Here is a 56,177-nt window from a genome sequence, read left to right as displayed (position 1 = left end):
TGACCCTCGAATATCTGGAAACCAAAGGCATCCCAGTGGTCGGACTGGGAACCAGGATGTTCCCGAACTACTACGGAGTCTCCTCCGGGCAGGAAGTCCCTTGGACATTGGACAGCGTTGATGAAGTGGCCAGGTTCATCCACCTCCATCTGACATTGAACCTTCCTGGAGGTGTTCTAGTCACCAAACCCATTGCCGATGAAGCAGCCATCGCGCCGGAAATACTCAATGATGCGGTCGAAGCAGCATTGGCCCAAGCGCGGGAACAGGGCGTCAAAGGTCAGGCCCTGACCCCAGTAGTGTTGTCCGCCATCTCAACGGCAACCGACGGAGCCAGCGTGATCGCCAACAGGGCTGTTCTCGTCTCAACAGCAGTAGCCGCGGCGGAAATCGCCAACAAATTGCAGGTTGGGGTTCTCAGTGGCAGTCATCTTTGATCTTGACGGAACCCTGCTTGATACGCCCCTGGGGATTGTCCATGTAGTGAAATTGACGGCAGAACAACTTGGCCTTGCTGCGCCATCAGATGCGGCCATTCGCGCCATGATCGGCAAACCTCTCCAAGAGATGTTTATTTCCTTCGGCTGGCCTGCCTCCACGTCGGAACAGTCCCTCACTATTTTCCGGTCCCTGTTCTCCGAACACGTCGTCAGTGTGGCATCCTCCCTGGTTCTTCCAGGAATGAGGCGATCACTCGAAGCTCTGGCAGCGGATCATCGCCTTGGGGTCGCCACCAGCAAAGTCCTCCATAGCGCCGAGGAAATACTCACAGCAGCGGGGCTCCGCGAGTACTTCGTCGTCGTGCTTGGGGCCGACAGCGTCGCCAACCCCAAACCAGCTCCTGACATGGCACTGCTGGCCGCAAGCCACCTCGGAGTCTCCCCTGGTTCATGCAGCGTTGTAGGAGACTCCGTCCACGACATGCAGATGGCAGTTTCCGCAGGAATGGGCGCCATTGGAGTGACCTGGGGTGTCGACACGCCTCACGATTTGTTCGCTGCCGGAGCTTCTCTTATGTGGGAAGACTCCACCAAAGTTCCCGATTCCCTTCTCTCCCAGCCACTCACCACTAAGGAAGTCTGACTTTGACTACCACCAGCACGCCTGTCGAAAAGCGAACGGGCGTACAAACCCTGACACTCATCGTGATATCCATTGCGCAGTTCATCATCGCGCTGGACTATTCCATCGTTTATGTCGCACTACCCAGCATCGGAACCGAGCTGGCAATGAACGAGGCGTCACTCCAGTGGGTGGTGAGCTCCTACGCACTTCTCTTCGCCGGGCTCCTTCTCCTGGGCGGACGAATCGTCGATAAAATCGGTGGCAAGAGTGTCTTCATCGGATCAGTCCTGCTCTTTGGGCTCGCCAGCCTTTTGGGTGGCATCGCCGATAACGCCACACTTCTACTTCTCGCCAGGGCCCTGCAGGGCATTGCAGCATCAGCGTTACTCCCTTCCGTTCTAGCCCTGCTCAGCCAGTCCTTTCCAGACGGCAAGCTGCGCAGCAACGCCTACGCCATATGGGGTGCAGTGGGGGCATCAGGCTTGGCCGCGGGCGTCGTTTTGGGCGGCCTGCTGACTACGCTGTCCTGGCGATGGACTTTTCTGATCAATATCCCGCTCGTTATCATCTGCGTGATAGGTGCCCTTAAAACCTTCCGCAGCAGAACACCACAGACAGAACCGACCACCATTCCGGTGGTGTCAAGCATTGCCGGAACGTCGGCGATACTCCTTGTAGTGCTGACGCTTACTCTCCTGGCAGACCCCGAAACATCACCGGAGTTCTTCTGGTCAGTGGCCGCGCTGGCCATCCTCGCCGTCGTGGCATTCCTGGTCAATGAACGTCGTTCCGGCTCACCGCTCATAGAGAGGCCATTGCGTAAATTACGTGCATTGAGAGCTGGCACAATCGCTGCGGGTCTTTATATGGCCAGTGTCGGCACCGAGTTTTTCCTGGTAACCCTCTATCTTCAGGAACAACGAGGCTACTCCGCCCTCGCCGCCGGAATTGCTTTCCTGCCCCTTGCAGCGATGGTCACCGTCGGCAATGTCGTTGCCGGCAAGCTGATCGTCAGAAACAGTGTCCAGCGCGTCCTTGGCCTGGGTTTCGCAATCTCAGCCGGGGGACTCCTTCTGCTGGCAATCTCCCTCGGTATCGACAACTTTTGGTTAGGACTACTGCCAGGGTTCCTCCTGAGCGGCTTCGGTCACGGGCTCATCTACACCGCCATGTTCGTCCTCGGTACCTCTGACGCACCGCAGGAAAGCCAAGGCGCCGCCGGCTCTCTGATCACAACGTCTCAATATGTAGCCGGCGGCATAAGCCTTGCCCTGCTGGTACTCGTCATAGCCCTGACAGGACCCGAGCTGGGATATCCGCTGGCATTCGGCATAAACGCAGCCTTCGCCCTGATAGGCGTCGTCCTGGCAATCACCGTCAAGGCTCGTTCAAATGCCACCTAACAGAGCCACAGAAACTCCCATAGACCAGCACGTCAGGTACCGGGTGGGGATCATTGTTGTCGACAACGATCCGGTTCCCGAAATGGAGATCAACCGATTGGCGCCGCCAGGGGTCTCGATACATGTCAGCAGGTTCCGGCTTCCTCGGAGAACCGGAGAAGAGTTTCTGGGCGATCGGGTCCCCGCGCAGCAACCCGGAGCGCACCTCGTCGCCGCATTGGAAACACTCAATCGAATCGGCGTTGACGCTGTCGGTCTCTGCTTCACCAGCAGCAGCATCTTCGACCCGGAAACCTTCGACAAAGCCTTCATGGAAGCTGCCCTGCGGATCAACGGAGACTGGAACATTGCCACAGCAGCGCAAGCAATCATCTCTGACATGAAACGCGCCGGCGCCCAGAACCCATACATCGTTGTGCCGCCATGGTTCACAAGTCCCACCATCGACGCCCTGACGTCCTATCTGAAGCTCTTCGGCGTAGCTTCTCCCGGCTTCCATCAGCACGAATTGGGGCCAGCGTGGGAAGCCTACCCGCGCCAAGATCGGTTCGACCTGGGAGCGAAATGGGAAATCCAACCTCGGCAGGTGGTCGATGATCTGCGCTCCCGGGACCTGCTGGGCGCTGATTCCATACTCATTCCTGGCAGCGGGTTCCCGAGTTTGGACCTTCTCAGCAGAAGCCAAACCCACCCCCCGCTGCCCATGTTCAGTGCCAACAAATCTCTCCTTCATGAGCTCCTCCACCAAGCCCAGTGAAGAAGAACGAAAGGGATAAAATCGTGCTGCACTCAACAACGGCAGATCGGGCCGCCTCCGATACCGGGATGGTGATCGCAAGTCACCACAGAACCGGCTACACCATGGCCGAAGTACACGTCCCGAAAAATACGACTTCCGAGATTTCACTATCGCCCGGGGCATCTTTTTATTGCCTTAACGGGAAAGGATGGGCCTCTCTTCCACACGGCGAGGTCCGCTACGCCTTGGCCCCAGGGGTTGTCATCGCTCCGACGAACAGGGAGAAGTCCCTGGTACTGGAGGCCACCCAATCTCTCGAAATCCTCCACATCACCTACTCAGGCGCAGCCTCGCCTTGGGCTATGTAGAACGCAACGAATCCTGCGTTGATTGGAAACTCCCGCACTTCCACGGACCGGCCCGTGAGAAGTAGGCAGCACCTCGCCACCGGCCAGTCTGCGCCGGCCCGGTTTAGTTGTTTCGACCCCGGGCTGCCACGGCCCACTGTTCCACCGCGTCCCCGCCACTCACCACAGTCACCTGATCCACCAAGTTCATGGTCAGGCACACATGGTTGGGGATCACCCGTAGCCGTGTGCCCAAGGGCGGGAGCTCCGAGGATTCCGGCCAAACAACCGTGGCGTGGTGTTCGGACAGCGCGGTCACTGTGGCCTCGGGATATTCGGGGAGCCGTCCGTATCCGCTGGCCCAGTCCGGTCGGTCGCTGCCCAGGATCTTGCTGCCGGCGTCCACAACTACCCGGCGAACGTTCCCGCCGCGGGCTTCATGCCTGCTGACTACCGTGGCGGCGACCGTTAGCGCGATGTCCTCCCAGCCGCACCGTTCCAGTTCCAACTGCTGGGCGTCGCCGAACACATAGACCCCGGGGCGCAGTTCGGTTGCTGCGGATTCACCGGAGATCAGGGCCGTGGGGGTGGATCCCCCACTGATGGTCTTCACGTCAAAGCCAACTGAAGTCAGCGCCGCTGCGGCAAGAGCCAACGAATCATTCTCGTTGCCCGCCGCCCCCGTGGGCATGCCGGGCTTGTAGCTGTGGCCCGGGAAGGTGAACACGCCGGACACGGCCAAACCCGCTGCGGAGGCTGCCTTGGCAACATCCACTACCTCGTCCGGCAAGACGCCACTGCGGTGGTGTCCGCTGTCCACTTCGATCAGTACCTCAATGCTTCCGGCGTCCGCGCCGAGCTGGCTACCCATCGCCGTCGCACTTTCCACCGAATCCACGCCGACCGCGAGCCGGCACTGTGCCGCCAAGGCGCGAAGACGTTGCGCGTGCGGCGCCTCAACCCAGAGCGGGTACGCGATGAAGATGTCCTTCACGCCGTCCGCGGCGAAGACCTCCGCCTCGCCTATCGTGGCCACAGTGATGCCAACGGCTCCCGCCGCGAGCTGTTTGCGCGCGATTTCCAGCGTCTTGTGCGTCTTCACGTGGGGACGGAGCCCCAGCCCACGCCCGCGCATGCTCGCCGCCATGCGTTCAATGTTCCGGTCAAGGACATCGACGTCGATCATGACGGCAGGGGTGATGACGGCAGCTGGGATCGCATTCATTCCTCAAACACTAACGTTCCTACGGGGCTGACTGCCTGACCCGCAGTTCGAACGCTGCCTCGGGCTGCTGAACAGTGTGCACCGCGTCCTTGCTTTCAATCCGCTGGATGAGGAGTTCGACGGCGCGCTCCGCAATTTCCGCCCGGCCCGGCGCCACAGTAGTCAACGACGGCGACGCGAACCGCGACTCATCAATGTCGTCGAATCCGGCAACGGCGATCTCCTCCGGCACTTTCCGGCCACGGAGCAGGAGTTCGTGCATCGCCCCCAACGCGAGGACATCATTGAGCCCGAAAACAGCGTCGAATTCCACGCCGCTGTCCAGCAACCTCGAGGTGGCGTCAGCGCCGGCGTCGCGCCGCCAATTGCACGGAACCACCAACGCAGGGTCATACTCCACGCCAGCGGCAGTGAGCGCAGCCTTGTACCCGTCAAGGCGCAGTCCGTTGCTGCCTGTCGTGTCGCCGTCGTGCGCGCCCAGGACGGCTATTCGACGGCGGCCGCCAGCCAGCAAGTGCGCGGTAACGGCGGCGGCGGCTTCCTGGTTTTGGATGAGGACCATGTCCAGGCGGGGATCCTGCACGAATTCGCCCAGGAGTACCAGTGGTTTACTGCCGGCAGCGGCGATGATCTGCTCGGCGTCGAGGCTGAGCGGAATGAACAAGAGGCCGTCGGTGAGGCTGCGGAATGGACCCTGGAGCGCTGCTTTTTCGTGCTCTGTCTCGTTGCCGGACTGTTCCACCAATACCCGGTAGCCGCGGGACCACGCCGCTTTCATGATGTCCGAGGCAAGCTCGGCGTAGTACGGGACGGAGAGATCGGCCAGGACCAACCCGAGCATGCTGGTTTTCCCGGATCGGAGACTGCGGGCCGTCAGGTTGGTTTCGTAGCCGAGTTCGTCGATCGCATCAAGGACGCGTTGCTTGGTGGCGGGCCGGATGAACTCGTAGTTGTTGATGACGTTGGAAACCGTCTTCAAGGACACGCCCGCGGCGCGCGCGACGTCGTTCATGGTCACGGCCATGCGGGGACTCCTAACGTTTGCTTCATTTCGGCCCGGCATACATCGTTGCAGATGTTGCGGGTCAGGCGGGGTCCATCACGGCGGCGACGGCCTCGATTTCCACCAGTTGATGATCGTAGCCCAGTACCGTGACTCCCATGAGGGTGCTGGGGACATCGTGATCACCGAATGCGGCGTGAACCACTTCCCATGCCGTGACCAGGTCCGCCTGCTGGTTCGAGGCAACCAGGACGCGGGTGGAAATGACGTCCGTGATTTCTGCGCCGGCCGCTTCCAGTGCCAGGTGCAGGTTCTCGATCGCCTTTTCTGCTTGAGCTTGGTAGTCGCCGATTCCGGCCGTGGATCCGTCCTCGTTCAGGGGGCAGGACCCTGCGAGGAAGATCAGCCGCGCCTCTGCAGGGGCGGTTGCCGCGTACGCGTACTGTGCCACTGAACTGAGCTGGCTGGAGCGGATGAGGCTGACTGCACTGGGCATGGGTGTCCTTTTTGTTCGGGTGAGTACATCCCATCACGAGTGGCTGCCCTGTCATGTGTCACATGGCGCTCATCCCCGTGCAACGCGCCTGCAACATAGATGCGCAATGCTGGGGCCAACGGACGGCGATAGCTGAGGGGAGCAGACATGAGCATTGCAAACAGGGATCTATTTCAGGCACTGAAGACGCAGGCCAGCCTGGCGCAGGCATTCGGCACCATGCCGGGCAGCGAGGACGAGCCACACCCACTAAAGCCGGGCGACTACATTGAGGCTTGGCACAACGGCCGCCTCTATCACCGGGGCACCGTGGTCAAAACAGTCGCGGGCACCGACCTTTTCTGGCTCACGGACCACACCGGCAGCCGGCGCCTGCTGGATATGGAATCGATGGAAATCGTGACTCTTGATGAGCCGACCCCGGCGCCCGCAACGCAGGCACCGGAGCCGACTCCGTCAGCCACTGTCACACCAATTTCTGCGTACCCCATGTTCCACGACGGCTCGCAGCAGATCGCCTAGCTCTCGTGGGACTTGCCTAGGAGTCCAGCGACAACCGGATCATGCTCCAGCTCACGGCCGGAAGTTCGGCGGTGAGCCGACCGTCGTCGAGCTTTACGCTGACGTTTTCGGACGGCAGGACCGACGTCGAATCGTCAGCCGTGGCCTGCCAGTACGAGTCCTTGTTCGTGTAAGTAACAGCCTCGATGACTTTGCCAGCGTTGAGGCTTCCGACGGCGGCATCAAGCGTCAGCGCGTCCGTCGCCGAGCGGTTCACGGCAAAGACCACGGCCTGGTTGGCTTGGGCGTCGAACGTTGCCACGGCTGAGAGCGCGGTGAAGCCGGGCGTCGTAGTGGTCTCCAGCAGCGGGGACTCCGCGGCAAGGTTCAGCACCGTGCCTGAGGCATGCTGTGAGGTGAGCGCGAACGGGTGGAAGGTGGTCTGCTTCCAAGCCCGGCCGCCCGGTTCCGTCATGATCGGCGCGATCACGTTGACCAGCTGCGCGAGGCTCGCGGAGTGGACGCGGTCCGTGTTCCGCAGCAGCGTGATGAGGAGATCGCCCACCACCACTGCATCCGCCACCGTGTAACGGTCCTCGAGCAGCACCGGCGCCACAGGCCAGTCATCCCCTGTTGGTGCCTTGGATTCGTCGCGCGACATGTGCCAGACGTTCCACTCATCGAACGAGATATTGACCTGCTTTTCGGACTTGGTAGCCGACTTCACATGGTCAATGTGGGAGACCAGGTCCTTGATGAACACCTCCATCCGGTGCCCCGCGGACAGGTGCTCCTGCAAGTCCCCGAAGTCCTCAAAGTACTGGTGCGCAGAAATCAGGTCCACCAGCTCGTACGTCTCGTTGAGGACCACACGCTCCCACTCGCCAAAAGTGGGCATGGTAGGTCCGGAACTTCCACAAGCCACCAATTCAAGATCAGGGTTGACCATGAGCATGGCCCGCGCCGTTTCGGCGGCGAGCCGCGCATACTCGCCGGCCTTTTTGTGGCCGATCTGCCAAAAACCGTCCATCTCGTTCCCAAGGCACCACACGCTGATGTTGTGGGGCTCGACGGCGCCGTTGGCCTTGCGCTGTTCAGACAGGGCCGTTCCACCCTTGATGTTGGAGTATTCCAGCAGGTCCAAGGCCTCCTGCGTTCCCCTGGTGCCCAGGTTCACGGCCATCATGGGTTCGACTCCGGCCTTCTCCGACCATTTGGCAAACTCGTCCACGCCCACCAGGTTGGGGTCGCTGGAATGCCAGGCAAGGTCCAGGCGGGTGGGTCGGTTCTCCTTGGGCCCCACTCCGTCTTCCCAGCGGTAGCCGGAGACGAAGTTCCCGCCCGGATACCTGACCGTGGAGACGCCCAGCTCCTTGGTGAGTTCCAGGACGTCGGTGCGGAATCCGTCGTCGTCGGCTTTTGGGTGTTCGGGCTCGAAGATGCCCGTGTACACGCAGCGGCCCAGGTGCTCCACGAACGCGCCGAAGGTCTTCCTCCGGACGGGCCCGACCACGAACGCGGGGTCAACGGTGATTCTGGCGGTGGGTTTCTCTTGGGTTCCCAAAGGGTGGTTCCTTGTCTGCTTTGCTTGGCTTGAGGATTTCTACAACGTTATAGAAGCAATGCTGACGGGACGCGGGGGTGGGAGTCAAGAAGTTTTTTCGGGGAACCCCGCCCAACGGACAATTCACCCCTGCGCGCGGCGGTGATTTGTCCGTTGGGCGGGGTTGAGGCGCCATGGGGTTGGGGCGCCACATAGGCTAGTCCCATGTCATCCGAGACCGTCGCGGCCGCCTACTCCGCCCGCGCAGCCGAGTACACCTCATTATTCGGGTCCATCACCAGCACTCATCGGGCCGATCAACAGCTCGTTCTGTCCTGGGCTCAAGGTTTGTCCGGGAAAGTCATCGATGCCGGCTGCGGACCCGGGCAATGGACGGATTTCCTGCACTCCGCCGGCGCATCGGTTGAGGGCGTGGATCTGGTGCCGGAGTTCATCGAAACAGCAAAGCGAAACTACCCGGACGCTCAGTTCTCCCTCGGATCACTTGAAAGGTTACCGACGGCGGATCAGTCACTGGCCGGGATTCTCGCCTGGTACTCGGTGATTCATACTCCCCCGTCCTCCCTTGGCGCAGTTCTCAATGAGCTTGCCCGTTGCATCAAACCGGGCGGGAGCCTCCTGCTAGGGTTCTTCGAAGGTCCGGCCATGGAGCAGTTCCCGCACGCAGTCACCCCCGCCTACTTTTGGCCTGTGGAGGACATGACAGCGCGGCTTCAGCAAGCCGGCTTCAGCGTGGAGAACACGCACTCCCGCGTCGACCCCGGAGCCCGCCCGCATGCCGCAATCGTTGCCCGCCGGGCTGACCCCTGACGCCCAGGCCCCCCTGGTCCCGCACTTGTTCGCCATACACGCCGTTGTGCGGCGGGAGATTCGAACGAGTGCGGGAACCGTGCGACGGCTCGTGAGGACCGGGACTTCACATCTGCCGATAGGATCCGTAGACAGCTCGCAGAAGCTGAAATGAGCCTTGGGGACACTCCCACGGCATGAGCTGGGAGGATGGCGGATAAGCATGGAGATCAGCAAAAGCTGGCGGGGCAGGATTGTCACAATGGGAGACCAGAGCTTCAAGGTCAAGCTCACTCCGCTCCGAGCCACCCCCGGTGGCCGTCATACCGCTGAACTCCCAAGGAGCGCACTCTCCAAGCGCTTCCGCTTCGCCGCCAAGGATCGGGTGCTCGTGACAGAGTTCCAGGATGGCTCATTGAAGGTCACCCAACTTCCCTGGTACCGCTCGCCCGCCCGGATATTCAGAGGCTTCCTCGAGGTCCTCAGCTCATAAGCAGAACCCACCAACAGTACCGGGCACACATAAAAATCCCCCGGAACCGTGTGGTTCCGGGGGATTTGGAGGGTGGGCCCTGTGGGGATCGAACCCACGACCCACGGATTAAAAGTCCGATGCTCTACCAACTGAGCTAAAGGCCCCTCCAGCTGTTGAAACAGCCATGAATACTGTACCCCAAGGTCAAGGCCAGCGAGGAACTGAAGGTGACGTGCGCCGTCGTGACCTTCTTTGAGGAGAAACACGACGGCGACGCGCGACAGCAGCGGCGTGTCGCGCCCGGGGCGGCGGCAAACAGGGTCAGGAAGCAACGCCCCCAGCAGGAACCGCAGCGCCCGGCAAGCGTTACTCGACCCCACCAGAGCACAGGAGTACGGTGAACTCATGAGCGAACAGCCAGGATCACGTGCGTACGGCGGAGCAAACAGGCACCACAAGCCCAAGCCCTTCGCGCCCATCGATTTCGAACCGTTCGCAGGTGGCGCCGACCCCGCGCGGGTCTCGGAGGCAGCCCACCTCGCGGCCCAGGCGCTGGTGAGACGCGGCCGCGACAGCGATGACCCCACGGTCACCAGCCGCCTGGTGAAGCTGGCTGATGAACAGGGCCTCGAAGCCATCGCGGAGATGTGGGCCGAGAGTCCTGCACGCTCCCTGCCCGGCGCGCTCTGGAGGCTCTACGCCCTCCGTGCCGCCACCATCCAGAATCCAGAACGGATCTCCGTCTACTTCAGGGCCGGCCGTGACACCGCGCAGGTTGCCAATGTTGTGGCAGGTGCTGCTGAGCCGCCGGGAGCAGACGAAATGAAGACCATGGCTGATGCCATTCTGTCCGGCGCTTTCGACGGCGAGTTCGACGTCGCGCTGGAACGTTCCGCCGCCTTCTGCCGTGTGGTGGCGCTCGGCCAGGCCACCCTTGCCGACGGCGCGGAGCACAGCAACGAAGGCCACGCCAGCAAGCTCACACGCAATTCACACCAACTGGTGAAGACCGCGGAGGACCTTGAACACGCGGCCAACGCATGGCGCCTGGGCGAGCTGGACTAGCGGACAAAGGGGGCGAAACGTACCCACGTCGGGCCCGGCCTGTCAATGTTGACTTAGCCCGCCTGACGGTGAAAACTAAAACTGGTGTCGAACCGCGAAACCCCCGGGCTTCAACATATAGCCGCTTCGAGCGGCCTACCGCCGAGAGGCGTATCCGGTTCGGCACCATTTTTATGCCCAAACGCAGCTTGCCCGGGCCAGCACTGAAGCGGACCCGGGCAAACGCAGGAGAAACTACTTCAATGTGACCGTGGTTTCGGCCTTTTCCTTCTTGTCGTGGTCCAGCTTGCCGTCAGCCGCAGCAGGAGTCATTGTTGCCGAGATCTCGGCTTCCTTGCCCGCAGTGTAGGCAAAGTTCTCCGCGATGTTGAAGGACTCGCCCGGCTTCAACACGAACGGGGCCTCTTCCTTCAGCTTAGTGCCGGAGCTGCTCAGCCCGTGCTTCTTGTAACCGTCGCTACTGGAGTCCGAAGGCATTCCGCCCATGTACTTCCAGTCCGTGTACTTTGCGCTGGGAGTGATCAGCGAGTGGCTCAGGGGAATGTCCGCGGACGAGGTGTTGGTCACCACGTAGTTCAGGTAGACCACGGGGTCGCCCTTTTTGAGCAGGTTTTCCTTGGTTTCCTTGTCCACGAACATGCTGTCCTTGGACGCGACGTCGGTGGCCACCTGGTAGACGTCCACGCTGAAGCTGTCGCCCTTGATGGTGCCCAGCTTGTCCCCTGCCTCGGAAATGGGCAATGCCCAAGCGGCCACCTTGTAGGAGCCGGACGAGGTCCCGGCACCCTCGGACGAGGTGGAAGCCAGCGGAGACGCCGAGGCTGACGGTGAGGCAGCGACTGAGGAGGACGACGACGGTTCGGAACCACCCGTCGTCGAGCCTGCCGTGGCTCCGCCACAGGCGGTCAGGGCCAGCAGGCCGGCCGCGGCGAGGCCGGAAATTTTGATGACATTGTTGAAGCGCATGGTTCCCCCATTGAGTGGATTAATCGGTGCTTGACCTAGTGTCGCACGGTTGCGGGGGCGCAGCGATGGGGAGATCTGCCCGCAACGCTCCGCGAACTTCGCAGACCCCGTGGCAGTGCCGGTAAAGTTGGGACCGAAACGGGCGCCGTCAAGTCAAACTGCCCGTGCCCATCCGTCCCCGGCCCGGAAGCGACATGAAGCTGCGCCTTTTTCCCCAGGAACCTGCCGGGCTCGTACTGCTCGCGCAGATGGCCGGCGTCATTGTTGCCGCGACTGGAACGCTCTCCGAAATACTCGGCGCGCCAGCCAGTGAGCACCAGCGCCTCGCCGAAGAACTCCACGAGCACGAGTCCAAATCCCTGGACCTGCATTTCGCTCTGCTGACGCACATGCGGACCAGTTTCGTGAACCCGCTCCCCCGCGAGGACATGTACACCCTCTCCCGTCACCTCAATGAGGCCATGGAGAAGCTCGACGCCGCCGGAGACCTCGTGGCGCTCTACAAACTGGACCGTCTGCCTAAACGTGCCGCGGACCAGTTGGAGATCATCAGCCGGCAGGCCGAGCTCACGGTGGATGCGATGCGGAAGCTTGAGGATCTGGACGAGCTGGAGGACTACTGGATCGAAATCCTGAGACTCGCCAAGCGTGCAGAACGCTCTCACCGGATTTGGGTGGCCGAGATGCTCAAGGACATGAAGTCCACGCAGTACGCACGGCACCGGGACATCGCCAACCAGCTGGTGGAAGTTACCAAGGACATGCGGAAGGTCGCCACCCAGGTAGGCAGCATCATCGTCAAGGAATCATGACGTGACCATCGCCTTCCTGGTCCTCGTTGTTGCTTTGGCCTCCGGGTTCGCGTTCCTCAACGGCTTCCGCGACGTCTCCAACGCCGTCGCACTTTCCACCCGGACCCGCGCCCTCACGCCGTCGATTGCCGTGTTGCTCGCCGCCATCTTCAACTTTGTGGGCGCCATGCTCAGCGGCACCTTCATCCTTGCTTTCACGCAGTCCTGGATCACTCTGCCCAGTGGGACCAGCGGCCTCACCATGTTGGCCTCGGCGCTCACTGCATCCATCTTGTGGGGCGTTTACGCGTGGTGGCGCGGCATCCCGCTGTCCTCCACCAACTCTTTGGTCGGCGGCCTGATTGGTGCCGGGGGCGCGAGCGTGCTGGTGGGCGGTAATGCTGTGGGTGGGGTGGATGGCGTGGTGCTGACCCAGGTGGTCCTGCCGCTGGTGCTGTCCCCGCTGATTGCCTTCGCGGCTGCGTACCTTTTGGTCTGGCCTGTCACGTGGGCTGCGCGTTACACGCAACCCAACGTGGTGAACCGACGGTTCCGCCGCGCACAGGCCGTCTCCACTGCCGCTGTGGCGTTCGGCCACGGACTCCAGGATGGTCAGCGCACGGCCGCTGTCATGGTGTTGGCCATGATTGCGGCCGGATTGTCCGGCGGCAGCGACGTGCCGCTCTGGATCCTGCTGCTCACTGCTATCATGCTCACCGCCGGCACCATGTTCGGCGGCTGGCGGATCTCCCACACCCTGGGGCACAAACTCATCAGGGTGGATCCGCTGCGCGGCTTCGTGGCCCAAACTTTGACGTCCGTGATGCTGTTCATCGGTGCCATCGGTTTTCACCTCCCGCTTTCCACTACCCATACGCTGACCGCGTCGGTGCTGGGTGCGGGCGTGAACCAGCGGTTCCACACCGTCAACAGGCGCTTGGTCCGGAGAATCCTGTTGTTCTGGGTGGCCACCCCGTTGATCACGGCCGCGGTGGCCTTCGTCCTGGAGCTGGCGTTCTCGCCCCTCGCGGACCTCTAACCCTCCCGCACGCACCCAACTGAGTAGCAGTTCAGGTCGTTCCCAGCGCTCAGAACGGCCTGATCTGCTACCTACTTGGGCAAGAAAAAACGACGGCGGCCGTACCCCCAAGGCGACGGCCGCCGTCGTTCTGTGCCGACTCCCCCCATAGAAGCCGGAACCTGCAGAACCCTTTATCCGAAGCGGCCGGAGACGTAGTCTTCCGTGGCTTTCTGGCCAGGGTTGTTGAAGATGCTGGTGGTGTCAGCGAACTCGATCAGCTTGCCGGGCTTGCCCGTGCCTGCGATGTTGAAGAACGCGGTCTTGTCGGACACACGCGCGGCCTGCTGCATGTTGTGGGTCACGATCACCACGGTGTACTGGTCCTTGAGCTCGTTGATGAGGTCCTCAACGGCCAGCGTGGAGATGGGGTCCAGGGCGGAGCAAGGCTCGTCCATGAGGATCACCTGGGGCTCAACGGCAATGGCGCGGGCAATGCAGAGGCGCTGCTGCTGGCCACCGGAAAGGCCGGAGCCGGGCTTGTCCAGGCGGTCCTTGACTTCGTTCCAGAGGTTGGCGCCCACCAGGGACTTCTCCACCAGGGCATCGGCTGCGCCTTTGGAGATCTTCTTGTTGTTCAGCTTCACGCCGGCCAGCACGTTGTCGCGGATGGACATGGTGGGGAACGGGTTGGGGCGCTGGAAGACCATACCCACCTGGGTGCGGACGGTCACGGGGTCCACGCCGGGGCCGTAGAGGTTGTCGCCGTCAAGGAGGACTTCGCCCTCGACGCGCGCGCCGGGAAGGACCTCGTGCATGCGGTTCAGCGTGCGGAGGAAGGTGGACTTGCCGCAGCCGGACGGGCCGATGAAGGCCGTCACGGACTTGGCCTGGATGTTGATGTTGACGTCCTCGACGGCCAGGAAGTTGCCGTAGTAGACATTCAGGTCTTTGACGTCGATGCGCTTGGACATGGTGTTCCTTTGTTCCTTGGGGGTGTGGAAGTTTGAAGGTGCCGCTGCGGATCACCGCGCGGCCGGCCCGGCTAGCGTCCCGTTTTGGGTGCGAACAGACGGGCTATGAGGCGGGCTCCGAGGTTCAGGAGCATCACCAGGATGATCAGCACCAACGCCGCGCCCCAAGCACGCTGATCCGAGGGCTCAGGGTTGGACGGCGACGTCGGGTTGAGGATCTGCGTGTAAATGAACGTGGGCAGCGAGGCCATCCAACCGCCGAAGACGTTGTTGTTGATAGTGGTGGCGAAGCCTGCGGTCACCAGGATTGGCGCGGTTTCGCCGATAACCCGGGCGATCGCCAAGGTGACGCCGGACGCGATGCCCGAGATCGCCGTCGGGATAACCACCTTGGTGATGGTGCGCCACTTACGGACGCCCAGGGCGTAGGAAGCCTCGCGGAGCTCATTGGGGACAATCTTGAGCATTTCCTCGCTGGAGCGGACCACAACAGGGATCATCAGGACTGAAAGCGCGACGGCGGCTACCGCACCGGTCTTGGTGCCGGGGCCCACAATGGCGAAGAAGAACGCTGCCGCGAAGAGGCCGGCCACGATCGACGGGATGCCGGTCATGACATCCACGAAGAACGTGATGGCGCGGGCCAGCGGACGGTCGTTGCCGTATTCCACCAGGTAGATGGAGGTGAGGAGGCCCACGGGTACGGAGATGACCGTGGCGAGGAGCGTGATCTGGAGGGTGCCCAGCAGTGCGTGGTAGATGCCGCCGAGGACCGGGGCGCCTTCCTCCACTGCCTTGTTGTCGAACGCGCCGGTGACACCGTTCATGGAGGTGCCCAGGAAGCCGGGAGTGATGAGGCCGGGGATGCCGTTGACCAGAACGGTGAAGATCACTGAGATCAGCGGCAGGAGTGCAATCAGGAACGAGCCCACCACCAGGCATGTGGCGAGCTTGTCCTTGGCCTTCCGCGAGCCTTCAACAGCACCGCTCCAGGAAACCAGGCCCACAGCAAACAGGATGGCGGACACGATGCCCCAGCCGAAGGCGTTGAAACCGATGAGCGCCATGATGGCCGCGCCCACAATGAGCGCGACGGCCAGGACAATGTAGGGCGCGAACTTAGGCAGCTGGCCCTTGGTGAGCGCTGAGCGCTTGCGGACTACTGTGGCGGACATTTAGTTGGCTCCCGAGAATTCTTTGTGCCGGGTGATGATCCAGCGGGCGATCATGTTCACGCCCAAGGTGATGACGAACAGCACCAGGCCGGCGGCGATCAACGTGTTGACCTTGATACCGCTGGCTTCGGGGAAGTTCAGGGCAATTTCCGCGGCGATGGTCTGGTTGCCGGACTGGATGAGGCTCGCAGTGAGGACACCGGAGGAGAGCACCAGGGCAACGGCCATGGTCTCGCCGAGTGCCCGGCCGAGGCCCAGCATGATGGCGCTGATGATGCCGGGGCGGCCGAAGGGCAGAACCGCCATTTTGATCATTTCCCAGCGGGTGGCTCCCAGTGCGAGCGCTGCTTCCTCGTGCAGCTTGGGGGTCTGCAGGAAGATTTCGCGGGACAGGGAGGTGATGATGGGCAGGACCATGACGGACAGGACGATGCCCGCAGTCAGGATGGTTTTGCCGGTGGCCGATGCCGGTCCTTCGAAGATGGGGATCCAGCCGAGGTAGGTGGCCAACCAGTCGTAGGCGGGTGAGATTTCTTTGGCCAGGAAAGCCGCACCCCAGGCGCCGTAAACAACGGAGGGGATGGCTGCGAGCAGGTCCACCACGTAGCCCAGGCCGGCAGCGAGCCGGCGGGGAGCGTAGTGCGAGATGAACAGTGCCACGCCGATTGCCACGGGGGTGGCGATGACAAGGGCGATCACGGCGGCAATCAGGGTTCCCACCACGATCGGGGCGATGTAGGCGAAGAAGCCGTTGCCGCCCTGGATGTCCTCAGCAGGGGCCGTCAGGGCAGGAATTGCCTGCACCACAAGGAACAGCGCGACTCCGAAGAGGACCGCGAGAATCAGGCACCCTGCGGCCATGGCGGCCCCGGAGAAAACCTTGTCCCCGGCGCGTCCTGCGCCTTGGGAGGTTGTCAGGGAGTTGGTGGTCACTTCACGATCCTTCAGTCTCAGTGAACTGGTCTTACATGGCTAAGTTCCCTGCCCCGCTCCAGCGGCTCTGCGGCCACTCGGCGCGGGACAGGGAACTTCAGTGTTCAGCCGGGTTCAGAAAACCCGCCGGGAAACCTTAGGACTTGGCCTTGATGGTTTCGATAGCGGCCTTGGCCTTGTCCTGCAGCGTCTTGGAGAGCGGTGCGGACTTCGCGGCGTCAGCTGCGGTCTTCTGTCCTTCGTCGGAAACGACGTACGTTTCGAAGCCCTTGACCAGGTCAGCAACTTCCTTGGTCTCGTAGGTGGTGCACACAACGTGGTACGAGACGAGTACTACGGGGTAGGCGCCCGATGCGGTGGTCTTGCGGTCCAGCTTGATGGCAACATCGTTGGCGGCGCGGCCATCAACGGGCTTGCCGGCTTCAACGGCCTTGGCAGCGGCTTCGGCGGAGATCTTGACGAACTCGTCGCCCACCTTGATGGAGGCGGTGCCCAGCTTGCCGGAAACGGCGGAGTCATCAGCGTAGGTCACGGCGCCCGGGGTGTCGGTGACGGTCTTGACCACACCGGAGGTGCCCTTGGCGTTCTCGCCAGCCAGGGTTGCGGGCCAGATGCCTGCGGACTTGTCCGTCCAGACCTCGGGTGCAGCGGATGCCAGGTAGTCGGTGAAGTTGGTGGTGGTGCCGGAGTCATCGGAGCGGTTCACGGGGGTGACCTTGAGGTCCGGGAGGCTGACGCCTTCGTTGAGGGCGGCGATTGCGGGATCGTTCCAGTTGGCGATTTCGCCGCGGAAGATCTTGGCGACGGTCACGGCGTCGAGCTTCAGGTCCGTGACGCCGGGAACGTTGAAGGCTACAGCGATCGGGGAGATGTACACCGGGATGTTGATGGCGCCGTCGGGACCGCACTTGGCCTTGGAGCTCTCAAGCTCTTCGTCCTTCAAGTAGGCGTCGGAGCCGGCGAACTGTGCCGAGCCGTCGATGATGGCCTTGCGGCCTGCGCCGGAACCGTCCGGGGAGTACTGAACAGTTGCACCGGAGTTAGCGGCGGAGAAGCCGGCCTTCCAAGCGTCCATGGCTGCGCCGGTGGAGGAAGCGCCGATGCCGGTCAGGGTGCCGGTGACCTTGGGGCCGGAGGCTGCCGACTGGGTGCCGCCAGTGGTGCCCGTTGCGTTGTCTGAACCGCAAGCAGTGAGCGCGAGAGCGCCGGCTGCGATGACCGCGATTGCCGCGTTGCGGCCGAAGTGAGTTGCCTTCACTTGGATGTGCCCCTTCCAGGGATTCTTCGATGCGGGCCGAACGGAGATTTCGGCGTGCGCGAGCTGTGGACCAATGTGTTCCTTTACTGAAGGTAAGGAGCGCAGGTAACGGGATCTGCGGTACAAGGTGAACGGAAGATGAACGACGGCGGACCATTGGGTTATGTGGCGCGCGCCACCTTGAGGGGCTCCTGGCTTGCGGTAGTTGACGGGGCTTGGGCAAATAGACTGGAAGGCATGGCTGCCGTAAAGGGATTTTCTGCAAGCAAGCGGTTCCTGCGCGCCAGAGTCCGGACGGGCCTGGTCCGCAGCCGGAATTCGTTGACGCCGGCCATTCAGATGACCGTGTGCGCCGTTGGCGCCTACGCTTTCGCTGAATACGTGCTGGGCCATCAGGGGCCGCTGTTCGCAGCTACTTCTTCCTTGATTGCCCTGGGCTTCTCCCGCGATCCGCGCTTGCGTCGCGTGATAGAGGTGGGGCTGGGCTGCACCCTGGGAATCGTTGTTGGTGACCTGCTGCTTCATTGGCTGGGCGCCGGGATCTGGCAGGCCGCCATTGTGCTTCTTTTCTCCATCCTGCTGGCCAGATTTCTGGATAGCGGGACCATCTTCACCACACAATTGGGGTTGCAGTCCCTGCTGGTGGTGCTGCTGCCTGCGCCGGCCGGCGGGCCTTTTACGCGAAGCCTCGATGCCGTGATTGGTGGGGTGTTCGCGCTGCTGGTGACCATCCTGGTGCCCAAGGATCCGCGGCGGGAGCCCAGGAAGGACGTGCAGAAGATCCTTTACGAGCTCGCGGAAGTGCTGCGTGAGTGCGCCAAGGCCTTGATTGACAGCGACTCCACCACGGCCTGGCATGCCCTGATCCGTGGCCGTAACTGCCAGCCGTTGGTGGACCGGATGCGTCAGACTCTGCGGGCTTCCGGTGAAGTTGCCACCCTGGCACCGGCACATCGCAGGCACCGCGACGAGTTGGCGGGCTTGGAGCATTCCCTGGAGTACATAGATCTTGCGCTCCGCAACAGCCGGGTGTTTGCCCGGCGGCTCACCAGCGCCATCAACCATGCTGCGTTGTCCGATGAAGCGATCGACAGCATCTCCGAGGTCCTGCAAGAGACCGCCGCAGCAATCGATGAGATGACCGTCGGATTGTCGGAGCAGAGCGAAGGGACACGACGCGTGCATCTGCGCCGGGCCCGGAATGAGCTCTCCGACATCGCTGCGCGCCTGCACCCCAAGATGCTGGACGTGCAACGGCTCGAGGGCGAAACCGTGGTGATGTTGTTCCGGCCGCTCATGGTGGATCTGTTGGAGGCGAGCGGGATGGAGCCGGAGGAAGCGCGCGCGGTGCTCCCGGCGCTGTAGCGGCTGATCGCTGCAGCGGCTAATACTGTCGGTCCCCGCCACTACTCTTGAAACCATGGCTTCCAAGACGTCCCGCGCATCCAAAACACCCGCCTACAAATGCGCCGAATGCGGCTGGACTGCCATCAAGTGGGTGGGCCGGTGCGGTGAATGCCAGGCGTGGGGAACCGTTGAGGAGTACGGTGCCACGGTAGCGCGTACGACGGCGGCCACCACGGTTTTGGAGCCGGCCCGCCGTATCGCTGAGGTGGATGGGAGCACTGCGGCGTTCCTGCCCACGGGCGTGGACGAACTCGACCGCGTCCTCGGAGGAGGGCTCGTCCCCGGTGCCGTCATCCTGCTGGCTGGCGAACCCGGCGTCGGGAAGTCCACGCTCCTGCTGGACGTCGCCGCCAAGTTCGCCCGCACGGGGCAGGACGTCCTGTACATCACGGGCGAGGAGTCAGCGGCGCAGGTGAAGCTGCGCGCCGAGCGAATCGACGCCGTCGCCCATACTCTTTATCTGTCCGCCGAAACCGACCTCGGGCAGGCGCTGGGCCAAGTGGAGAAGCTTGAGCCCAAACTGCTGATTGTGGACTCCGTGCAGACCCTCAGCAGTGCCGACGTCGAAGGCAGCGCCGGCGGGGTGTCCCAAGTGCGTGAGGTAGCCGCCTCCATCATCTCCGCGGCCAAACGGCGCAACATGACCACTCTCCTGGTGGGCCACGTGACCAAGGAAGGCACCATCGCAGGGCCCCGCCTGCTGGAACACCTGGTGGATGTTGTGTGCCAGTTCGAAGGCGAGCGCCACTCCCGCCTGCGGTTGCTGAGGGCCGTCAAAAACCGGTACGGCGCCACGGACGACGTCGGATGCTTTGATCTCAATGAGGCAGGTATCGAGGGCTTGGCGGATCCCAGCGGTTTGTTTGTTTCACGGACCCGTGAGCCCGTTTCGGGCACCTGCATCACGGTGACCATGGAGGGTCGCAGGCCGCTCCTGGCAGAGGTTCAGTCCCTTCTTGCCGAGAGCGCCAATTCGCAGCCCCGCCGTGCCACCAGCGGGCTGGAAAGCTCCAGGGTTGCCATGTTGCTCGCGGTGCTTCAACAGCGTGCCGGTTGCATGCTTCACAAGGACGACTCCTACGTGGCGACCGTGGGCGGCGTGAAGCTGACGGAACCGGCCACGGACCTGGCAGTCGCGCTGGCCGTGGCGTCGGCTAAATCCCGCAAGGCACTCCCCCAGCGGCTCATCGCGTTCGGCGAGGTGGGCCTTGCAGGCGAAGTCCGTCCGGTTCCCGGGATCAACCAGCGTATCCAGGAAGCCCACCGTCTCGGCTTCACGCACGCCATTGTTCCGGCAAGCCCGGCAGGTGCAGGTGTTATCCCGGACGGCTTCTCGGTGCGCGAGGTAGGCCACTTGGCTGAGGCGCTTGAACTGCTGATCACTTAACCCTTACGGGGTGTCGAGGGCCCGCTCAGCTGCAGGTTCGGCAAAGATTGGCTCATGACCAAACGGAATGTGCTTATCGGGGGACGCTTTTTCTTTGGCCTTTTAACCTTGGTGGCGGTGGGAACACAGCTCACGGTTCATCTTGGCCTGGGCTATGACCTGTGGAACTTCTTCAGCTACTTCACCAACCTGTCCAATATCTTCGCGGCGTTGGTGCTCCTCATCAGCGGCTACCGGGTGCTGATCCGGAAACGTCCCAGCGAGATCGATGACGTCACCCGAGGCACGGCCACGATCGCCATGGCCGTGGTGGGCCTGGTTTTTGGTGCTTTGCTGGCGGGCGAGGACCTCGGTTCGCTGCTTCCGTGGGTCAACTTCGTTGTCCACTACCTGATCCCCGTGGTGATGGTGGCTGACTGGTTGTTCCAACCGCCCAGGGCCACCCTGCGCCCCAAGCACATCTGGTATTGGCTGCTCTACCCCGTCGGTTACCTGGTCTACAGCCTCATCCGCGGCGCTTTCGTCAACTGGTACCCGTACTGGTTCATTGACCCGGCCCGGGCTGGCGGTTGGGGTGGCGTGGTGGTGTTTGCCCTCGCTATTTCCGTCGGCTTCCTGGTGGTGAGCCTGGCCATGCTGTGGCTGGGGAACAAGCTGAAGCGCCAGGTGGATTACTAGGCGCTCTTCCTGGACGGCGTCCGCACGGGGATGTCTCCAAACCGGCTGATGAGCCCGCTACTGGCGGCCCTCACCGCCGGAAGCTCCCGCTTGAGGCCGGCGAGGATCATCACTGTATCTGCGGTGGCGGACGCCGAGTCTGCTGAGATCAGTCCGTCCGCGCGGAGGTTGATCAGCGACTCCACCAGTCTGAAGGCAGTATCGCCGAGACCAGCGTCCGAGTCGCAGACGGCCGTCAGTTCCTGCCCCAGCTCTCCGTAAATGGTCCGGAGTTCTGTCCGTGCTGCCATGAACGGCTGGAAGACTTCTGCCCTGGCCTCTGGCAGGTGATAAAGCACCCCGAGGTTCCAGCGGGAACTGCAGAGTTGAGAACCATCAAAAAGGACCACTGCATGCAGTCGCGCCGCGGAGGTCACTTCCTGCCTGCCTTCACCGGAGTCGTCATGCACTGCACGTGCAAAGGCCAGGCTGGTGGACACCGTCCCGCCGAGGAGCTCACCCAGGATCTCGTCCTTGGTGGAGAAGTGGTGATACAGCGACGATTGCCGGATTCCCACGGCGTCAGCAATGGCCCGGGTAGAGGTGTTGGCGAACCCTTGGCCTGTGAAAAGCTCGGCTGCCGCATCCAGTATTTCGTCACGTGCGGTGGCTCCAGGGCGCACCGCCTGCTGCTTTCGGGGGCGTCCCGGTCCGACTGTAGTCACCCCTCATTCTTGCATCGCGGCACCTGCGAACAGGCCGTTCACGGCACGCTCCCGTGATGGTGAGATTTCATTTACACCCCGGAAATACGCGGTAACCAAGGCTTTACATCGGCGAAACGCTGCGGGGACACCGCGCTGGAAAACTATCAAGTGACCGATATTCCGGACGGGTCATCAGAAACCTCTCCGGGCTGGTTCCACATCCCGTTCCAGACACGGAGAAACCGATGACTTCCACCCTTTCGACGGCGGCCAGCCGCACCGATGATGCAGACCTGACAGCCCTTGGCTACGAGCCCACCCTGCACCGCAAGCTGGGCCGCTACGCGTCGTTCGCCGCAGGTTTTTCGTTCGTCTCCATCCTCACCACCATCTTCCAGCTCTTCGCCTTCGGCTACTCCTTCGCCGGTCCTGCCTTCTTCTGGACGTGGCCCGTGGTGTTGGTGGGCCAACTCCTCGTGGCGTTGAACTTTGCCGAGCTCGCCGCACGTTACCCACTGTCCGGCGCCGTCTATCAGTGGTCGCGCCGCATGGGCGGCGAAGTGGTGGGATGGTTCGCCGGCTGGTTCATGTCCATCGCCCAAGTCATCACTGCTGCCGCAGCAGCCATCGCCCTCCAGGTGGTCCTCCCCCAATTGTGGGATGGCTTCCAAGTGGTTGGCGGCGACCCCGCCCTGACGTCCCCCACAGGCGCGGCGAACGCAGTCATCCTCGGCGCCATACTCCTGGTGATTACCACCGTGATCAACTGCCTGGGCGTGAAGCTCATGTCCCACGTCAACTCCATCGGCGTCACCTGCGAGATTGTGGGCGTTGCCGCGGTGATCCTGGCCCTGTTTTCAGCCGCGCAGCGCGGCCCGGAGGTCGTTGCGGACGTCAGCGTGGTCACCACCTCGGACCTCGGCGCAGTGGGCGCCTTCCTGGTGTCCGGGTTGATGGCCGCCTACGTCATGGTGGGCTTCAACTCCGCCGGCGAACTCTCAGAGGAGACCAAGAACCCGCGCAAGACGGCCCCGCGCACCATCCTTTCAGCACTGATCATCTCCGGTATTGGCGGCGGGCTCATGATCATCGCCGCTCTGATGGCAGCGCCAAGTCTCGACGACGGCAGGCTCGCCACTGAGGGACTGCCCTACGTGCTCACTGCCGTGCTGGGCACGTTCTGGGGCAAAGTACTGCTGGTTGACGTGGCAATCGCCATCTTCGTCTGCACCTTGGCCATCCAAACGGCGGGTTCGCGACTGGTATTCTCCATGGCCCGCGATGGCAAACTCCCGGCCTCGGCCCTGCTCGCAAAGGTCCATGCCAAGCGCGGAACCCCCATGTGGCCCTCCATCGCCATCGGAGCCCTGGCTGTGGGAATCCTCGCCATCAACATCGGCAACTCCGCACTCTTCACCACCCTCTGCAGCGTGTGCATCGTGATGGTGTATCTGGCATACCTGATGGTTACGGTACCGCAGCTGCTCAGCCGTTTCCGGGGCGATTGGGACCGGGTAGGGCAGACCATGCCGGCCGAGCTCTTCTCGCTGGGCCGTTCGGGCTTGCCGGTCAACATTCTGGCCGTGCTGTATGGCGCCCTGATGGTCATCAACCTTTCCTGGCCCCGCCCCGAAGTGTACGACCCCTCCGGAGAGCACGGGATCCTGCTTTTCTCCGCCCCCATCATGGTGGGCGCCGTCCTGCTCCTTGGCCTCTGGATCCGGCGGAACATCCGCGTCAGGGAGAACAAAGCCGCAATAGCCGCGGTAGCCGCCGACGCCACCGTCAGTTCCTGTTCCAGAACAGCCAGCACCAGCACCAGCACAGAAATGATTGCCATGACACAGACTCTTGAAGCACTGACCCCTGCTAACGGCACCGCCACAACAACCGGCGCCAAGCTGCACGCACGGGCCCAGCACGGGCGCACGTCCGAGACCATGGTCCATGTTCCGGCTACTTCGGCCCCGGCGCGCTTGACGGCGGCACTCCCCCAGGAGGCAAAGGATTCCCTGACCTGGGCAGAAACACTCTCGTTCGGCCGCTACACCCACCTGGAACTGGCCCGCGGTACGCGCCTGAGGCTCACGGACCTCGACGGCGATGCTTGCGTTCACGCTGTCATCATCCGTAGCGGAGCCCAGCACGAGCGGCTCAACGTTGCGGATACTGTCAAAGTCCCCTGGCAGGCCTACATGACCACAGGGCACCCGCTTCTTTCCGACGCCGGCCGGCTCATGGCAACCGTGGTGGCCGATTCCTCCGGCAAGCATGATGCCCTCACCGGCACCACCAACTTGGCCGGTAACACTGCCAAGTACGGTGCCGGATCAGCCCACAGCCCGTCGCCGGCAGGCCGGGAACTCCTCACTCTCGGCGGCATGAAGCACGGGGTCAGCCAAAGGCAACTGCCGCCGTCGTTGTCGTTCTTCAAGGGCGTCACCGTGGGCCCGGATGGCAGCATCCAGTTCGCCGGCAGCGCCGGCGCCGGGGCCGCCGTCGAACTTCTCCTCCACATGGATGCGGTGCTGGTACTGGCCAATACCGCCCACCCGTTGGACCCCCGTGCGGAGTTCAGCGGCAGCGCAGTGGACATCGTCGCGTGGCGGGCTCCGCAGGACCTCGCCGCCTTAGTGGACGGAACCCTCGACGTCGGCCTCGGGCCGGAAGGGCGTCTTGCCCTCCACAACGCAGAACTCGACTACAACGCAAGGACTTCCGCATGAACGCCATCGCAGAAACCATCCCCGCACTAGTGCCAGGGCACGTGGTACTGGACGAGTCGGTGGAAGCCCGCGGCCCGTGGTCCGCCGTGGTTGAGGCCGGAGACGTACTCACCATTGTGGACCTCGATGGCAACCAGGCCGTGGACTGCATTCTCTACGCGGCCCAAGACACCAGCACCCGCTACTCGGCCGCCGTGACCATCGCGACCCAAGGCAACATCTTCCTCACCACTGGCTCAGTCCTGCGCGCAGACAGCGGCCAGGCACTCATGACCGTGGTGGCGGACGAGGTTGGCGTCCACGACACCATCGGCGGCGCCTGTTCGCAGGAATCCAACACCCTCCGCTACGGCCAGCACACCCATGAACAGCATGCCTGTGTGGAGAACTTCCTCATTGAAGGCGCCAAGTGGGACCTGGGCAAGAAGGATCTGGTGTCCAACATCAACTGGTTCATGAACGTGCCCGTTGATCCGGATGGTGCCCTTGGCATCGTGGACGGGTTGTCCGCTCCGGGCAAGCGCGTAGCACTCCGCGCCGAGGTGGACACCCTGGTGCTCGTATCCAACTGCCCCCAAATAAACAACCCTTGCAACGGCTTCAACCCCACGCCGGTGCGCATGATCGTCACACGTCCGGAGGCCCGCGCATGAACCGCTTCGACACCCTTCTCATCGCCAACCGCGGCGAGATCGCCTGCCGGATCATCGAGTCCGCGCGTAAAGCCGGGCTGCGCACCGTCGCCGTCTTCTCGGAGGCTGACCGCGGCGCCAAACATGTGAAGCTCGCAGATGAGGCCGTCCTGTTGGGACCTGCGCCCGCCAAGGAGTCTTATCTGAAGGTGGACGCCATCCTCAGTGCGGCGGCTGCCACTGGGGCCGGAGCCATTCACCCCGGCTACGGGTTCCTGTCCGAGGACGCCGCGTTCGCGGAAGCAGTTGAAGCAGCCGGGCTGGTCTTTGTGGGGCCCACCCCCGAACAGCTCCGGATCTTCGGGACCAAGCACACAGCGCGTGATGCCGCTCAACGCGCGGGCGTTCCCATGATCGCGGGGTCCGGCCTGCTGGAAGACGTGGACGAGGCCGTGGCAGCAGCGGAAACCATCGGCTACCCGCTCATGCTCAAGGCAACCGGCGGTGGCGGCGGCATCGGCATGGCAGTTTGCCGGGACGAAGCCGATCTCCGCGACAACTACTCCCGGGTGGCACGCTTGGCCAGCTCCAGCTTCGGCACCGCCGGGGTCTTCGCGGAACGCTACATTGAGCACGCCCGGCACGTGGAAGTCCAAGTGTTCGGCGACGGCGAGGGTCGCGTGGTGAGTCTCGGAGATCGCGACTGCTCGCTGCAACGCCGCCACCAGAAAGTGCTTGAAGAGGCACCCGCACCGGATCTCCCTGATGCCTTGCGTGAGGAGCTGCACCGGAGTTCACGCGCCTTATGTGCCTCCGTGGGCTACCGTTCGGCAGGCACGGTGGAGTTCGTCTACGACCCCATCCGCCAAGAGGCATCCTTCTTGGAAGTCAACGCCCGGCTGCAAGTAGAGCACCCCGTCACCGAGGCCATCACCGGCGTGGACCTGGTGGAGTGGATGCTGAATCTGGCGCAGCAGGAGCCTGTACTTCAGGGCGTGCCGGACAGCGTGCCCGTCTCAGGCCATGCGGTGGAAGCGCGCATCTACGCAGAAGACCCTGCCCGGAATTTCCAGCCCAGCGCCGGAACAGTCACCAACGCGCAGTACCCGGCCTCCGACGTCGTACGCATTGACGCCTGGGTTGAAACCGGCAGCGAAGTCTCCACCAGCTATGATCCCCTGCTGGGCAAGATCATCACTTCAGGCACCAGCCGTGACGCCGCCTTCGACGCGCTGGCCGCTGCGCTGGCAGAGACCCGCATTGACGGCATCGAGACCAACCTGGGCATGCTGCGCGCCGTGGCCGGCATGGACGTGGTCCGTGCTGCAGGGCATTCCACTGGAACCCTGGACACCGTAGGTGATCCCGAACCGCGGATCACTGTTGAACGGCCAGGCCTCCAGACCAGTGTGCAAGATTGGCCTGGCAGGACCGGGCTGTGGCAGATCGGCGTGCCGCCCAGTGGTCCCATGGATGATTTGTCATTCCGCTTGGGCAACACCGCGCTGGGTAACCCTGAGGGCGCACCCGGTTTGGAGTTCACCATGGCCGGGCCGGCACTCCGCTTCACCAACGCCACGACGGTGTGCGTCACCGGCGCCGACGTCGCTGTGACTGTCAATGGCATCGCGGTAAACACTTGGGAGCCCATCACCATCCCCGGGAACGGCCTCCTGGACGTCGGCTCAGCTGACGGATCCGGGCTGCGAGGTTACATTCTCTTTGAAGGCGGGCTGGATGTTCCCCAATACCTCGGCAGTGCGTCCACCTTCACCTTGGGCCAGTTCGGCGGCCACGGTGGCCGTGTCCTGCGGGCCAGCGATGTGCTCCGCACGGTCACGGGTCACCTGCCTCAGACCGTCCCCGGTGTGGTTCCGGCGGAGAGCCGGCCGGATCTCACCTCGGAATGGGAGCTGAAAGTGGTGGAAGGGCCGCACGGTGCGCCGGAGTTCTTCCAACGCGAGGACATTGACGAGCTCTATGCCGCCGAATACGAGGTCCACTTCAACTCCGCCCGCACCGGTGTCCGCCTGATCGGGCCCAAACCGCGCTGGGCACGCCAGGATGGCGGCGAGGCCGGACTGCACCCCTCCAATATCCACGACACCGCCTATTCGGTAGGGGCCTTGGACTTCACCGGCGACACCCCCATCCTGCTGGGCCCGGACGGCCCCAGCCTTGGCGGTTTCGTCTGCCCCGTCACCGTGGTGACCGGCGAGCGCTGGAAGCTGGGGCAGTTGCGGCCCGGCGACAAGGTCCGCTTTGTGCCGATCCGCTCGGTTGAGGCACCCTCCGTCAAGGAACTCGGCGCCGCGCGGCAACTGATACTCCCGGGCGCTGCCGGCTTCGGCACGGGCATGGCGTCCGGCATGATGTCAGGCACTGCGTCAGGCACTGTTGGACTGCTGCGCGGAGACGGCGACGACGGCGTGCTGGGCCGGGTGCCCCAAGGTGAGGGCCGGCCTGCGGTCACCTTCCGCCGCTCCGGTGATGACAATCTTCTGGTGGAGTACGGGGATATGGTGCTGGACCTTGGCCTCCGTGCCCGCGTCCACGCCCTCCACCAGGAACTGGACCGTCTCAGGGTCCCGGGCATTGTGGACCTGACCCCGGGCATCCGCTCCTTGCAGATCAAGGCTGATCCGTCGGTCCTGCCCACTTCCACGCTGCTGGGCCTGGTGCGGGAAGTGGACGCTTCGCTTCCTGCAAGCTCGGAGCTGGTGGTGCCCAGCCGCAGTGTCCGGCTCCCCTTGTCCTGGGACGACCCCGCTACCCGTGAAGCAATCGAGCGCTACATGGCAGGTGTCCGTGACGACGCCCCGTGGTGCCCGTGGAACATCGAGTTCATCCGGAGGATCAACGGCTTGGACTCGGTCAATGATGTCTTCGATACCGTCTTCAACGCCGAGTATTTGGTGCTGGGTCTGGGGGACGTGTATCTGGGCGCACCTGTGGCAACACCCTTGGATCCGCGGCACCGGCTGGTCACCACCAAGTACAACCCCGCCCGCACGTGGACCCCGGAGAACGCCGTGGGCATTGGTGGGGCCTACATGTGCATTTACGGCATGGAAGGTCCAGGTGGTTACCAGTTTGTTGGTCGGACCACGCAAGTCTGGTCGCGCTACGCGGACGCCGCACCCTTCGAGCCCGGCTCCCCATGGCTGCTCCGGTTCTTCGACCGTATTTCCTGGTACCCCGTCAGCCCTGAGGAACTCCTGGATCTCCGGGCGGACATGGCTGCTGGAAGGGGCCGGGGCGTGGAGATTGCGGAAGGCACTTTCTCGCTGGCCGAGCATGAGGAATTCCTGGAGCGCAACAGTGTCTCCATCGCGGAGTTCCGTGAAACCCAGGCAGCAGCCTTCGCCGTGGAACGCCAGGCCTGGGAGGAAGCCGGCGAGTTCGATCGCGCAGAGCAGGCTGTTTCCTTGACCCCGCCAGCGGACGACGTGGTGGTTCCCGACGGCGGCACCTTGGTCACGTCCCCGTTCGCCGCGAGTGTGTGGAAAGTGGACGTGGAACCCGGCGACGTTGTGACGGCCGGCCAGTCCCTGGTTTCCCTGGAGGCGATGAAAATGGAGACGGTCATACAGGCGCCTGTTGATGGTGTGGTCCAGCGCGTCCTCCCGTCGGCCGGCGCGCAGGTTGTGGCCGGCGAGGCTCTGGTAGTGCTCGAGTCTGTTGACGTCCGGGAACCCGCACTCGTGCTGGAAGGAAGCGCATCATGACCCGGTCCATCGGAACCACCGTGGAACGGGTCCTTGCGGCGCTTGAGGCGATTGCCGCCGTCGACCGTCCTGAAATATGGGTTCACCTGCGCGGGCGGGATGAACTCCTCGCCGAAGCAGCCCGGCTTGATGCAGCCGTGGCAGCCGGGGAGAACCTGCCCCTTGCCGGCCTCCTGCTCGCCGTGAAGAACAACGTGGACGTGGCCGGCGTGATCACGACGGCGGCGTGCCCCGGCTTTGGCGATTTACCCGCCCGGGATGCGGTGCCGGTTGCGCGGCTCCGCACTGCGGGCGCGTTGGTGCTTGGGGCCACCAACCTGGACCAGTTCGCCACGGGACTGGTGGGTACCCGCAGCCCGTATGGAGCCGTGCGCGATTCGCGGCGTCCGGAGCGAATTTCCGGCGGTTCAAGTTCGGGTTCCGCAGTGGCGGTGGCCTTGGGCTTGGTGGACATCGCCATCGGGACGGACACGGCGGGTTCGGGCCGGATTCCTGCTGCCCTGCAGGGAATTGTGGGGATCAAACCGACTCTGGGCGTGGTGTCCACCGAGGGTGTGGTTCCTGCGTGCCGTTCCTGGGATACCGCCACGATTTTCGCCCGGGACCTCGCCACTGCCGAGCTCGCCATGGGCATCATGGCCGGGGAGGGTCGTAGCTGGCCCGCGGACGTGAAGTTCGCCGCGCCGTCCATGCCGCGGGTGGCCTATCCGGCCGCCCTGCCAGCCCTCCCGGATGCATGGGCGCTCGAGTTCGAGGCACAGATCGAGCGGCTGCGGTCCACCGGGGTGGTGGCCGAGCCCATTGATGTGGACGTCTTCCTGGAGGCAGCACGGCTGCTGTACGACGGCGGATTGGTGGCCGAACGCTACGCCGCCGTCGGCAGCTTCATTGACTCGGAGACGTCAGAGGGGGTCGCCGCCACGCTCGACCCCACCGTGGCCGGGATCATCACAGCCGCAGGCAAGGTCCCTGCGCACCAGTACGTAGCGGACACCGCGTCTTTGGAGCGGCTCCGCGACGAGGCGATGCGGCGGATGGTCGGCTTCGATGCCCTGGTGGTGCCAACAGCCCCCTTCCATCCGACGCTGGCCGAGGTCGCGGCCGATCCCGTCGGGGTCAATTCCCGCATGGGCACGTACACGAACTTCTGCAACCTCTTTGATCTCAGCGCTGTTGCGGTGCCGGCAGGTACGGTCGCTGACGAAGACGGCGTCTCCCAGTTCGGCCTGACGGTCATCGCCCGGACCTTCGAGGACGGCGTGGCCGCGGATATTGCCCAGCGAATCGAGCGCACGCCGGAGAAGCCAGAGCTGTTCGCTGCCGGTGCTGCCCACACTCAGCCTGCCGCACCAAAGGTTCCCTGGCCGGTTGCCGCGGGTGCCGGCGTCGTTCCCTTGGTTGTAGTGGGCGCCCACCGGAAGGCCCAGCCCTTGGCGGCGGAACTTGAGCGGCGCGGGGCTTTCTGGGACGGCCGGGTGGTCACTGCGGCCCGGTACCGAATGGTGGCCTTGGAAACCACTCCTCCCAAGCCGGGCGTGGTTCGATCTGAACACGGGGCCGGGCTCGTGGCAGAAAGGTGGCTGCTTTCCGAAGCTGCGTTGGGGTCTTTCCTCGCTGACTTGCCCGAACCCATGCTGCTGGGGACCATCACCTTGGACGATGGAAGCACGGCGGTGGGATTCGCTTGCGATGCTGTGGCGGCCGAGGGCGCACGGGACATTACCGAGTACGGCGATTGGATTAAATATTTGGAAGAAAGTCCCGCCATCCCAGGCAACCAGGGACTGTGGCGGGAGGCGGGCAGCGCCCTGCTGACAGGTCTTAGCCGCGGCCAGCGCTAGCGCGAAGGCGGCCGATTGACGGAAATAGGGTTTCCGTCAATCGGCCGCCAAACCACTTTCAGGGCAACACCGAACATAACGAAATGACCCACTTTGGGGCTTGCTGGTGCGGTTAACGGTGTCTGGAAGCCCTATCATTGTGCTTGTCGTCATGTGGGCATTTTTTGTTGAGCGCACTGACGCCGGATTCAGCTTGTCTGTGAGCCATGGCTTGCACCTTCGAAGGGAAACCCTATGGCCCGGAGCCCGGAAGAGTCGCTTAAGGCGACTCTTGCCAGAGTCGCACCCGGAACTCCTTTGCGTGACGGCTTGGAACGCATTCTTCGTGGACGCACCGGCGCCTTGATCGTGCTGGGCTACGACCGCACCATCGACTCCATCTGTTCCGGCGGGTTCGACATCGGCATCGATTTCTCCCCCACGCGTCTCCGCGAGCTGGCCAAGATGGACGGCGCCATCATCTGTGACAAGGATGCCAGCAACATTGTCCGGGCTGCCGTCCAGTTGGTGCCGGATTCCAGTATCGAAACCCAGGAATCAGGTACCAGGCACCGCACCGCAGAGCGTGTGGCCATCCAGACCGGTGTTCCCGTTATTTCCGTCAGCCAGTCCATGCAAATCATCGCCCTCTACGTGAACGGTTTGCGCCACGTCCTGGAGGGTTCCGAGAAGGTCCTTGCCCGCGCCAACCAGGCCCTGGCAACTTTGGAACGGTACAGCGCCAGGCTGGACCAAGTCACCAGTTCCCTTTCGGCCTTGGAGATCGAGGCACTGGTCACGGTCAGGGACGTTGCCGTCACGCTGCAGCGCCAGGAAATGGTCCGCCGCATCTCCGAGGAAATCGCCCAGTACGTGCTGGAACTCGGTGAAGACGGCAGGCTGCTCTCACTCCAGGTGGAGGAGCTCACCATGGGGCGCGGGCCCGGCAGCGATGTCATCATCCGTGACTACTCCGATCCGGACGCTACGCCTGAGGAAATCGAGGAAGCCGTCCAAGCACTCCTCAACCTGGGACCCACGGAACTGATCGACCTCAGCCGCATTGCCCACATCATTGGCTTCGCCGGTGGGGTAGAGCAGTTGGACGCCGTGGTGCAGCCGCGCGGATATCGCCTCCTTTCCGGCCTCAAGTCCGTTCCCAAGGCAGTGGCAGACCGTTTGGTGGACTACTTCGGTGGGCTCCAGAACCTCATGGCAGCCACCATTGATGACCTCATGACCGTGGACGGCATCGGCGATCAACGTGCCCGTACAGTCCGCGAAGGCTTGAGCCGCATGGCCGAGGCCAGCCTGCTGGACCGTTTCCTCTAAAGCCAACCGCCGCCGTCGGCCGTCAGTTCAAACGAAACCTAGCTCAGCTGGAACGCAACTTTGGGACTCGCTTTGTTCCCGAGCCGCGCTTCAAACGAGTAGTAGGCACCGCCCGCGCCCGGAGTGGCGGAGATCGAGGCGCAGCCTTCAAGCGTCCGGTTGCGTTGCCATGGAAAGTTTGCGGTCTCGCTCTTGCCGGGCTGGATGGTCTTGATGAGATCCTCGCCGCCCGTCTGGCAGTCCTTTGACGAGAAGATGCGGTCCGAGCCGCTCATCAGCAGGTACTCCATTTGAGAGGTGCCCACGTTGACCTCGCACGGGGCTGTGCCGCCGTTGGTGATGGTCATGGTCAGCAGCGGCTTTTCCTCAGGGCCGTAGGCGGGCTTGTCGGTCTTGGCGGCGACGGTCATCAGGTTGAAGTCGCACACTGGCGTGGGCGACGGCGATGCCGCCGCTGTTCCCGTCGGCCCGCTCCCCTGCGTGGGCGCCGTTGAGGCATCGGGGGTGCTGACGGCCTGCGGTTCCGGGTTCCCGGCCAGCGCGCCGGTGAGTGCTACGACGCCGCCGATCACCAATGCGATGACCAGCAGCAGGGCGCCAAAGACCACCTGCCGACGACGGCGGTACACTGCGGGGCTCGGCCGGCGCTTTTTCGCTGGGGCAGCGCCCTTCGCCGGCGCTGATGTGCGCGCGGTCGAATCCTGCTTACCCTTGTTGGCCATGGTTCTAGGCTAGGCTCGCAGCCGTGTGGGCACCTAACCTCCACGCCGGAAGGGCCTGATGCAGCTCTGTGTGACGTCGGCCATGGGCTCTCCCGGGACGGCAATGCGTCCGGATTCCACTACAGTGGATGGCAGCATGACACTTCCCGATTCAGGCCGGTTGGCAGGCCTCCACCAAACCCTCGATCAGTGGTTCGCCGAGACTGCCCGCGACCTTCCGTGGCGCGAGCCCGATTGCAGCCCGTGGGGCATCCTGGTCAGCGAAGTGATGCTTCAGCAAACACCCGTCGTCCGGGTGCTGCCGGTGTGGCTCGATTGGATGGAACGCTGGCCCACACCCTCCCACCTTGCCGATGAACCATCGGGCGCAGCAGTCCGCCATTGGGGCCGGCTCGGCTATCCACGCCGTGCCCTGCGGCTGCACGCGGCCGCCGTCGCAATCCGTGAGCAGCACGGCGGCAAGGTTCCTGACACTTATGACGAGCTCCTGGGGTTGCCGGGCGTCGGCAACTACACAGCCGCCGCCGTCGCAGCTTTTGCTTTCGGCCAGCGCGAAACAGTGGTGGACACCAACATCCGGCGCGTCCACGCGCGGCTCATCTCCGGCAGCGCACTCCCGGCTCCTGCTCTGACCGCCGCCGAAATGCGGTTGGCCGACGCCCTCCTGCCCGAGGACCAGGAGTTGTCCGTGCGCTGGAATGCGTCGGTCATGGAACTGGGCGCCATGGTGTGCACCGCCCGCAGTCCCAAGTGCGCAGACTGCCCGGTTCGCTCCAGTTGCGCATGGCTCGCGGCCGGTGAGCCGCCGCCGTCGTACACACCCAAGGGCCAGTCCTGGCACGGCACGGACCGGCAGGTGCGCGGCGCCGTGATGGCCGTCCTCCGTGAAGCTGCCACCCCCGTCCCCCGCGAGATGTTCGAGCAAGCGCCGGCCGATCTCGGCTTCGCTCCGTCCGGCGTCGGAATCCCGCTCGCCGCACTGCACCGGCTGAACTCCGCGCCAGAACAACTCGAACGTGCCCTTGAAGGCCTCTTGTTGGACGGCCTGGCTGAAATGCACGACGGCGGTTTGCGGCTTCCAGCGTAGCTTCCGCCGGGTGCGGTATCGGTTGGGCAACGGACATCAGGGGGTAGTAACGATGCAGCCCCCTTTTGCCCTGCCCCAGCGGCATTTCAGCGACACCGACGGCCCGAAGTCCTACTCTGAAGCATGGGCAGAATCGGGCTGGCTTTAACCCTTGTTGGGACCGCAGCGCTTCTCCCTGGCTGCCTCGCCGAACCGGTGGGCTGCCCGGCGATCGGACACGTGGCCGGCGTTTCCCTGACCGTGGCCGCCGATTATGCCCCGGATGTTGCTTCGCTTCGCTTGAAGGCCTGCCAGGATGGCATCTGCACGGAAAAGGAACTGATGCTGAACCCCGGCGCCACCTCCGTGGACCAAGGCTGCACACCGGACGGCGTGTGCTCAGCAACATCGTCACCGGATGGGACTCTCCAGGGTTTCCTCGAGCTTTCGGCCCTCAGCGAAAGTCCCCTTGAGGCAACCGTGACAGGAACTTCCCCGGCTGGTATCGCGCTGCCGGTACGCACAGTGACGTTCACACCCAAAGGCGAGTATCCCTATGGCGAACAGTGTGGACGGGTGATTTCCGCGGGCGTGATGCTGGACGGAACAGCTTTGCGGCAGCGGTAGGGCTGCGGCCGCCGCTGCGACTGCGCCGTAGGATGGGAGCGTGCCCCTCCACGATGTCCACCCAGACGTAGCCGAGGCACTGCGGACCCTGAGCCAGTCCTCCGGATACTCTTCATTGCCGGTGCCGGAGGCCGACAATCAAGAGTACGGCGCGGCCGTCGCCAGTCTCGGGCAAGAACGGATCCGGTTCCGGGTGGGAAAGCTCACCCCCACGAAGGTGGGCTTGTTCGTCGCTGTTTGGCAGCGTGCTCAGGACGGTTCCACCGAACCCTTCCCCGCCGAAGACGGCACCCACCTGCTGGTGATTACAGTCCGCGAAGGAACCAGGGCAGGCCACTTCGCCTTCCCAACATCCGCGCTGGCCAAGCACGGGATCGTGTCCGTGAACGGCGTCGGTGGGAAGCGCGGCTTCCGGGTGTATCCACCGTGGTCGGCAGTGAGCAACCGCCAAGCCACCCGAACCCAACAATGGCAGTCCGCTTACTTCTCTCCCAAGGCAACGGCACCTAAAGCACCGGCACCTAAAGCACCGGCAAACTGAGCGGATCCGGTTCCAGGCTAGCCCGGGTTTTCACCCACCGACCGCCGGTACGAACTCGGCGTGAACCCCAGATACTTGCGGAAATCGTTGGTCAGGTGCGCATGGTCTGCATAGCCAAGTTCGACGGCGATCGCGGCAAGGTCCGCTGTTGGGTTGGACCGGGCAAGCTCGGCGGCATCCTGCAGTCTTCGACGCCGGATCAGGGCGGAGGGGCTCAGCCCGACGTACTTTCCAGCGATTCTCTGGAGGGTTCTCGGCGATACTGCAAGACGGGACGCGACGTCCTCCATCAAGAACACGTCGGGCTCGGCAGCGATCACGTCCATCATGCGGTTCGCCAGCAAGGCCTCCTCGCAAGCAACACATTCCAGGGAAACCAGCCACGCGACAAAGGCTTCCACTGCCCTCTCGCGGCGAGCGCCGTCGTCGTCGTGCGTGTCGTCCCCGGAAGGCGTATTCATGGCTGCCGTCACGGCCACATGAAGGTCCGCCAGATCCAACACCACTTCCTGATCGCGGAGGGCTGCCGGATTATCTGTGAACAGCGGCACTGCGGCAGGGCGCAGCAGTGCGCCCACCGCCCAACCCTGGCCCGCCAGGTCCCGGTAAGCGGCCCGGGTTGTAGGGCCGGAGAACTCCACCGCATCGCCCTGCACAACCAAGTTGGATGTTGGGTACGCGATCACGTGTTGACGTGATGACCGCCCGGGCTCGATGTTCCACTCCGGAATCCAGAACCACTGCACCAGGTGGGCTACGGAAGCGGGGGCGGGAAACCGGTGGAAGGTGGGCAGCCTCGCCGGATAGAGGATGCCCTTGAACGAACCTTCCATTGGAGCCTTTCCCCTTGAGGATTAAAGCTGTCGCAAATCTCCAAGCGCTACGGGGCAAGGTGCCCGTAGCGTCATAACCATGACAGATACTACAAGCACAGAGTCCTTCACAGCAGCCAACGGTGAACACACCACTCATGGCATCCCGAACGGTCTGACCAGCCTCACACCATTCCTCGCCGTGCCCAACGCCAGGGAGGCCATTTCGTTCTACCGTGATGTGTTCGGAGCCCGGGTTGTGGGCGAGACCGAGATGGGAGGGGTTGTGGTCCATGCCGAACTCGACTTCGGCAATGGCCATCTGCAACTTGGCGAGCCCAACCCGGAATACCACCTGGTTCCTGCGCCGAGCGGCGAGGACGATTGCTACTCGCTCGGCCTGTACTGCCAGGACGCGGATGGGCTGGTCAAGAAGGCGGAGCAAGCCGGGGCCACCATCCGCGAGCCGCTGTCCACGTTCGTCTCAGGTGACCGTTACGCGAGCATTCGCGATCCGTTCGGCGTCCGCTGGTCCATCATGACGCGCGTCGAGGACCTCTCTGAGGAAGAGAGCAACCGCCGCGTTGATGAGTGGGCCGCCCAGCAGGGCTGAATTTCCTGCCGGGCCTGGCCCGGCGAGCCTCCGCTACGTAAGGCCGGCCCGGCGGACCTCCGCTACGTGAGGCAGAGGCAGAATGGATGCCCGGCCGGGTCAAGGAGCACCCTGAACGTTTCGCCTGGTTGGTGGTCGGCTTTGCTGGCGCCAAGGGAAAGCGCAACTTCCTCGCCCTTGTCCAAATCCTCCACCACCATGTCCAAGTGCATTTGCTGCGGGATGGTCTGGCCCGGCCATTTGGGCGCTTGGTACACCTCCACTTGCTGGAAGGAGATGCAGTTGCTGCCGTCGGCGGGCCGGATATCAAACCAGTCACCTTTATCCTCGACTTCCCAGCCGAAGAGCTCGCCGTAGAAGGCGGCCAAGGCGCCTGGGTCAGGACAATCGATAACGACACTCGGGTATTTAGCTATAGCCATGTGTTAAACCTCGTCTGCAGTCTTCTTCATACGGGCCAGGGCGCTTTTGGTGCCGCGCTGGGTGAGGACGTGAACTATGGCGCCGACACCTGCGGAAACTACCGCGAAGACCAGCACGCCCGGGAGTGAGTCACTGAGGTCCGTGCTGTCCTTGGGGGCAGGCTTGCCGGTCTTCTTCTCCCAGAGGCCTTCGAGCGTCTTGTTTGCGAGCGCTCCGGCGCCAAGGCCTATTGCCAGGCCAAACACTTTTACCAGTATGTTCACGAAAAAGATCCTCCATCAGATAGTGCGCCGCGGAATGGCGCCTCGCACAACAATCCACTCAGAGACAAAGCAGGGCCGCTGCAAGCGCAGCGGCCCTGCCTGGATTTTTAGTCCTTCTTGAAGGCGTCCTTCAACTTCTCGCCGGCACCCTTAAGGTCGGCTTTCGTCTGGTCGCCCTTGCCTTCGGCTTCCAGGCGCTCGTTGTCCGTCAGCTTGCCGGCAGCTTCCTTAGCCTTGCCGCCCAGCTTCTCGCCAGCGTTCTCCATCTTGTCGTCAGCACCCATGTCGCACCTCTTTCGTCGTAGGAACCTTGTACCTCTACAACATCACTAATCAGCATACTTAGCAATATTTGGCAGAAAATCGTCGGGAACTAGATCTCCCCAAACCCTTCCTCCACAAGCCGGCCCACGTACTCCACTGCTTTCACCGCATCCTTGCCGCGCGCTTGAACACGCAGAATGGAACCCTTGCCGGCAGCCAGCGCCATGAGCGCCATGATGGACATGCCATCGACGCCATTGACGGTCACCTCAGCGTCGAGCCCGGACAATCCCCCGGCAATTTTTGCGGCAGGCCGGGCATGCATCCCCAAAGGATTGATGAGCTCGAAATCGCCGCTGGCATCCGGTTCATCCTTACTCTCGGGGATCTCCGGACCTCCCCCACCTGAGGGCACGTTGCCGAAAGCCACAGCTTCCGCTGCCTTGCGGACATCCTCAACGCCGGCACCCCCCTGCGCGGAGACGGCTGCGGCCACGAGCCCCTCAACCAACGGCGCATCGGCCAGGAGAACAGCATCCGGGTCGCTGGCGAACTCCACCGCCGATTCGGCTGTCATCACAGCCGAACCCAGATCGGTCAGCACCACCACGCCGTCGCCCCCGGAATCAACCAAGGACTGCTCGACGGCGGCCAGCACCTTTTCGAGGCTGGTTCCGATTCGCTCGTCGTCTGTGCCCCCGGCGGCGACGAGTTCGACGTCGGGCGCCATCTGCGCGGCGAGTTCCACCGCACCCTCAGCGATCTTGCTGCTGTGCGACACCACCACAATCCCCACGGTCATACGGCGTCGGTTCCCGCGTCTCCGGTGGAGCCGGCAGCAGCTGCCGCGGCCGCCCTCAGAATCAACGCGGTTGATGCAGCTCCGGGGTCGCGATGACCTGCACTGCGCTCCCCCAAGTAGCTGGCCCTGCCCTTGCGGGCCACCAACGGATCTGTGGCCATGGCTCCTGTTTCGGCAGCCTCCGCGGCCGCTTCGAGGACCGCCAGCGCATCGGCACCGCTCGCGGCGGCCTGTTCGGCCGCTTCAACCGCCGGCGCCCAAGCGTCGATCATGGTTTTGTCGCCGAGCTCGGCTTTGCCCCGGGCCACTACGCCATCACGGGCGGCTGCCAGGGCTGCTGCCAGCGCCACCGGCTCAATATGGCTTGCGTCCCCCAAGGAGGTTGCTGCCCGCAAATACGCCGTGCCGTAGAGCGGTCCGGCAGCGCCGCCCACCTTGGACATGAGCGTCATCGCCGCAGACTTCAATGCTGCTCCGGGAGTCTCCGGCGGGGTCTCATCGAGCTTCTGCAGCACGGCCTGGAACCCACGGTCCATGTTCTCGCCATGGTCAGAGTCTCCGATTGGCCGGTCCAACTCAATGAGCTCCACCCGGTGCTCGTCCATGGCTTTTGCGGAGAGCTTCAACCAGTCCACGGCCCAATTAACGTCCAACCCCATGCTCAAGCTCCCCACCGCAGGGCTGCAGTGTGGACAGGGGCGTCCCAGAGCCTGGTCAGCTCGTCATCAAGGCGCAGCACGGACACGGAGCACCCTTGCATTTCAAGGGACGTCACATAATTACCCACGAGCGAGCGCTCCACGGTGGCGCCACGTTCGGCAAGGACTTGCACCGCGCGCCGGTACACGATGTACAGCTCACTCTGCGGGGTGCCACCCATGCCGTTGACGAACAGCAGCACCTTCTCACCGGACGCGAGGGCCAGGTCCTCCAGCACGGGCTCCAGGAGGCGATCCGTGATGGCATCAGCACTTTCCATCGCGATCTTGTGCCGGCCGGGTTCGCCGTGAATGCCGATGCCGATCTCGATCTCATTTTCCGCGAGTTCAAAGCTCGGCGTGCCGGCATGCGGAACCGTGCAGCCGGACAGGGCCACACCCATGGTCCGCACATTGGCCACCACACGCTCGGCAATGGCAGTGACGGCGTCCAGGTCATCGCCGCGCTGGGCGGATGCGCCGGCGATCTTCTCCACGAGGACCGTTCCGCCAACCCCTCGCCTGCCCGCCGTGTACAGCGAGTCCTCCACCGCGACGTCGTCGTTGACCAACACCGAACGAACGCGCACGCCTTCAGCTTGCGCCATTTCGGCGGCCGTCTCGAAGTTCAGGACGTCACCGGTGTAGTTCTTCACAATATGGACGACGCCGGCGCCTGAGTCCACTGCGACGGTCGCCGGAATGATTTGGTCCGGTGTGGGCGAGGTGAACACCGCGCCGGGGACTGCGGCATCCAACATGCCCAGGCCCACAAAGCCCGCGTGAAGGGGCTCGTGACCGCTGCCACCACCGGAGACCAGGGCTACTTTGCCCGCTACGGGAGCGCCTTTCCGGACGACGTATTTGGGCTCGGGATGGACGTCCACGATGTCGGCATGGGCCATGCCGAAACCTTCAACGGACTCGTCCACCACGGCGCGTGGATCATTGATGAGCTTTTTCATGTGACGCTCCTGGGCGTGCTGTGGCTGGTGCTCTGACCCTACTACCGGCGACTGTGGGCACGGTAGGCCTTACGGCCGGCATGTGCATAAATGGCTACGTCCAACTTCACCTGCAGATTCAACAACAGAAAGGGACAGCCCCCAATGGCTGTCCCTTTCTGATGGCACTGTTGTTCGGCCCCGCTACTCCTCGGCGGCCGGGGCTGTCACCGCCTCGGGTTCATTTCTGGCGTGATATTCGGGCCAGAAGGCCGAGTACAGATCGGGGTCCGAGTGCCCCGCATCCTGCCACGAGGCTTCGTGCGGCCACGCCCCGTGGGGAATGTCGATCTGGAAAGCGGAGAAATCGGGGAACATGACCCTGTGGTCCATAGTCCGCATCCCCTTCAGCTGTTCAGGACGGCGTCGCCGCCGGCTGTCACAACGTCCTCCAGCAGCACGGTCTGATCTATGACCGGAAGCCCCACAACGTGCCCGAAGCTGAACATGTTCTTCGGGTCCAGTTCCGCTTTCGCCTTCCTGAGCCGTTCGCGTGCGCCAGGAAGCCACGGCTTTTCCCTGTCTTCGGCATCCACAAAATGGCCATGCAGATTGACGAACGTCCCCGCATTCGCAGCCGGACGGAGGTCTTCGTGGACCGAGCTATAGACGGATGGCAGTATGTCCAGGACCGGAGGGACGGCAATGGCACCCATGAAGAAGCTGAATGCTGCGTCGCGACCACCCACAATGTCTTCCCCGTCCGCGCTTTTTGCCAACGCGCCGCCCAGAAGACGAAGTTCCGCCAGCAAAACCGGACTTTCCACCCCAGGCCCAAAGTGACGCAACAACGCTTCGTCGGTTTGCTCGTCCAGGCGATCCAGCAGGAAACCGTGCTCCCGCACCGGCACCGGCTGGTCCGGGTCTTGGTGGATCGTGTCGAATTGGGTGGGACTCAGAGGTCCCGTGGCATCCATCATGAACGGGGCGCAGGTGCGCATGGGCTGGAGCACTTCGGACGCGGTTGGCGGATCGCCCTGGTAGGCGTAGCGGAGATGGATGACGAACTTTCCGCGCAGCGGCTCGGGAATCATTTCCATATCCGGAAGGCGAAGGAACGCCATGGACGCCGATGCCTCCACTGGCAGAGACGGCACCCATTCCCGGAATGCCCTCAGGACTTCAGGGGCATATCCGCCGTCGAAGTACATCCCACCGGCATAGAGATCATCTGCCGGGAAGAGGTGGAACTCCATGGCCGTGACGATTCCCAGGTTTCCTTTGCCGCCACGGAGGAGGTAGAACAGCTCCGGATTCTCGTCTTTGCTCACCCTGCGTTGTGTGCCGTCGGCGGTGACCAATTCAAAGGCAATGACGTGGTCTGAAGCGAAGCCGTACTTGCGGCCCAGGATGGGCAAGCCGCCGCCCAGGGTGTAGCCCACCACCCCGACGTCGGTTGTGGAACCGCAGAGTCCCATCAAACCGAAGGTCGCGGCGAGTTCCACCACGGCCTTCCACCGGACGCCGGCACCAACGCGGGCCGTTTTCTCGATGGGATCGATGCTCAGTTCAAGCATCCGGCGGGTGCTGATGAGCAGGCCGCCTTCGATGGCATTGGTGGCACCGTGTCCCGTGGACTGGACGGAGACGGGCATGCCGCGCTCGGCGGCCCAGCGGACAGCCGCGGAAACGTCCTCAGCATCGAGGGCGCCAAGGGCGAGTGCAGGTTGGTGCTGTGTGGAGAGGTTGAAGGCCGCGACTTCGGGAGCAAATCCCGGATCGGCTGGCGTGAACACGGGGCCGTGCACGCTGAGTTGGAGTTCTGAAACATCTGAAAATGACGCGTGGGACTGCATGATCTTCTCTCAATTGACCGATGTGGTGGAAGCTTCCCCAGCAAGCCTCCATCAGTTTATCCATCAAGTGGATATAAGTGAAGATCTAATAAATCACGCATAATCGGGCAGGGTTGATTAACGCACCCCCTCGGGGGAGATCACCTCTGAGAGTTCCGTGTAAGGGTGTTAGAGCTGCTTGATCATGCGGGTGTTGCCCAGGGTGTTGGGCTTCACCCGGGCAAGATCCAGGAACTCGGCCACACCCTCGTCATGCGAGCGCAACAGCTCGGAGTACACCTGGGGATCCACGGCCGACTGGTCAGCCATGACTTCGAATCCGTGGCGCCTGAAGAAGTCCACTTCGAAGGTCAGGCAGAACACGCGGCTCACGCCAAGCGCCCGCGCTTCCTTCAACAGGTCCTCCACGAGAACATGCCCCACGCCCCGGCCACGCCAGGAGTCGGCTGCGGCGAGAGTGCGGATTTCGGCCAGGTCTTCCCACATCACATGCAAAGCTCCACAGCCGATGACTTCACCGCCGTCAGACTCGGCGATCCGAAATTCCTGGAGGCTCTCGTAATACGCCACAGTCTCCTTGGCCATGAGAATCCGCTCCTCGGCCAAGGGCGCCACAAGCCTCTTGATAGCCGCCACATCGCTGGTACGGGCAGGGCGGAGGCTAAAGGTCGAATTCACTCCCCCATCCTAACGAGACGAACAGGTGCCGGGCCTATTTTGCTCCGACACATGACCGAGGATAGGCCAAGGGACGCCGTCCTTAAGTTCAAGAAGCAGAGTCCCCTAAAGCATGTAAATCACGGCCCTTACCAACACTTATGACGCTAAGTGTTGGTAAGGCAATGACATGCCAACACCTATCGACTCGCACATCCCTGCGGCCGTAACCGCGTGTGGCAGCACCGCGGCATCTTCGAAGTCCTGGACTCCTACGCCGCCGCAATCCGCCGGATGTCGGCGGGCTGACGAAGGCCTTCTATAGCCCCAGCTCCTCAGGAACCGGCAGGTCCTCGCCGAGCACCTGCTTCGCCAGGAAGTGTTCCACCACGCCGTACCAAACCTTGGCGTGCTGCGGTTGCAGGATCCAGTGGTTCTCGTCCGGGAAGTAGAGGAAACGGTGCGGGCTTTGGCCGTCCTCGTCAGCCGGCAGTTGCGATGAGGACAGGAGCTCGTACCAAAGGCGCAGGCCTTCGCCGATCGGCACCCGGTAATCCTTGTCGCCATGGATCACCAGCATTGGCGTCTTGATGTTGCCCACGTTCAGGTGCGGCGAGTTCTCCATCGCCATCTCCACGGTCATTTCCTTGAGCCAGTACTGGGCCGCGTCCGTGGTGGGACCGAATTGGTCCAGCGCCCACAGGCTTGCATGGGTGACGATCGCCTTGAAGCGGTCGGTCTGGCCGGCCACCCAGTTGGCCATATAGCCGCCGAAGGATCCGCCCATCGCTGCGGTCCGGGTTTCGTCAATGTCCTCCCGCTCCACCACTGCATCAGTGATGGCCATGAGGTCCGTGTACGGCTTCTTGCCCCACTCACCCCATCCGCGCTGAATGAACTCCTGGCCGTAACCGGTGGAAAGCGCAGGATCTGGAAGGAGTACGGCGTACCCTTTGGCCACCAGCAGCCAGGGGTTCCAACGCCACGTCCACGCATTCCACGAGCCCAGCGGTCCACCGTGGATCCAGAGCAGGAGCGGAGCAGGGGCGTCTGCGGATGCGCTTTCCGGAAGGGCGAGGTACGCCGGCACCCGCGAGCCATCCTCTGCTGTGGTTTCCACCCGCTCCAACCGGCCCTTGTATGCGGGCCGGTCCGCTGGCGCCTGCAAACGCACGACCTTACCGCTGGAGAGGTCGATTCGCACGGCTTCGGCAGGGAACTCGTACGAGCTTCGCAGCGCATACGCTGTGGTTCCGTCAGGAGAAACCACGACGTCGGAATAGGCGGAGGCGTCTTGCGTCACCCGCGTGACGGCGCCATCTGCGACGTTTATCCGGAAAACCGGCGACGCGCCGTCGTCGTCCGCTTTCGCCAGGACCGCGCTGCCGTCAGGGAGCCAGGAAAGCACCGTAGCCCAGCGGTCCCAATGGTGTGCGAGTGGCTCCAGGTCCGCGGTCTCGCCGCTTGCGACGTTCAGGAGGTGCAGCTTCACTTGCGGAGCCTGGGTGGGTGTCGTATCGCTTTCGCTTTCAACAACCAGCGTGCTGTTGTCCGGGCTTACCGGTCCCGGGAAGTAGCTCATGCCCTCGTGGTCCAGCAGCACCTTGACGTTGCCGGTGGCCACGTCGACGGCGGCGAGTACCTCGCGGCTGTCAGCCTTCGCGAGCGCTTTGGTCATGCTGGTGTAGATGGTTTTGCCGTCCGGGCTCACCACTGTTTTGGCCTCGCGCAGCGAACCGCCGACGCCGGGCGTTAGGTTCCGGAGCTTGAGCGGCGCGGCGGCGTCCACTGTGGAAGGCTTGCCGGGCTCCTTGTCATCGCCCTGCTCCACGGCGAAGAGCCGCGGCTCCGCGGGGCCAAGGTCGGCGTCCCAGTACCGGACCGGGTAGCCGCTGTGCAGGATGGCCGAGACCTTGTTGTCCTTGCGGGCCTTGCGGCGTTCCTCATCGCTGGCCTCATCGGTGGACCCGGCCAGGACCTCGGCGTTGATGAACGTCGCATCGGCGTCCTTTGCAGCCATCACCGAACCGATGCCGCCTGAACGCGAGTGCACCACGCGGGCCTCTCCCCCATCGGCGGGCAGTAGCCACAGCGCATTAACGGGGTCGGCGTCGGGGCTGTCCGGATCGGGTCTCGCCGAGGTGAAGTAGAGGTCGCCGTTGGCGGCAAAGACGGCGCCGGCCTCGCCCTTGGAACTGCGGGTGATACGGCGGGCGTGGTTCCGGCCGCTGGGGTCCAGTTCCCAGAGCGCAGTGGCAAACTCGGTTCCCTTGCCGTTCAGCGTGGTCACGGTGGTGACCAGGCGCTTGCCGTCGGGGCTGAGGGTGAGGCCACCAACCCGCGGGATGGAGAGGTAGTGGTCGATGTCGTGGAAAGCAGTTTCGGGCTGCTCGCCCGGAGTTTGAGTGTCAGCAGAGTCCATGCTCCGATTCAACACGTAATGTGCCGCCGATCACAGGGTGGTTCACTTACAGTGAAACAGTACTTTCACATATCCCGCACCCAACTGAGTCGCAGCACAGCGCGTTATGAGTGCTCTAAACGCGCTCTACTGCTACTTGGTGGGCAGATTCCGCAGGGCCTCGACCACGGGCGCGGTTCCATCCTCCGCGGCGATCGCAGCTGCCACTTCCGCGGCCCGATGCGCGTACGACGCCGTGCTGACAGCTTCCGCAATCGCGTCACCGAGGCGCTCCGGAGTCAGCTTCTTGTAGGGAATCGGCTGAGGACCCGCCCCGAGCGACGCGATCCGGGACGCCCAGAGCGGCTGGTCCGTGTAAACCGGGACGCCAATGGCCGGTACCCCTGAACGGAAGCCAGCCGCCGTCGTTCCCGCGCCGGCATGATGAACGACGGCCGCCATCTGCGGAAAGAGCCACTCATGGGGAACGCTCCCGACGCCGATCGAGTCGTCTCCCAGCTCCCCTTCGGCCCCCTGCACAACCGCCCTCACCCCCGCACGTCCGGTGGCTTCGAGGATGAGGGCGGGATCGATGTGGGCGCTGCTTCCAAAACCAACGAAAACGGGCGGCGGGCCCGCGGCAAGGAACGCCACTAGTTCCGCCGGAGGCTGCCAGTCCGCCTTCATGGCCGGCCACCAGTATCCAGCCATCACCAGGCCGGGATGCCAATCCGCAGGCCGGGGCAGGACCGAAGGGCTGATGCCGTGAAGAATAGTGGCGTGCGCTTTACGACGACGGCGCTCACCGGCCGCGCGGCCCTGCCTGCCCAGCCCCAACTCCTTGCGAAGGCGCGCACTGGGGGCATCATAGGGAGCCGGACCCGCAGCTGCGCGCTCACCAATAATCCGATTTCCCCACGCACCGAGGCTCCGGGCCGAATTCATGATGACCGGAGGATATGCTGCGCTCGGCTCCGTGGGCTGCAAATGTGCGCCGATGGCCGGAATGCCCAGTGCTTCTGCAATGTCGTACGCATAGGGCGCCACCGAATTGGCCAAGATCACGTCGGCCCCAGCCTCGGCCGCAGCCAGGGTTCCGGTGGCGGCATCGCCCATGTATTCAGTGAGTTTCCGCCAGAAGGTGACCACGCCCGCGGATGATGCCTTGGCGCCGGGGGCCGGCTGCCTGATCAGCCCCTCCAGATCCCCGGGCAGCAGCCTGAACTCGCAACCGGACTCAACAACCAGGGGTGCGTAGGCAGGGTTGGCCGCGATGGCTACCTCATACCCCAGGCCCTGCAAACGACTCCCGAGCCCGGCCATGGGCACAACGTCACCCCGCGTGCCTGGTGTCACCATGAGTACCCGCATGTTATCCCCGCTTTCCTGGAATTGCGATCACCGTTCGCAATCAAGAATATAGTGAAATGGGAACAAGACCAAACCACCTAACCGAACGAAAGGCGGTGCCGGATTGCCAGCCCACGATCCCACGGACGTCTGGCGGCGCCCTGAACGCTCGGCCGTCGGCCCGAAACCGGAACATTCCCGGAACGGAATTGCGACGGCGGCACTCCGGATTGCCGATCAGGAAGGCTTGGCGGCGGTCTCCATCCGCAGGGTTGCAGCCACAGTAGGTGCAGGCGCCGCCTCCCTCTACCGGTACGTGAAATCTCACGACGAACTGGTTGAACTGATGATGGATGCAGTCGCCGGAGAGTACCAATTCGAGGTAGTTGGAGAGCATCCTCGGGGGCGACTCCTGAACCTTGCGCAGCAGGGACGCAGCATCATGCACCGCCACCCCTGGCTGGCGCCGCTGCTGCTGACGCGCCCGTCAATGGGCCCCAACTCCCTGCGCTTCCTGGACTCGGCTCTGGCTGCCCTGGCACCGGTGGACCTTCCAGGCCCGGCAAAGCTCCAGATCGTGGCCATGATGTCAGCCATCACGTCGGCATTCGTGCAAAACGAACTATCTTCCTTGCCACCAGCGGGTCCTGACGAAGGAAGCCCCGCACGCCCCGGCCAGCACCTCGTTGAGGCCCTCCAGGCCGGAGAATATCCTCACCTGGCCGCAGCAATGGCAGGACACTCTGCCGCCGGCAACGTCGACGAACAATTCACCAGCGCCATCACGAATTATCTGGCGGGCGCCGGCATTCCCGCTTAGCGCAGCGAAACCCTCCCGCCCTGATACAACGCGAAAGCCCCGCCTGCTCCTTTGCTGGAGCGGGCGGGGCTTTTGCTGTTGCGCTTACGCGGTGGGAGCGATCTCCGGGATCCGCGGCTTGGCGTTACCTGCGAACGTGAACTTGGCCTCGTCACCTTCGCCGTCAACGTCCACCACTACGATGTCGCCGGCGTGGATCTCACCGAACAGGATCTTCTCGGACAGCTGGTCCTCAATCTCGCGCTGGATGGTGCGGCGCAGCGGCCGGGCACCCATGGCGGGATCGTAACCACGCGTGGCCAGGAGAACCTTGGCAGCGGGCGTGAGCTCGATGCCCATGTCCTTGTCCTTGAGGCGACGCTCCAGGCGGTTCACGAACAGGTCCACGATCTCGATGATCTCGTCCTGCGTCAGCTGCGGGAACACCACGACGTCGTCAACACGGTTGAGGAACTCGGGACGGAAGTGCTGCTTGAGCTCTTCGGTAACCCGGGCCCGCATCCGGTTGTAACCGGTCTGGGTGTCCGTGCCGGACTGGAAGCCCGTGGCCACACTCTTGGAGATGTCGCGGGTACCAAGGTTGGTGGTCATGATGATCACGGTGTTCTTGAAGTCCACCACGCGGCCCTGGGAGTCGGTCAGTCGGCCGTCTTCCAGAATCTGCAGCAGCGAGTTGAACAGGTCCGCGTGGGCCTTTTCCACTTCGTCGAACAGGACCACGGAGAACGGACGCCTGCGGACCTTCTCGGTCAGCTGGCCGCCTTCTTCGTAGCCGACGTAGCCCGGAGGTGCACCGAAGAGACGCGAAACCGTGTGCTTCTCGGAGTACTCGGACATGTCCAGCGTGATGAGGGCGTCCTCTTCACCGAACAGGAACTCGGCAAGGGCCTTGGCGAGCTCGGTCTTGCCGACGCCGGTGGGGCCGGCGAAGATGAACGAGCCACCCGGACGCTTGGGGTCCTTCAGGCCTGCACGGGTACGGCGGATGGCCTGGGACAGTGCCTTGATGGCCTCGTCCTGGCCGACAACGCGCTTGTGCAGTTCGTCTTCCATCTTGAGCAGGCGCGAGGACTCTTCCTCGGTGAGCTTGAAGACCGGGATGCCCGTGGAGTTCGCGAGAACTTCAGCGATCAGGTCCTCGTCAACCTCGGAGATGTCGTCCATGCCGCCGGACTTCCACGTGCGTTCCTTCTCGGCGCGTTCGGCAATGAGCTTCTGCTCCTTGTCGCGCAGCGAAGCAGCACCCTCAAAGTCCTGGGCGTCGATGGCAGATTCCTTCTCCATCTTCACGTCAGCGATGCGCTCGTCCATGGCCTTGAGCTCCGGCGGAGCAGTCATGCGACGGATGCGCAGGCGTGCGCCGGCTTCATCGATGAGGTCGATCGCCTTGTCCGGCAGGAAGCGGTCCGAGATGTAGCGTTCGGCCAGCTGCGCAGCGGAGGCCAGGGCGCCGTCGGTAATCGTTACGCGGTGGTGTGCCTCGTAACGGTCACGCAGGCCCTTGAGGATCTCGATCGCGTGAGCGACGGAGGGTTCCTTGACCTGGATCGGCTGGAAGCGACGCTCAAGGGCGGCGTCCTTCTCAATGTGCTTGCGGTACTCATCCAGCGTGGTGGCACCGATGGTCTGGAGTTCACCACGGGCCAGCATCGGCTTCAGGATGGATGCAGCATCGATGGCGCCTTCAGCAGCACCTGCACCAACCAGGGTGTGGATCTCGTCAATGAAGAGGATGATGTCGCCGCGGGTGCGGATCTCCTTGAGAACCTTCTTCAGGCGCTCTTCGAAGTCACCGCGGTAGCGGGAACCAGCAACCAGGGAACCGAGGTCAAGCGTGTACAGCTGCTTGTCCTTGATGGTCTCCGGGACGTCGCCCCGGACGATCGCCTGGGCGAGGCCCTCTACGACGGCAGTCTTACCGACGCCGGGCTCACCGATCAGGACCGGGTTGTTCTTGGTTCGGCGGGAGAGGACCTGCATGACGCGTTCCATCTCCTGCTCGCGGCCGATCACTGGATCGAGCTTGTTCTCGCGGGCAGCCTGGGTCAGGTTGCGTCCGAACTGGTCGAGCACCACCGAACCGGCAGGAGTACCTTCCGGCTGGCCCTGGCCGGAGCCGCTGCCTGCGGTCTCCTTGCCCTGGTAGCCGGAGAGCAGCTGGATAACCTGCTGACGGACCCTGTTAAGGTCTGCCCCAAGCTTCACCAGCACCTGGGCGGCCACGCCTTCGCCTTCGCGAATGAGGCCGAGCAGGATGTGCTCAGTACCAATGTAATTGTGGCCGAGCTGCAGTGCTTCGCGGAGGGAAAGCTCAAGCACCTTCTTGGCGCGCGGTGTGAAGGGGATGTGACCGGACGGGGCTTGCTGGCCCTGACCGATGATCTCCTGCACCTGCTCACGAACGCCATCGAGCGAAATGCTCAGGGACTCGAGCGCCTTGGCAGCAACGCCTTCACCCTCGTGGATCAGACCCAAGAGGATGTGCTCGGTACCGATGTAATTGTGGTTGAGCATCCGTGCCTCTTCTTGGGCAAGGACGACCACGCGACGGGCACGGTCCGTAAATCTCTCAAACATTTCGCCACACTCCTAGCTACGACGTACTTTGATGCTACGTGTCTGAGAAGCACTTTTGGGGCGTGTTCGCCACAGGGGAAACATGACGTGATTGCGGAATAAATCCCGCTCAGGCCCTTGACCCGGCCAGTCCGTGGTGTCACCCTGTCGCCCTGCCTGACAGCACATGGCTACGGCCGGTGGGAGGCATTTCCCCTCTGCCCCTGGCCGCGGCTTTGTTGGAACCCATTAGTGCCGGTATTCGAACGTTGCCGTCGCCGGCGATTCACAGGATATTCCAAGCCTCGGGACCGGCGACCATAAACTTTCGGCTTAAACGCCAATGCCCCGGCAGTGACTGCCGGGGCATTGCAGCGGTGAATCAGGAATTGGCCTTTTGGTACGCTTCCTGAATTTCAGCCTGAATACGTCCGCGACTGTTGACCGTGTAGCCGTTGTCACGGGCCCACTGGCGGATTTGCGCGGAATCCTGGTTACGTGCGGCTGTGGCACGGCCCCGGGTTGCACGGCCGGAAGAAGTCTTCCTGGCCTTTGCGACGTAGGGCTCCAATGCCGTGCGCAGCGAGGCTGCGTTGGCAGTGGACAGGTCCATCTCGTAGCTCACGCCATCGAGGCCAAAACGGACAGTTTCGTCCGCGGCCCCTTCATCCAGGTCATCGACGAGGATGATTTTTACTTTCTGTGCCATGAGGTGCCTCTCATTTGGAGGGTTGGATAATCAGAAATTCCCCGGATTCCTTTGATGATTATCGTTCACGGCAAGCACGCACGTCAAAGTGTAATTGGATTCTCTTCCGTTAGCTGAACCCAATTGAAGCTATTTAGCTGCCGGGCCCTCGGACGCAGGGCCTGAATTTTTCAAATTCGCTTCGGCCTGCGCCTTGGCTTCGGCCTGCCGTTCTGATTTGTCCGCATTGAAGATCGACTTCATGGCAAACCAGAAGATCAATCCCACCACAATGGATGGCGCCAGGACTGCGATGTACTCCATAATCAGTGACCTTCAGGCTTCAACAACGGGAACAGGATGGTTTCGCGGATACCGGCACCGGTGAACAACATCACCAGGCGGTCAATGCCCAGCCCGATGCCACCCATGGGCGGTGCACCGTATTCAAGGGCGCGGAGGAAGTCCTCGTCCAGCTGCATGGCTTCCTCGTCGCCTGCTGCGGAGCGGCGGGACTGCTCCGTCAGACGTTCACGCTGGATCACGGGATCAATGAGCTCGGAGAACGCCGTACCGCGCTCCATACCGCCAATAATCAGGTCCCAGGCCTCGATGAGCCGGCCGTCTTCACGGTGCGGGCGTGCCAGCGGCTGGGCGGAGGGCGGGTAGTCGTAGACGAACGTGGGGTTCAGCAGGGTGGGTTCCACGATCTCGCCGAACAGTTCCACAACGATCTTCTCGGCGTCCCACTTGGGGTCCACCTTGACCTCGTGCTTGGCAGCAATTGCCAGCAACTCATCCACCGTGGTGTCCGGAGTAATTTCAATTCCCACAGCTTCGGAAATACCCGGGTACACCGAAATCCAAGCCCATTCGCCGTCGAGGTTAATTTCCCCGGCGTCCGTCTGGATGGTGCGTGTTCCTACGACGTCGGCCACATTCAGGATGATTTCCTTCATGCGCTCGGCCATGACGAACTGGTCCGCCCACGCTTCGTAGCATTCGAGGGTGGTGAATTCGGGGCTGTGGGTGGAGTCCACGCCTTCGTTGCGGAAGACCCGGCCCATGTCATACACGCGATCAATGCCACCAACAACGGCGCGCTTAAGGAAGAGCTCAGTGGCGATGCGCAAGGTCATCTTCTGGTCGAACGCGTTCATGTGCGTCTCGAACGGACGGGCCGTAGCGCCGCCGTGGACCAGCTGCAGGATGGGGGTTTCCACCTCCACGTAGCCGTGGCGGTCAAGGGTGTCGCGGACCGAACGGGTGATGGCTGCGCGCTTGTAAACCATTTCGCGGGCTTCGTCACGGACCATGAGGTCCACGTAGCGCTGCCGAACGCGGGTTTCTTCATTCAGTTCCGCGTGCAGGACCGGCAGCGGCCGCAGGGCTTTGGACGCCATGGACCAGGACTCGGCCATGACCGAGAGCTCGCCGCGACGGGAAGAGATGACCTCGCCCTTGATAAAGACGTGGTCGCCAAGGTCAACTAGGGCCTTCCAGTCGGCCAGAGCCTCCTCGCCAACATTGGCCAGGCTCAGCATGGCCTGCAGGCGCACGCCCTTGCCGTCCACGCCGCCCTCCTGAAGGGTTGCGAAGCACAGCTTGCCGGTGTTGCGGACGAAGACGACGCGCCCGGTGACGCCCACCATGTCGCCGGTGGTTTCATCGGCTTCCAGATGTGCGTATTTCCCGCGGATTTCGCTCAGGGAATGGGTCCGTTCAACACCCACCGGATAGGCCTCGGTGCCGCGCTCCATCAGCTTGGCGCGCTTCTCCATACGGATGCGCATTTGCTCGCTGGCATCGATGGGCTCTGCGGAGGTGTTCAGGGCGGGGGTGTTTGCGGAAGTCACAGTCCTTAAGTTTACCGGTGATTACGGACCTTTACTTCCGGGCGTCCAGATCAGGGAAACGCATAGACTCGGGCTGTGGAGACGTGGACGGTGGAAACGGACGACGGCGGCGGACAGCTTGAGGTGCACACCTTCCGGCCGTCTGGTTCAGTAGCCGCTTCCATTCCGGGCTCGAAATCACCTGCCGAACCAACCGGCGTCGTGCTGGTGCATGGCACGTTGGTGACCGACTCGCTGTACTGGCCGTTCGCGCGGACGCTGAGCGTTATGCTGGGGCGTCCCGTGCACAGCTATAACAGGCGCGGCCGGGGCCATTCCGCTCCACAGCCACAGGGCTACTCCGTGGGCACCGAGATCGCGGACCTGCTAACGGTCATGGAACAGAGCGGCTCCACGGATGTGGTGGCCCACAGTTATGGCGGATTCGTGGCCCTGCAGGCCGCCCGCCAGGCCAGGATCAACAAGCTGGTGACCTACGACGCCGCCGTGTCGCTCTCCGGCAACCTCAGCAGTCGCTGGCGGCCCGAGCTCGAGGAAGCCGTAACCGCCGGCCAGCTGGATCATGCGTGGGCCCACCTGGTGCAAGGGCTGGGGACCGCTGGACCGATTTCCTACCTGCCCATGGGTGCGCTGCGTGCACTCAGTGTCCTCTCGGCCCGGACCCGGCTCGGCTTGGAGATGCGTTCCCTGCTACCTACCGCGGTCACGGAAATGCGCGCGGTTCTGGACGCCGACGCCCACCTTCATGACTTCGTAAAGCTCTCTACTCCCACGCTGATGCTCAGCGGTGGCTGGAGTCCGTCCTACTTCGCAGAGACCGGCCGGATTTTGGCCGGGGCCGTACCTGCGATCACTTTCGCGGTTGTGCCGCTGCAGTTCCATGAAGGTCCGCTCCGGCCCGGAAAGCGGCTCGCTTCCCGGATCGCCCGGTTCCTGTCAGAGAACGCCGTGCAGGAAGAAGCCAGCAGTGCCCCCTAGGATGTTCCGGTGAAGGAACAGGACATCAGAACGCACGACGGCGGCAATCTCGCCTTGTACAGCTATGGCACCGAGGACGCACCCGGCGAACGCCGCGTGGTGCTCATTGGAGGGGCCTTCCTGACCGCACTGATCTACCGTCCATTCTCCATAGCCTTGTCCAAGGGACTCGGTGAAGGCTGGGCCGTGGACGTGTACGACCGCCGTGGCCGGGGCAAGTCAACCGAGCAACCCCATAACTACTCCATGGCCACGGAGATCGCGGACGTCAGGACAGTTATGGATGCCACCGGCGCCCGGAACATTCTGGGGCACAGCCTGGGCGGTTCGGTGGCTCTGAACGCAGCACAGGAGTTCGCGGGGAGCTCCCACCAGCCGGACAGACTGGCCGTCTACGACGCCGCGGTGAATATCGACGGCAGCATGGACACCGGGTGGGTCAAGGGATTCGAGGAGTCCGTCAATGCAGGTGACATCAACAGGGCCATGGCCAAGATGAAGCGCGGCATGGAGGCGGGTACTGCCCTTGCCCGCGTGCCTGAACCCATTTTGGCCGGACTCATGGCCGTGGTGTCACGAACCACAGTCAACAAGCTTTTCCGTGAGCTCATGCCTACCGGCGTCGGCGAACTCAAAGCAGCGTTCGATGAGTCCGAGACCCCACGGGACTTCTCCGTGCTGCCTCCCAACACGCACTTCATGGTGGGTAAGAAGAGCCCGCAGTTCTACAAGGTGGCAGCCGCACGCCTGAACAGGGCCGTTCCCGGCAGCACCTTGGAAGTCTCACCCAAGGGTTTTCACGGCTCTGTTCCAGCCGCGGTCAATGAGTTGGTCTCAGACATTTCGGACTACTTCAAGAGCTGAGTTGTCCACATAGGGTCCGGCATGATGCCCGCAGTCAGGTCGCTCGGTTAGGCTCAAGTCATGACGCGCGACATCATCATGACCCACGACGGCGGACACCTCGAAGTACTCACCACCGGCGGTGAGCTGGCAGCGGCAGGCTCCGGCGTTGTCGTCGTTCCTGCCTCCATGGTGACGGCCACTGACTACATGCGCTTCGCTCAGAAGCTCAGCGAAGCCCTTGGCCGCCCCGTCCACACCTTCAACCGGCGTGGGCGCGGTGATTCGTCCCCGCAGTCCGAGGATTACACGCTTGAAGCCGACATTCGGGACCTCCACGATGTCATGAAGCACACCTCCAGCACAGACGTCTTCGGGCACAGCTTCGGCGGTGCGGTTGCGCTGCATGCGGCTCGAACCCTGCCGGTGGAGCGCCTCGCTGTGTATGATCCCGCCGTCTCCGTCAACCACAGCGTCAAAGCCGATTGGACATCGGACTATGAGCGCGCGACGGCGGCGGGAGACTATGATCGCGCCCTCGCCATCCTCATCAAGGGAGTGGAGACCGGCGGCACCTTCGCCCGGATGCCTTTGTCCATGTTAACCCTGGCCAACAAGCTTGCCGCCGGGACGCCGTTGGGCAAACAGATGCGGGAGCTGATGACCTGCGGTGTCCGCGAAATCAAAGCCGTCATCGCCGCAGACATGCCTGCTGAACCGTTCCTTGAGCTGCCCCTGGAGACGCTGATTGTGGTGGGCGAAAAGAGCCCCGCATACTTCGGTGTTGCGTGCGGCCAGATCCACGACATCCTTTCCGGATCCAGCTACACCATCCTCCCCGGGTCCGGGCATGACGGACCCATCAAAGCCCCGGACAAGCTGATCGCGGAGCTGTCGGAGTTCTTCTCGGGTTAGGATCGCCGGCAGCGTTCGGGCCGTACTTACTGCACCAGACGTCGCTTGGCAGATTGCTCCTCCCACCCCTAGGCTGTAATTCATAAGCCCCCTTACCTTTTGAGGGGGCAGGCGGTGACCGGTTTACTTTCCCGGCGGCCGTCTTACGTGTCCCAGACCTCGGCAACAGGAGGAGCACCATGACTGATCAGTACACATTCCGAAACCCTGTGACCGCCTACGAACAGATCTCACCACCCATACAGCACCAGCCCGAGCCCGGCCTCGACGCCGAGCTGACGCCCAAGGCAGACCTTGGTGAAGAGAGCTACCGTGGGACGGGACGCCTGGAAGGCCGCAAGGCGATCGTCACCGGAGCGGACTCGGGTATCGGCGCCGCCACAGCCATCGCTTTCGCCCGGGAAGGAGCAGACGTCGTCCTTTCCTACCTGCCTGAAGAGGAAGAAGACGCAGCACGGATTGCCGCACTCATCGAAGCAGCCGGCCGTAAGGCCGTAAAGGTACCCGGAGATCTCAAGGACTCCGCCACGTGCCAGGAAGTGGTGGATACCGCCGTTGCTGTCCTCGGAGGAGTGGACATCCTGGTCAACAACGCCGGCAAGCAGGTGGCTCAGGAAAACCTGACCGACATCACGGATGAACAGTTCGACCATACTCAGAAGACCAACGTGTACGCCATGTTCTGGCTGACCAAGGCGGCGCTCCCCCACCTACCTGCGGGGTCCACAATTATCAACACCACGTCCATCCAGGCCTATAACCCGTCGCCGACGCTGGTGGACTACGCCACCACCAAGGCGAGCATCAACAACTTCACCAAGGGACTAGCGCAGCAGCTCGCCCCCAAGGGCATACGGGTCAATGCCGTAGCGCCTGGGCCCATCTGGACACCCCTGCAAGTCAGCAGCGGCCAGCCCAAGGAAGAACTGCCGGAGTTCGGGCAGTCCACTCCCCTGGGCCGCGCCGGCCAGCCCGCGGAATTGGCTCCGGCGTATGTCTTCCTGGCCTCACCGGAGTCCAGCTACGTGATCGGCGAAACGCTCAACGTCAACGGCGGTAGCCCCACTCCGTAGCCCCCGGGCGATGAAATCGTCGGCATCGCTTTCTAAGGGGGCGGGCTTGTTCCCGCATACACGGGGAAGCTCGTCCCCCAAAGCTGGCGACGAACTTGTTTGTTAAAGACGAAGAGCCCCAGCCAGTGGCTGGGGCTCTTCTCAATTTATGTCCGGCGGTGTCCTACTCTCCCACACCCTCCCGGGTGCAGTACCATCGGCGCTGTGGGTCTTAGCTTCCGGGTTC

54 protein-coding genes and 1 tRNA gene (1 of these 55 running past the window's edge) are annotated in these 56,177 nt (G+C 63.2%); 27 read left to right on the top strand and 28 right to left on the bottom strand.

The window, feature by feature from the left end:
• The 4 genes in view from CQ020_RS20440 to CQ020_RS20425 are tightly spaced (at most 2 nt apart) and all read left to right on the top strand, a layout consistent with a single transcriptional unit that may run on beyond the window.
• A protein-coding gene (locus CQ020_RS20440; protein ID WP_105693634.1) for a pseudouridine-5'-phosphate glycosidase crosses the window boundary here: on the top strand, positions 1 to 437 show its final stretch. Its footprint begins 496 nt before the window's first position; 437 of the gene's 933 nt are visible here — the last part of the coding sequence; the start codon falls outside the window, past its left edge; it ends in the stop codon at positions 435 to 437.
• Positions 421 to 1,083 (top strand): HAD family hydrolase, encoded by a 663-nt coding sequence (locus tag CQ020_RS20435; protein ID WP_181151973.1) that lies wholly within the window; start codon positions 421 to 423, stop codon positions 1,081 to 1,083. The genes CQ020_RS20440 and CQ020_RS20435 overlap by 17 nt, the downstream gene beginning before the upstream one ends.
• A 2-nt stretch (positions 1,084 to 1,085) precedes the next feature.
• Positions 1,086 to 2,468, top strand: a complete 1,383-nt coding sequence (locus CQ020_RS20430; protein WP_219844530.1) for an MFS transporter — start codon at positions 1,086 to 1,088, stop codon at positions 2,466 to 2,468.
• Positions 2,458 to 3,225, top strand: a complete 768-nt coding sequence (locus CQ020_RS20425) for a hypothetical protein (protein ID WP_146116674.1) — start codon at positions 2,458 to 2,460, stop codon at positions 3,223 to 3,225. Before CQ020_RS20430 ends, CQ020_RS20425 begins: the two co-directional genes overlap by 11 nt.
• 453 nt (positions 3,226 to 3,678) lie before the next feature.
• Here the strand turns inward: CQ020_RS20425 and CQ020_RS20415 are convergent, their stop codons facing one another.
• From CQ020_RS20415 to CQ020_RS20405, 3 genes are all read right to left on the bottom strand, one after another.
• A complete protein-coding gene (locus CQ020_RS20415; RefSeq protein ID WP_105693625.1) occupies positions 3,679 to 4,779 on the bottom strand; it encodes a D-TA family PLP-dependent enzyme in 1,101 nt (366 codons plus the stop codon).
• A 19-nt stretch (positions 4,780 to 4,798) separates the two neighbouring features.
• A complete protein-coding gene (locus CQ020_RS20410) occupies positions 4,799 to 5,803 on the bottom strand; it encodes a LacI family DNA-binding transcriptional regulator (RefSeq protein WP_105693623.1) in 1,005 nt (334 codons plus the stop codon).
• 61 nt (positions 5,804 to 5,864) lie between these two features.
• Positions 5,865 to 6,278 (bottom strand): RidA family protein, encoded by a 414-nt coding sequence (locus tag CQ020_RS20405; protein WP_105693621.1) that lies wholly within the window; start codon positions 6,276 to 6,278, stop codon positions 5,865 to 5,867.
• Between the two features lie 147 nt (positions 6,279 to 6,425).
• Between CQ020_RS20405 and CQ020_RS20400 the strand changes: the two genes are divergently transcribed.
• Positions 6,426 to 6,800 carry a hypothetical protein gene (locus CQ020_RS20400; RefSeq protein ID WP_105693619.1) on the top strand — a complete coding sequence of 125 codons (375 nt, stop codon included), beginning with the start codon at positions 6,426 to 6,428 and terminating at the stop codon, positions 6,798 to 6,800.
• A gap of 16 nt (positions 6,801 to 6,816) precedes the next feature.
• Here the strand turns inward: CQ020_RS20400 and CQ020_RS20395 are convergent, their stop codons facing one another.
• Positions 6,817 to 8,343: an alpha-N-arabinofuranosidase gene (locus tag CQ020_RS20395; RefSeq protein ID WP_105693617.1), complete on the bottom strand. Its 1,527-nt coding sequence runs from the start codon at positions 8,341 to 8,343 to the stop codon at positions 6,817 to 6,819.
• Positions 8,344 to 8,547: 204 nt separating this feature from the next.
• Between CQ020_RS20395 and CQ020_RS20390 the strand changes: the two genes are divergently transcribed.
• Positions 8,548 to 9,153, top strand: a complete 606-nt coding sequence (locus CQ020_RS20390) for a class I SAM-dependent methyltransferase (protein WP_105693615.1) — start codon at positions 8,548 to 8,550, stop codon at positions 9,151 to 9,153.
• A gap of 241 nt (positions 9,154 to 9,394) precedes the next feature.
• Entirely contained in the window at positions 9,395 to 9,625 is a 231-nt protein-coding gene (locus CQ020_RS20385; RefSeq protein WP_146116673.1) for a hypothetical protein, read from the top strand.
• A gap of 73 nt (positions 9,626 to 9,698) precedes the next feature.
• Here the strand turns inward: CQ020_RS20385 and CQ020_RS20380 are convergent.
• Positions 9,699 to 9,771: transfer RNA gene (locus tag CQ020_RS20380), tRNA-Lys, on the bottom strand.
• A 241-nt stretch (positions 9,772 to 10,012) separates the two neighbouring features.
• Between CQ020_RS20380 and CQ020_RS20375 the strand changes: the two genes are divergently transcribed.
• A complete protein-coding gene (locus tag CQ020_RS20375; RefSeq protein WP_024819038.1) occupies positions 10,013 to 10,672 on the top strand; it encodes a hypothetical protein in 660 nt (219 codons plus the stop codon).
• A 234-nt stretch (positions 10,673 to 10,906) separates the two neighbouring features.
• On the opposite strand, the gene CQ020_RS20370 is transcribed toward CQ020_RS20375, so the two are convergent.
• Complete coding sequence (locus CQ020_RS20370; RefSeq protein WP_105693610.1) at positions 10,907 to 11,638, bottom strand: hypothetical protein; 732 nt, start codon at positions 11,636 to 11,638, stop codon at positions 10,907 to 10,909.
• A 194-nt stretch (positions 11,639 to 11,832) separates the two neighbouring features.
• Between CQ020_RS20370 and CQ020_RS20365 the strand changes: the two genes are divergently transcribed.
• Positions 11,833 to 12,450: a DUF47 domain-containing protein gene (locus CQ020_RS20365; RefSeq protein WP_043469600.1), complete on the top strand. Its 618-nt coding sequence runs from the start codon at positions 11,833 to 11,835 to the stop codon at positions 12,448 to 12,450.
• A gap of 1 nt (position 12,451) precedes the next feature.
• Complete coding sequence (locus tag CQ020_RS20360) at positions 12,452 to 13,468, top strand: inorganic phosphate transporter (protein WP_105693608.1); 1,017 nt, start codon at positions 12,452 to 12,454, stop codon at positions 13,466 to 13,468.
• A 173-nt stretch (positions 13,469 to 13,641) separates the two neighbouring features.
• Here CQ020_RS20360 and pstB read toward each other — a convergent pair whose 3' ends face one another.
• From pstB to pstS, 4 genes are all read right to left on the bottom strand, one after another.
• Positions 13,642 to 14,421 carry a phosphate ABC transporter ATP-binding protein PstB gene (gene pstB / locus CQ020_RS20355; protein ID WP_011772968.1) on the bottom strand — a complete coding sequence of 260 codons (780 nt, stop codon included), beginning with the start codon at positions 14,419 to 14,421 and terminating at the stop codon, positions 13,642 to 13,644.
• Between the two features lie 71 nt (positions 14,422 to 14,492).
• Positions 14,493 to 15,596 (bottom strand): phosphate ABC transporter permease PstA, encoded by a 1,104-nt coding sequence (gene pstA, locus CQ020_RS20350; protein ID WP_105693606.1) that lies wholly within the window; start codon positions 15,594 to 15,596, stop codon positions 14,493 to 14,495.
• The gene (gene pstC / locus CQ020_RS20345) at positions 15,597 to 16,529 is read right to left on the bottom strand and encodes a phosphate ABC transporter permease subunit PstC (RefSeq protein WP_024819033.1); all 933 of its coding nucleotides are present in this window, start codon (positions 16,527 to 16,529) and stop codon (positions 15,597 to 15,599) included.
• 136 nt (positions 16,530 to 16,665) lie between these two features.
• Entirely contained in the window at positions 16,666 to 17,787 is a 1,122-nt protein-coding gene (gene pstS / locus CQ020_RS20340; protein WP_105693605.1) for a phosphate ABC transporter substrate-binding protein PstS, read from the bottom strand.
• Between the two features lie 237 nt (positions 17,788 to 18,024).
• On the opposite strand from pstS, the gene CQ020_RS20335 reads away from it, so the two are divergent.
• Genes CQ020_RS20335 through CQ020_RS20325 form a run of 3 tightly spaced genes read left to right on the top strand, consistent with a single transcriptional unit; the run spans position 18,025 to position 21,259 of the window.
• Entirely contained in the window at positions 18,025 to 19,152 is a 1,128-nt protein-coding gene (locus CQ020_RS20335) for an aromatic acid exporter family protein (RefSeq protein ID WP_105693677.1), read from the top strand.
• A 55-nt stretch (positions 19,153 to 19,207) separates the two neighbouring features.
• A complete protein-coding gene (gene radA / locus CQ020_RS20330; protein ID WP_024819030.1) occupies positions 19,208 to 20,581 on the top strand; it encodes a DNA repair protein RadA in 1,374 nt (457 codons plus the stop codon).
• 54 nt (positions 20,582 to 20,635) lie between these two features.
• A complete protein-coding gene (locus CQ020_RS20325; protein WP_024819029.1) occupies positions 20,636 to 21,259 on the top strand; it encodes a Pr6Pr family membrane protein in 624 nt (207 codons plus the stop codon).
• On the opposite strand, the gene CQ020_RS20320 is transcribed toward CQ020_RS20325, so the two are convergent.
• Positions 21,256 to 21,963 (bottom strand): TetR/AcrR family transcriptional regulator, encoded by a 708-nt coding sequence (locus CQ020_RS20320; RefSeq protein WP_105693603.1) that lies wholly within the window; start codon positions 21,961 to 21,963, stop codon positions 21,256 to 21,258. The genes CQ020_RS20325 and CQ020_RS20320 overlap by 4 nt on opposite strands.
• Before the next feature lie 227 nt (positions 21,964 to 22,190).
• On the opposite strand from CQ020_RS20320, the gene CQ020_RS24825 reads away from it, so the two are divergent.
• From CQ020_RS24825 to disA, 5 genes are all read left to right on the top strand, one after another.
• Entirely contained in the window at positions 22,191 to 24,671 is a 2,481-nt protein-coding gene (locus CQ020_RS24825) for an urea amidolyase associated protein UAAP1 (protein WP_105693601.1), read from the top strand.
• Positions 24,668 to 25,324: an urea amidolyase associated protein UAAP2 gene (locus tag CQ020_RS20310; RefSeq protein WP_105693599.1), complete on the top strand. Its 657-nt coding sequence runs from the start codon at positions 24,668 to 24,670 to the stop codon at positions 25,322 to 25,324. The genes CQ020_RS24825 and CQ020_RS20310 overlap by 4 nt, the downstream gene beginning before the upstream one ends.
• Entirely contained in the window at positions 25,321 to 29,031 is a 3,711-nt protein-coding gene (gene uca, locus CQ020_RS20305; protein ID WP_105693597.1) for an urea carboxylase, read from the top strand. Before CQ020_RS20310 ends, uca begins: the two co-directional genes overlap by 4 nt.
• Positions 29,028 to 30,872, top strand: coding sequence for an allophanate hydrolase (gene atzF / locus CQ020_RS20300; RefSeq protein ID WP_105693595.1), 1,845 nt, complete (start codon positions 29,028 to 29,030; stop codon positions 30,870 to 30,872). The genes uca and atzF overlap by 4 nt, the downstream gene beginning before the upstream one ends.
• A 234-nt stretch (positions 30,873 to 31,106) precedes the next feature.
• The gene (gene disA, locus CQ020_RS20295) at positions 31,107 to 32,183 is read left to right on the top strand and encodes a DNA integrity scanning diadenylate cyclase DisA (protein ID WP_024819020.1); all 1,077 of its coding nucleotides are present in this window, start codon (positions 31,107 to 31,109) and stop codon (positions 32,181 to 32,183) included.
• 38 nt (positions 32,184 to 32,221) lie between these two features.
• Here the strand turns inward: disA and CQ020_RS20290 are convergent, their stop codons facing one another.
• Positions 32,222 to 32,905 carry a hypothetical protein gene (locus CQ020_RS20290; protein ID WP_105693593.1) on the bottom strand — a complete coding sequence of 228 codons (684 nt, stop codon included), beginning with the start codon at positions 32,903 to 32,905 and terminating at the stop codon, positions 32,222 to 32,224.
• A 136-nt stretch (positions 32,906 to 33,041) separates the two neighbouring features.
• Here CQ020_RS20290 and CQ020_RS20285 point away from each other — a divergent pair, with 136 nt between their 5' ends.
• The 3 genes from CQ020_RS20285 to CQ020_RS20275 all read left to right on the top strand — a co-directional run bounded on the left by CQ020_RS20285 (position 33,042) and on the right by CQ020_RS20275 (position 35,139).
• Positions 33,042 to 33,992: an A/G-specific adenine glycosylase gene (locus tag CQ020_RS20285; RefSeq protein ID WP_105693675.1), complete on the top strand. Its 951-nt coding sequence runs from the start codon at positions 33,042 to 33,044 to the stop codon at positions 33,990 to 33,992.
• A 123-nt stretch (positions 33,993 to 34,115) separates the two neighbouring features.
• Positions 34,116 to 34,598 carry a hypothetical protein gene (locus tag CQ020_RS20280; protein ID WP_105693591.1) on the top strand — a complete coding sequence of 161 codons (483 nt, stop codon included), beginning with the start codon at positions 34,116 to 34,118 and terminating at the stop codon, positions 34,596 to 34,598.
• Between the two features lie 40 nt (positions 34,599 to 34,638).
• Complete coding sequence (locus tag CQ020_RS20275; RefSeq protein ID WP_105693589.1) at positions 34,639 to 35,139, top strand: MepB family protein; 501 nt, start codon at positions 34,639 to 34,641, stop codon at positions 35,137 to 35,139.
• 17 nt (positions 35,140 to 35,156) lie between these two features.
• Here CQ020_RS20275 and CQ020_RS20270 read toward each other — a convergent pair whose 3' ends face one another.
• Positions 35,157 to 35,972, bottom strand: coding sequence for a helix-turn-helix transcriptional regulator (locus CQ020_RS20270; RefSeq protein ID WP_105693587.1), 816 nt, complete (start codon positions 35,970 to 35,972; stop codon positions 35,157 to 35,159).
• A gap of 79 nt (positions 35,973 to 36,051) precedes the next feature.
• Between CQ020_RS20270 and CQ020_RS20265 the strand changes: the two genes are divergently transcribed.
• Positions 36,052 to 36,564 (top strand): glyoxalase/bleomycin resistance/extradiol dioxygenase family protein, encoded by a 513-nt coding sequence (locus tag CQ020_RS20265; RefSeq protein ID WP_105693585.1) that lies wholly within the window; start codon positions 36,052 to 36,054, stop codon positions 36,562 to 36,564.
• Between the two features lie 62 nt (positions 36,565 to 36,626).
• Here the strand turns inward: CQ020_RS20265 and CQ020_RS20260 are convergent, their stop codons facing one another.
• From CQ020_RS20260 to CQ020_RS20210, 11 genes are all read right to left on the bottom strand, one after another.
• On the bottom strand, positions 36,627 to 36,986 hold the full coding sequence (locus tag CQ020_RS20260; protein ID WP_105568163.1) for a VOC family protein: 360 nt from the start codon (positions 36,984 to 36,986) through the stop codon (positions 36,627 to 36,629).
• A 3-nt stretch (positions 36,987 to 36,989) separates the two neighbouring features.
• Positions 36,990 to 37,250, bottom strand: coding sequence for a DUF4235 domain-containing protein (locus CQ020_RS20255; protein WP_024818999.1), 261 nt, complete (start codon positions 37,248 to 37,250; stop codon positions 36,990 to 36,992).
• Positions 37,251 to 37,357: 107 nt separating this feature from the next.
• Complete coding sequence (locus tag CQ020_RS20250; RefSeq protein ID WP_035760998.1) at positions 37,358 to 37,534, bottom strand: CsbD family protein; 177 nt, start codon at positions 37,532 to 37,534, stop codon at positions 37,358 to 37,360.
• An 89-nt stretch (positions 37,535 to 37,623) separates the two neighbouring features.
• Complete coding sequence (gene dhaM, locus CQ020_RS20245; protein WP_105693583.1) at positions 37,624 to 38,316, bottom strand: dihydroxyacetone kinase phosphoryl donor subunit DhaM; 693 nt, start codon at positions 38,314 to 38,316, stop codon at positions 37,624 to 37,626.
• Positions 38,313 to 38,975 (bottom strand): dihydroxyacetone kinase subunit DhaL, encoded by a 663-nt coding sequence (dhaL, locus tag CQ020_RS20240; RefSeq protein ID WP_105693581.1) that lies wholly within the window; start codon positions 38,973 to 38,975, stop codon positions 38,313 to 38,315. The genes dhaM and dhaL overlap by 4 nt, the downstream gene beginning before the upstream one ends.
• A gap of 2 nt (positions 38,976 to 38,977) precedes the next feature.
• Complete coding sequence (gene dhaK / locus CQ020_RS20235) at positions 38,978 to 39,979, bottom strand: dihydroxyacetone kinase subunit DhaK (RefSeq protein WP_024818996.1); 1,002 nt, start codon at positions 39,977 to 39,979, stop codon at positions 38,978 to 38,980.
• Positions 39,980 to 40,162: 183 nt separating this feature from the next.
• Complete coding sequence (locus CQ020_RS20230; RefSeq protein ID WP_105693579.1) at positions 40,163 to 40,351, bottom strand: hypothetical protein; 189 nt, start codon at positions 40,349 to 40,351, stop codon at positions 40,163 to 40,165.
• Positions 40,352 to 40,365: 14 nt separating this feature from the next.
• On the bottom strand, positions 40,366 to 41,814 hold the full coding sequence (locus CQ020_RS20225; protein WP_105693577.1) for an FAD-binding oxidoreductase: 1,449 nt from the start codon (positions 41,812 to 41,814) through the stop codon (positions 40,366 to 40,368).
• A 168-nt stretch (positions 41,815 to 41,982) separates the two neighbouring features.
• Positions 41,983 to 42,492, bottom strand: coding sequence for an amino-acid N-acetyltransferase (locus CQ020_RS20220; protein ID WP_105693575.1), 510 nt, complete (start codon positions 42,490 to 42,492; stop codon positions 41,983 to 41,985).
• A gap of 298 nt (positions 42,493 to 42,790) precedes the next feature.
• Positions 42,791 to 44,893 carry an alpha/beta fold hydrolase gene (locus CQ020_RS20215; protein ID WP_181151972.1) on the bottom strand — a complete coding sequence of 701 codons (2,103 nt, stop codon included), beginning with the start codon at positions 44,891 to 44,893 and terminating at the stop codon, positions 42,791 to 42,793.
• 132 nt (positions 44,894 to 45,025) lie between these two features.
• Complete coding sequence (locus CQ020_RS20210; protein ID WP_105693571.1) at positions 45,026 to 46,243, bottom strand: glycosyltransferase; 1,218 nt, start codon at positions 46,241 to 46,243, stop codon at positions 45,026 to 45,028.
• 103 nt (positions 46,244 to 46,346) lie between these two features.
• Here CQ020_RS20210 and CQ020_RS20205 point away from each other — a divergent pair, with 103 nt between their 5' ends.
• Positions 46,347 to 47,042 carry a TetR/AcrR family transcriptional regulator gene (locus tag CQ020_RS20205; RefSeq protein ID WP_105693569.1) on the top strand — a complete coding sequence of 232 codons (696 nt, stop codon included), beginning with the start codon at positions 46,347 to 46,349 and terminating at the stop codon, positions 47,040 to 47,042.
• A gap of 84 nt (positions 47,043 to 47,126) precedes the next feature.
• Here CQ020_RS20205 and CQ020_RS20200 read toward each other — a convergent pair whose 3' ends face one another.
• From CQ020_RS20200 to lysS, 4 genes are all read right to left on the bottom strand, one after another.
• Positions 47,127 to 49,619: an ATP-dependent Clp protease ATP-binding subunit gene (locus CQ020_RS20200; RefSeq protein WP_024818989.1), complete on the bottom strand. Its 2,493-nt coding sequence runs from the start codon at positions 49,617 to 49,619 to the stop codon at positions 47,127 to 47,129.
• Positions 49,620 to 49,980: 361 nt separating this feature from the next.
• Positions 49,981 to 50,307 carry an Lsr2 family protein gene (locus tag CQ020_RS20195; RefSeq protein WP_105693566.1) on the bottom strand — a complete coding sequence of 109 codons (327 nt, stop codon included), beginning with the start codon at positions 50,305 to 50,307 and terminating at the stop codon, positions 49,981 to 49,983.
• A gap of 129 nt (positions 50,308 to 50,436) precedes the next feature.
• Positions 50,437 to 50,610, bottom strand: a complete 174-nt coding sequence (locus CQ020_RS24255; RefSeq protein WP_011772935.1) for a hypothetical protein — start codon at positions 50,608 to 50,610, stop codon at positions 50,437 to 50,439.
• A 2-nt stretch (positions 50,611 to 50,612) separates the two neighbouring features.
• Positions 50,613 to 52,142, bottom strand: coding sequence for a lysine--tRNA ligase (lysS, locus tag CQ020_RS20190; protein ID WP_105693564.1), 1,530 nt, complete (start codon positions 52,140 to 52,142; stop codon positions 50,613 to 50,615).
• Positions 52,143 to 52,217: 75 nt separating this feature from the next.
• Here lysS and CQ020_RS20185 point away from each other — a divergent pair, with 75 nt between their 5' ends.
• From CQ020_RS20185 to CQ020_RS20170, 4 genes are all read left to right on the top strand, one after another.
• The gene (locus CQ020_RS20185; protein WP_105693562.1) at positions 52,218 to 53,120 is read left to right on the top strand and encodes an alpha/beta fold hydrolase; all 903 of its coding nucleotides are present in this window, start codon (positions 52,218 to 52,220) and stop codon (positions 53,118 to 53,120) included.
• Positions 53,121 to 53,129: 9 nt separating this feature from the next.
• Complete coding sequence (locus CQ020_RS20180) at positions 53,130 to 53,984, top strand: alpha/beta fold hydrolase (RefSeq protein WP_105693560.1); 855 nt, start codon at positions 53,130 to 53,132, stop codon at positions 53,982 to 53,984.
• A gap of 60 nt (positions 53,985 to 54,044) precedes the next feature.
• Positions 54,045 to 54,878 carry an alpha/beta fold hydrolase gene (locus CQ020_RS20175; protein ID WP_105693558.1) on the top strand — a complete coding sequence of 278 codons (834 nt, stop codon included), beginning with the start codon at positions 54,045 to 54,047 and terminating at the stop codon, positions 54,876 to 54,878.
• A 179-nt stretch (positions 54,879 to 55,057) separates the two neighbouring features.
• Positions 55,058 to 55,951, top strand: a complete 894-nt coding sequence (locus CQ020_RS20170) for a glucose 1-dehydrogenase (RefSeq protein WP_105693556.1) — start codon at positions 55,058 to 55,060, stop codon at positions 55,949 to 55,951.
• Positions 55,952 to 56,177: the final 226 nt, after the last annotated feature.

Origin of the sequence: Arthrobacter sp. MYb23 (assembly GCF_002979775.1) — a bacterium.
In the GTDB taxonomy this organism is placed as follows: domain Bacteria; phylum Actinomycetota; class Actinomycetes; order Actinomycetales; family Micrococcaceae; genus Arthrobacter.
The sequence above is the reverse complement of the archived record's forward strand: the minus strand, read 5'-3'. Positions and strand labels throughout refer to the sequence as shown.

What these genes read in the sequence shown, in the direction of transcription:
- dhaM (WP_105693583.1), bottom strand. Translation starts at nt 38,316, where the DNA reads ATGACCGTGGGGATTGTGGTGGTGTCGCACAGCAGCAAGATCGCTGAG.
- CQ020_RS20390 (WP_105693615.1), top strand. Translation starts at nt 8,548, where the DNA reads ATGTCATCCGAGACCGTCGCGGCCGCCTACTCCGCCCGCGCAGCCGAG.
- CQ020_RS20405 (WP_105693621.1), bottom strand. Translation starts at nt 6,278, where the DNA reads ATGCCCAGTGCAGTCAGCCTCATCCGCTCCAGCCAGCTCAGTTCAGTG.
- pstA (WP_105693606.1), bottom strand. Translation starts at nt 15,596, where the DNA reads ATGTCCGCCACAGTAGTCCGCAAGCGCTCAGCGCTCACCAAGGGCCAG.
- CQ020_RS20335 (WP_105693677.1), top strand. Translation starts at nt 18,025, where the DNA reads ATGGCTGCCGTAAAGGGATTTTCTGCAAGCAAGCGGTTCCTGCGCGCC.
- CQ020_RS20280 (WP_105693591.1), top strand. Translation starts at nt 34,116, where the DNA reads ATGGGCAGAATCGGGCTGGCTTTAACCCTTGTTGGGACCGCAGCGCTT.
- CQ020_RS20310 (WP_105693599.1), top strand. Translation starts at nt 24,668, where the DNA reads ATGAACGCCATCGCAGAAACCATCCCCGCACTAGTGCCAGGGCACGTG.
- dhaK (WP_024818996.1), bottom strand. Translation starts at nt 39,979, where the DNA reads ATGAAAAAGCTCATCAATGATCCACGCGCCGTGGTGGACGAGTCCGTT.
- CQ020_RS20225 (WP_105693577.1), bottom strand. Translation starts at nt 41,814, where the DNA reads ATGCAGTCCCACGCGTCATTTTCAGATGTTTCAGAACTCCAACTCAGC.
- CQ020_RS20410 (WP_105693623.1), bottom strand. Translation starts at nt 5,803, where the DNA reads ATGGCCGTGACCATGAACGACGTCGCGCGCGCCGCGGGCGTGTCCTTG.
- CQ020_RS24825 (WP_105693601.1), top strand. Translation starts at nt 22,191, where the DNA reads ATGACTTCCACCCTTTCGACGGCGGCCAGCCGCACCGATGATGCAGAC.
- CQ020_RS20215 (WP_181151972.1), bottom strand. Translation starts at nt 44,893, where the DNA reads ATGGACTCTGCTGACACTCAAACTCCGGGCGAGCAGCCCGAAACTGCT.
- CQ020_RS20325 (WP_024819029.1), top strand. Translation starts at nt 20,636, where the DNA reads ATGACCAAACGGAATGTGCTTATCGGGGGACGCTTTTTCTTTGGCCTT.
- CQ020_RS20415 (WP_105693625.1), bottom strand. Translation starts at nt 4,779, where the DNA reads ATGAATGCGATCCCAGCTGCCGTCATCACCCCTGCCGTCATGATCGAC.
- uca (WP_105693597.1), top strand. Translation starts at nt 25,321, where the DNA reads ATGAACCGCTTCGACACCCTTCTCATCGCCAACCGCGGCGAGATCGCC.
- dhaL (WP_105693581.1), bottom strand. Translation starts at nt 38,975, where the DNA reads ATGGGGTTGGACGTTAATTGGGCCGTGGACTGGTTGAAGCTCTCCGCA.
- CQ020_RS20375 (WP_024819038.1), top strand. Translation starts at nt 10,013, where the DNA reads ATGAGCGAACAGCCAGGATCACGTGCGTACGGCGGAGCAAACAGGCAC.
- CQ020_RS24255 (WP_011772935.1), bottom strand. Translation starts at nt 50,610, where the DNA reads ATGGAGTACATCGCAGTCCTGGCGCCATCCATTGTGGTGGGATTGATC.
- CQ020_RS20385 (WP_146116673.1), top strand. Translation starts at nt 9,395, where the DNA reads ATGGGAGACCAGAGCTTCAAGGTCAAGCTCACTCCGCTCCGAGCCACC.
- CQ020_RS20230 (WP_105693579.1), bottom strand. Translation starts at nt 40,351, where the DNA reads ATGGACCACAGGGTCATGTTCCCCGATTTCTCCGCTTTCCAGATCGAC.
- CQ020_RS20265 (WP_105693585.1), top strand. Translation starts at nt 36,052, where the DNA reads ATGACAGATACTACAAGCACAGAGTCCTTCACAGCAGCCAACGGTGAA.
- CQ020_RS20210 (WP_105693571.1), bottom strand. Translation starts at nt 46,243, where the DNA reads ATGCGGGTACTCATGGTGACACCAGGCACGCGGGGTGACGTTGTGCCC.
- disA (WP_024819020.1), top strand. Translation starts at nt 31,107, where the DNA reads ATGGCCCGGAGCCCGGAAGAGTCGCTTAAGGCGACTCTTGCCAGAGTC.
- CQ020_RS20290 (WP_105693593.1), bottom strand. Translation starts at nt 32,905, where the DNA reads ATGGCCAACAAGGGTAAGCAGGATTCGACCGCGCGCACATCAGCGCCG.
- CQ020_RS20200 (WP_024818989.1), bottom strand. Translation starts at nt 49,619, where the DNA reads ATGTTTGAGAGATTTACGGACCGTGCCCGTCGCGTGGTCGTCCTTGCC.
- CQ020_RS20195 (WP_105693566.1), bottom strand. Translation starts at nt 50,307, where the DNA reads ATGGCACAGAAAGTAAAAATCATCCTCGTCGATGACCTGGATGAAGGG.
- pstB (WP_011772968.1), bottom strand. Translation starts at nt 14,421, where the DNA reads ATGTCCAAGCGCATCGACGTCAAAGACCTGAATGTCTACTACGGCAAC.
- CQ020_RS20270 (WP_105693587.1), bottom strand. Translation starts at nt 35,972, where the DNA reads ATGGAAGGTTCGTTCAAGGGCATCCTCTATCCGGCGAGGCTGCCCACC.
- CQ020_RS20250 (WP_035760998.1), bottom strand. Translation starts at nt 37,534, where the DNA reads ATGGGTGCTGACGACAAGATGGAGAACGCTGGCGAGAAGCTGGGCGGC.
- CQ020_RS20170 (WP_105693556.1), top strand. Translation starts at nt 55,058, where the DNA reads ATGACTGATCAGTACACATTCCGAAACCCTGTGACCGCCTACGAACAG.
- CQ020_RS20260 (WP_105568163.1), bottom strand. Translation starts at nt 36,986, where the DNA reads ATGGCTATAGCTAAATACCCGAGTGTCGTTATCGATTGTCCTGACCCA.
- CQ020_RS20285 (WP_105693675.1), top strand. Translation starts at nt 33,042, where the DNA reads ATGACACTTCCCGATTCAGGCCGGTTGGCAGGCCTCCACCAAACCCTC.
- CQ020_RS20400 (WP_105693619.1), top strand. Translation starts at nt 6,426, where the DNA reads ATGAGCATTGCAAACAGGGATCTATTTCAGGCACTGAAGACGCAGGCC.
- atzF (WP_105693595.1), top strand. Translation starts at nt 29,028, where the DNA reads ATGACCCGGTCCATCGGAACCACCGTGGAACGGGTCCTTGCGGCGCTT.
- CQ020_RS20425 (WP_146116674.1), top strand. Translation starts at nt 2,458, where the DNA reads ATGCCACCTAACAGAGCCACAGAAACTCCCATAGACCAGCACGTCAGG.
- radA (WP_024819030.1), top strand. Translation starts at nt 19,208, where the DNA reads ATGGCTTCCAAGACGTCCCGCGCATCCAAAACACCCGCCTACAAATGC.
- CQ020_RS20370 (WP_105693610.1), bottom strand. Translation starts at nt 11,638, where the DNA reads ATGCGCTTCAACAATGTCATCAAAATTTCCGGCCTCGCCGCGGCCGGC.
- CQ020_RS20175 (WP_105693558.1), top strand. Translation starts at nt 54,045, where the DNA reads ATGACGCGCGACATCATCATGACCCACGACGGCGGACACCTCGAAGTA.
- CQ020_RS20365 (WP_043469600.1), top strand. Translation starts at nt 11,833, where the DNA reads ATGAAGCTGCGCCTTTTTCCCCAGGAACCTGCCGGGCTCGTACTGCTC.